This window comes from Spirosoma profusum (genome assembly GCF_014699005.1).
Lineage (GTDB): Bacteria > Bacteroidota > Bacteroidia > Cytophagales > Spirosomataceae > Spirosoma > Spirosoma profusum.
Map to the genome: position 1 here is coordinate 519,043 of NZ_JACWZY010000002.1, position 57,671 is coordinate 576,713.

Sequence of the window (57,671 nt, forward strand, 5' to 3'; positions counted from 1 at the left end):
CCCCGCCACCATTCCTCGTCGCCGAACGCTACGTTACCCGTTACGAAAAACTGACCGTCGGGCGCAATCTTAGGACCGAAGCTATACTCATGATAGTGGCCCGACAACGGCCAGGCGAATATGGTTTCGAATACGTCGGCTTTCCCATCGTCGTTGGAATCAACCAGTTTCGTGAGTTCACCACGCTGAGCGCAGTAAAAAGCACCTTCTTTGTATGTAAGCCCCAGAATTTCGTGCAGGCCTGTAGCAAACTTGCGGAAATATGGTTTGCGGCTGGTTGGGTTTTCGACAACCCAGATATCACCCCGGCGTGTAGCTACACCCAGATCGCCGTTGGGCAGTACAGTCAGGCCGCCGACTTCGAGCAGAGTACCCTCCGGTGCGGTTACTTTCAGAATCTTAAAAAAATCCTCCTCTTTCGGCGACTCCTGTGCCTGAACCGCTACATAGCTGGCAACCGTGAAGAGGGCAGTTAGTATGTATTTCATGAGCTGAATTAGTCAATGTATGCTGTGTGATATACGATCGGGGCCGCCCGTGCGGTATGGTTACGCTTCATATATCCTACTACATACATCATACATTTAAAATAGGATTGAGTAAACCACTTTGCCTTTCACAGGGACAATCAGTTCCTGCCGCCCGTTTGCTTCCCGAATGCTGGGTTTTGCTCCTGCTACGTCGTCGATACGTACATACGCCTGCCCATCGACCATATACGTACCATTTTCCAGCGCGCTGATGGTGCTGCCGCTCACCAGACGAGCGTAGAGGTCGCTGGGGGGATTGGCAATGGTTACTTCCCGTTGAATGCCTTTTCCTTCACCTAACGTCCGGATTTTATCATCGACAGAAGCGCCAAAACTTTGGTAGCGGAACGTAGGACGGTCGTTGTCGTCCAGTACGTATCCTTTGGGATGGTATCCGGAACCGGTTGTATCAGCAGGCCAGTTGGTTTGTGCCGATCCGAGTTTGGCGAGGAAAAACACGGGCGCGCCCAGCCGCTGAACCATTCCCATTGGTCGGGAAGAACCGTCGCCCCGTTCGTGCCACATGGGCGTTGTGTCCAGAAACATACCTCGCCATACTTGCACCAATGCGCCTTTGTCGAGATCGTACGTATAATGTACCTGTTCCGGGCTGCCTACCGACACGGCGTGGGTGACACGTAGCGTTCGGCCCTGCGTGTTTTTCTCGCCGGGCATGTCCATGAAACTACGTAGCATCGTATTCGTATTGGCTTCGACCAGAATAGGATCGGCTTCTTCGCCAGAGCCACCTGCGCCATCTCCGATAACGTATTCGCGGATGCCCGGTCCGGCAATGGTCAGCCCTATTGCGGGTTGCGCCCAGTCGACAAATTTCGAGTACAAAAGCTCAAAAGGAAGGTCGCCTTTAGCTAACGTCGCTTGCCCACGAGCATTCCATTCGCCGGGCGAAATGACAGTCTGATTATTAATTTTCATCAGACCACCGCCCCCGGGTACGCCCAGATTGAATTTGTATTCACCAGCCTCAGAAACACGTAACGTACCCGTGTAACGAATCAGAAACTCGTTCGGAATCCGGCTCACGTTAGCCGAAAGTACTGTAGTGGCCCCTTCTGATTCAGGAGCGGTTTTGTCGTAAGCAGGTTCTTTTTCAAACTTCCCTTTGTAGACAGCGTATTTCAGATTGACCAGTTCGGGACGGGGTTTGTCGTAGGCAACGTAGCGGATGTTACGGAAAGCTACCGCTCCGTGGTCGCCCTGAAAACGGATGGGGCCTAGTGATTTTTCGTCGGCGAAAGCGGAACCGCGTGTGGGGCCAGTCAACTCAACATTTTCCTGAACCACTACGCCGTTTAGTTCAATCCGAATCACGCGGGCGTTTTCGGTTTTCTGCGGTACCCCGCCGGGACCGTTGCTGTTGAAACGCGGTGCCTGAAACGAGATTTTGATGTGTTGCCACAAACCCGGCGCGCGACTGGCGTTCTGACGGGCAGCATGGCCCTCGTAGCCTTTTTGTCCATCAGGTCGTTTGTCGTCCCAACGTTCGTACACGGCTCCATTGTCGTGTACGTTCGGGGTGCGAATTTCCCAGCTATCACGCAGTTGTACTTCGTAGCGACCTTGCAGATACACCCCAGAATTCGACTTTACAGCCATCATATAATCGAGTTCCAGGTCGACATCGCCGTGCTGTAGACTTGTAAACAAGTCGTATTTGTACGGATTCTGAGCATCGGGTGGCATTTTAGCCATCGGGATATTCGCCAGAACACCGGTGCCTTTATCGGTCACGAGCGTGTTGTCCTTGGACAAATCTGCCCGAACACCGCCTAGAATCTGCCAATTGGCTGTGGGCGATACAAAAGCACTTAAATCGTTGAGGGTGACTGAAGTTCCCGGCATCGGGGCGGGTTGAGCCAGTGCCAGACCGATACCCAAAAGGCAGCCCAGACTCAGCAGCCCTCCGAAACGAGCTGAAAGAATAGAGGTTATCATGCGTTTACCATAAGATTTGAAGGGCGAAAGTTACATTTTTTCCCCGTAAAAGACTGCGAATAAACAGTTAGACTTATCTTTGATCGTTTTACGGACGAACTCATTATTTCGAAACATTTTCCATGAAAAACGTACGATTACCAATTGCCCTTTGCCTCGCTATTGTTTGTCAGGGTTATACCAATCTGGCCCTTGCTCAAACGGAACCAAGCAAACAGACTCCCCAGTCCACCGAAATCTGGGAACCTGTTCCGCCTGTCGTAACGCCCGGTACGATTACCGCCAATACATCCGGCACAACTCCTCCTTCGGATGCCATTGTGCTTTTCGACGGAAAAAATGCCGATCAGTGGGTAGCCAACAAAGGTTATAATCCAACGCCTAGCACTGATCCACTTCAGTGGCCCGTACGTGATGGTGTCCTGTATTCATCAAAAACGTCGTCGGCGAAAACCAAGCAGGAGTTTGGTGACATGCAATTGCACATTGAGTTTCAGACACCGGCCAAAGTGGAAGGCAACGGTCAGGGACGTGGCAACAGTGGTATTTTCCTGCAGGGACGTTACGAATTGCAGGTGCTGGATAACTACGAAAATCCAACCTACGTAAATGGTATGGTCGGCTCAATTTACAAGCAGGCTATTCCGCTGGCGAACCCCAGCCGTAAACCCGGTGAATGGCAGTCGTATGATATCATCTATAATGCTCCCAAATTCAATAAAGCTGGCCTGATGCTGGAACCTGCTTTTGTAACTGTGCTGCTCAATGGCGTGCTGGTGCAGAACCACGTAGCGATTCGCGGTACAACCGAATACATCGGCTATCCGAAAGTTGTAGCGCACGGCAAAGGCCCCCTCATTCTGCAAGACCACGGAAACCCGGTTGGTTTCCGCAATATTTGGGTAAGAGAATTGTAAAAAGATGTATGAAGTATGATGTAGGATATATTCTTGATTCTGATTTTATAGCTTATATCATACCTCATACATTCCTGTAAACTTGCCATTTAATAAGAGCCCTCGGCGTTTGTCGGGGGCTTTTTGTATCATTGCCTGATTATTTGATGGATAGCCTATGCGCGTTATTTACTTCCTATTTTGTCTGATGACCAGCTTGCTGACGGCGTGCTCTACGACGACAGTATTTATCGTGCGCCATGCCGAGAAAGTCAGCGAAGCCGACACGACTGATTTGACCCCGGCGGGTCATGAACGGGCGCAGGCGTTAGTCGACGTATTAGCCTCCAAAGGAGTCGATTCGATTTTTACGACACCGTATCGACGTACCCGCCAGACTGCCGCACCGCTCGCCCGTCAACTCGGGCTGACGATGGTCGATTATCCAGCCCGACCCAATGAGGCAATTGTGAAACGTATCAACCTGATACGTAGCAAAATGGTGCTGGTCGTTGGGCACAGCAATACCATTCTGGATATTGCCAAAGGATTAGGCACACAGCCGTCCATGACAACAATTGCATCAGGCGATTTCGATAATCTGCTACGTGTCCAGATCAAGCGGGGATTGTTTGGTACATCAAGAACAATTTCGCAGACAACTTACGGCCAGCCAACGCCACCGTAAATGGGCTCCGACAGGCTCCGGCTGTCGGTTGTAGTTACCAGGTTAGTCGCTGTCGGAGTCGCGACAGCCGGAGCCTGTCAGGGCCTGCTATTCAACTATTCTTAAAATCATGCAAATGCAGTATTGATGAAGGTGTTACGTGCTTCTACCTTTGTTCAGCAACTGCCAACCAATCGACTCATGAAATCAGTGCGTAGTATCGGGTTAATCAGTTTGTTTTTTGTGCTTCTGCTACGTGTCCAGGCGCAGGAACCACGGTCGGCCGGCGATAAAATGCCGACGCTACGTAAGAAGGTTGCTGTTACACCTGCTACCTATACGGGTCGCCAGCTAATCATAGGGAGCGGAGGAGGGTTCACCGGCGCTGCAACTGCCTATTACTTATTCGAAGACGGAAAATTGTTTGGGTGGCGCAATCGCGATACTACGTTCACATTCATTGCCCAGCAAACGCCCGCCAACACCAAAAAAGTCTTCGCTACGTTCGACGAAAAGTGTAAAATAAAAACCACCAAATTCGATTACCCTGGCAATACGTACAAGCTCGTGCGCTGGAAAAAAGGGAAAGAAATCTATAAGGTAGCCTGGGGCGAATCTGGCAAAATAGTCCCACCTAATTACCCGAAATTTTACGATTCGTTCATGGCCATGATTCCGGCTTCACTACGTCTGAAATAGCGCTCTTTCGCTCATTCATTCTTTCACTCTTTGTCATGAAACCACAGCTATTCTTACTAACGGGCCTTTTTGTTGCCTCCGCTACGTTGGCTCAGCAGCCTGAATCTGGATTTGCCCAGAAACGAAAAACTGGTGCTGCTTCATCCGATCTGCCGCAACGTCTCGGTGCTACGGTGGTATCGCCACCTACCAATAAAATTGGACGGCAGACAATGTTGGGAACGAGTCAAAATGCTTCTTCGCTGGAGCCAATGCGTCTGCGCGTGGTACGTGACGCAACGACCAATCTGCCCATCTTTATCGAACGTAGAGTGAGCCCGAAAACGGCTATCAATAAAGGGGCGCGGTTGTCGGCTGCGGCCGCTACGTCGGTAACGTATCAGTTTATGGGGCAGCTACGTAGTTTGCTGAAAATCGAAAATCCTGAATCACAATTCACGGTTCGGCAATCTGAAACGGATGACCTCGGGCAAATGCACCTTCGCCTGATGCAGACTCACCGGGGCATCCCCGTCCTCGGCGCTGAACTGGTTGCTCACCTCACCGACGGCAACGTAACAACGTTGAATGGACGGTATCAACTGGTACCGGAAACATTGTCAACGACCCCAAAACTAAATCTGACAGATGCCTCAGAACGGGCGCTCAACGATGTGCGCAAAACCGCTACCGTCCGTTCGTTTGGGGATAATATCCTGAAACTGAAATCGTCGGAAGGCGATTTGTGCGTGTTCATGGCTGATAACGGCGAGGCTAAACTGGCTTATCAACTGACAGTACGTCCGAACATGCTCGAACGCTGGGAATATACCATCGACGCGCAAACTGGCGAAGTTCTCGATAAGTATAATCACACTTGTTCGTTTGCAGGGCCAATCAAAGCAACTGGTAAAGACCTCAACGGTGCCACACGTACGTTCCAGACGTATCAGCACACGAACAATACGTATTACATGGTTGATGCCTCACGGGCAATGTTCAAGTCGTCGACGTCTAAAATGCCGGACAATCCGGTTGGGGCGCTCTGGACGGTTGATGCGAAAAATACGTTCGGTGATAAACAGGAAATCTACCAGATTACGTCTGCCAACAACACCAACTGGACTCCTACAGCAATTTCGGCACATTACAACGCTGGAATTGCCTATGAATATTACCTCAATACGTTCAAACGTAACGCGCTCAATGGCAATGGCGAAACCATCGTATCGATTGTGAACATGCCCGACGACGATGGGAAAGCAATGGATAACGCTTACTGGAACGGCAAGGTAATGGCGTATGGCAACGGCAAATTGCTGAAACCACTGGCGGGCGCTCTGGACGTAGCGGGCCACGAAATGACCCACGGCGTGATTCAGAACACGGCCAATTTGCAGTACAAAAATCAGTCGGGCGCGATCAATGAATCGATGGCCGACGTTTTCGGAGCTATGATCGACCGCGACGATTGGAAGCTTGGCGAAGACGTAGCAACGTCCCAGGTATTGCCATCGGGTGCGCTACGTGACCTCTCGAACCCAAATCAGGGCGGGAAAGCCAAAGATCCCAATGGCTATCAGCCGGCTACAATGTCGCAATACGATAATACGACGGAAGACAACGGTGGCGTACACATCAACAGCGGCATTCCCAATTTTGCTTTCTTCAAATTCGCTACGGCTGTCGGAAAAGACAAAGCCGAGAAAGTGTATTATCAGGCGTTGACTAAATATCTGGTACGTACCTCTCAATTCCTCGATTTGCGACTGGCCGTTATCAAAGCCGCCGGCGACCTCTACGGGGCCACCGGAGCCGAGGTCAATGCTGCCAAAGCGGCTTTTGATGCTGTCGGCATACTGGATGGCACCCAGACAAACCCCGGCAAACAGCCCGACGTACCAGTTGCCAACGGTCAAGATCTGCTCCTATTAACCCGAACAACTGACAGCCGACTTTATGCAACGACAGTAGGTTCCCAGCAGTTAACAGTGAAATCGGCGTTGGCATTGAAACACCGCCCGAGCGTAACCGACGATGGGAAATTTGCGTACTACGTAACGACGGACAAACGCATTCGTGCGGTAAGTCTGACTGGTACGGCTTCTGAAACAGTTATTTCCGATGAGACAATCTGGAGCAACGTAGCGATATCAAAAGACGGTACTAAACTGGCCGCCCTGACTGATGCACAGGATGCTTCCGTCTATGTGTATAGCTACGCTAAAAAGAAATGGACGCAGTTTAAACTGTATAACCCAACTTACACGGAAGGCGTTGGAACAGGCGACGTAAAATATGCCGATTCGTTCGAGTGGGATTTTACGGGCGAGAACATTGTCTATGATGCATACAACTCCCTGAAAAACAACACAGGTGATGCCGTCGATTACTGGGACGTAGGCTTTATCAATGTCTGGAATAACAAAACGGGCGACTTCGCAAAAGGCAATATCGAAAAGCTGTTCTCGGGTCTGGAGGAGGGTGAAAGTATTGGAAACCCGTCGTTCTCTAAAAACTCCCCCGATATAATTGCTTTTGACTACGTCAACGAAAATGACAACAGCTATTACGTAGTGGCTACCGACATCAGCACAGGTGGTTTGGAGGGCGTTTATGAAAACAATACGTTAGGTTTTCCGAGTTACTCCCGGCTGGATAATCAGCTGGTGTTCAGTACAAAATCGGGTTCGAAAGAGAATGTATCGGGTATAAAACTGGGAACCGATAAAATATCGCCTTCGGGATCGGTATCGCTGCTGTATGAAAACACAAAATGGCCGGTATGGTATACCCAGGCTAACCGCGCCATTCCGACAAAAACCGCACAAACCATTACGTTCGATGCCATTTCCGACCGCTATTTCAACCAGGGCGATCTGCCATTAAAAGCAACCTGTTCGTCAAATCTGGCGGTTAGTTTTCAGGTGAAAAGTGGCCCCGCTACGTTGAGCGGTAGTACGTTGAGATTTACGGGTGTGGGTGTGGTGACGATTCGCGCATTCCAGAACGGAAACGACCAGTTTTCTGCGGCAACCGACGTAGAACGAAGCTTTAACGTACTGGCCGTTCTCGGAACGGAACCCGCGTGGTCTGATGCGCTGTCGGTATACCCAAATCCGGTTGGTAATACGCTCAACGTCGAGTTGCCATCTACCGAACGTATCGAACAGGTATTGATTCAGGGACTGACGGGTGCTACATTGTTGAAGCCGTCGATTCAACCTCGTCAGCATTCCACTACGTTAGATGTTGGCCAACTGCCGAAAGGGTTGTACATCCTGCAAATCCAAACCCCCAACGGAGCCACCAGCCGCAAAGTGGTGAAGGAGTGATGTATGAAGTATGATATAGGGTGTATGATTGTCAGCACTTTCATACACCCTACATCATACTTCATACATCTTTTTACCTCGTTGCTATCCGAATCGTTTGGTCGCTTGAGCTGGCTTCTACGATGGCGGCCTTGTCATACTTTTGAAATTCCTGGAAAGCCACTTCTTTATCGTCGACGATGAAGTGAGCGAACGAACGCTGAATAGTTTCGTCATCGGTCGGAACGCTGAAAAAGGTCGATTCTTTGCCGTTTTCGCCCGGTGGCGGGGGAGGAGGAGGTGGCGGGCCTAACTGCTTAAAGGCTGCGTCCTTCGTTTCCTCATCCAACTGGAACCAAATCGGGATATTATATCGTGTATTAACCGCTTTGCCATTTTGTCGACCTGGAATCCAGTTGGGCATCTGCGATAGCACACGAATCGCTTCTTCATCGGCTCCAAAACCGATTCCCTTTAACAACTGCACATCTGTAATTTCCCCCGTTTTTGTAACAACAAAGTTGAGATATACCTTACCTTCAACATTTGCTTTCTCGGCTGCGGCCGGATATTTCAGGTTGGCACCTAAGTATTCGCCTAATTTGGCCATACCACCCGGAAACGCAGGTTGCTGTTCAACAACTGTAAAAATTTCGCCTTCCACTTTCACGCTTTTACGGGTGGCGTTTTCAGGCGTGATAACCGCACTTTGAGGCTGGTCGCGGTCCGATTGCGTACACATGAGCAAACCGGCTGCCAGTGGCAAAACCAATGCGTAGCCGAATAACGCCCGGCGATGTGAAGCAGGCTTTTGTAACATAATGATACGTTGTTTAAGGGTTGATTTTGAGGCAAAAGACGTAGTGAGCGCGGCTGGCGTTACGTTGAGCGCGTAGGCTACCAACTGACGCGGATAATCGGGTTGGGGTGTTTGCAAAACGGCTCGGTCGGCCAGAAATTCGTGTACTTCCTGCAACGATTTTTTATAAAAAACCAGGATGGGGTTGAACCAGAAAATAGTCTGTATTATTTCCAGAAACAGCACATCGGTGGTGTGGCACTGGCGAATATGGGCTTCTTCGTGACGTAGCAGCGCGTCGGGTTCCGAGTTTGAATCGGCCTGATTTAGTACCAGATACGTCCCAAATGAGAACGAAGGCGTTACGTTGTTTGTCAGGCGAACCAGCGTGTAATTTGGTTTGCGTTCAGCGTTCCCTCTGTTGATCAGATGCATTACCGCCCGTAGATGGATTATCATCCTGACAAGCATGATCAATACGCCGAGTCCGTAAAAAAGCCATAGCCATTGGGTTACGGTCAACGCATACGTAGCACCGGAATGGCCTCCCGAATTGACCACAAAAGCTGGAAGCGTGATAACACCCGTAGGTAACGTATCGGATAACGTAGCGGGCAGCTTGACAAAAGGCAGCACCAACGATAGACCGATTGATCCCAAAAGATAAGCCCGGTTGAGACCGAAAAACGTATTTCGACGTAGCAACAGGACGTAGCATCCGTAGAAAAGCAGCAGATACAGGCTGACGGTCAGAAGGTAGGCGAACGTGCTCATTTCTTCTTGGTAGTTATTAGAATGACGCCATTTTTCCCTTTTTCGCCGTATACAGCGGCTGATGCATCTTTCAATACGGTGATGCTTTCAATATCATTCGGGCGAATATTTATATCATTTTTCCCAGGTATATCTCCTTCTTTGGTGAACTTAGCGCCTTTTGGTTTTTCAACGCCATCAATAATGTAGAGCGGATCACCTTCCGTAAATGCGTTTCCTCGTACTTGAATGGTCGTCGATTTATTAGGAACAGAGTCTGCAAGGAGATTAGAAGCTTGATTATTTGCATGGCCAACAACCGCAACGCCCTCACTTCTAGGGATATCGGATTGTGGAGTTACGAGCCCAGTACGTTTATCTTCTGCTTTTCCCAGTGAGAAGTTAATGGGGAGATTATACAGTACGCTCACGGCTTTGCCCTGCTGCTGACCAGGTTTCCAGGCTGGCATTTGACTTACTACCCGTACCGCTTCTTCGTCGCAGCCACTGCCGATGCCTTTCAAAACACTTACGTCGCGAATGCTGCCCGTAGAAGCGACAACAAATCGGACAAATACCCGCCCCTGAATCCGCTTCTCTCTTGCTTCTTTTGGATAACGTAAATTACGGGCCAGATACTGCCAAAGCGCCTGCATACCACCTGGAAATGTTGGTTGTTGCTCAACAACCGTGAACACAGGATCCTGCCCAGACTGAACAGCTTCCGTGGGGCCAGCAGTCGGTTCGTAGGCAACCACACGATCCTCGCTTAACGTACTGCTTTTGACAGGCAGACTGATATCAATCATGGAACGGCCTTTTACGTCAACTACTTTCGTTTCGAGGCCGACAAAACTGAATTTCATGGACGCTTCTTTTGGAATAGCCGTTAGTTTATATCGCCCATTTACGTCAGTTGCCGTATAGTATTTATTTTTTACAAAAACAGAAACCCCCGGAATTGCTTTTCCATCGGCCGAATCAGTCACCTTGCCCGATACCATGATTGGTTCGTTGGCTACCTGATTAACAATGGCAGCCAGTTCTTCGCGAGCGGTGGTCATAGAGAGTAAACTCAACGCCAGCGGAATCACCAGCACGTATTTGCCCAGTGCCCAGCGCGTAGTAGCTTGCTGGTGCAGCATCAGAATGCGCTGTTTGAGCAGAGACGGATTAAAAAAACCATTCACCAACGTATCAGGCTGAGCGCCAAAAGCATACCCAACCAGAAATTGGGCGTAGTCGGCTGGATGCGCGATTGCTTTATCGGCCAGAAATTCGTGTACCTGACGTAGCATTTTGTCGATGAGCCACAACGCCGGACACGCCCAAAACAGAGCCCGCAATAGGGCCACACTTAGTACGTCGGTGCTATGATGCTGACGGATATGAACCAGCTCATGATCGATAATAGCGCCGGTGTATCGGTCTTCTGGATTTAGTACCAGATAGCGGAAAAATGAAAAGGTAGGCACCTGCGTGCTTTCAGGCTGGACCAGAACGTAGTCATCGGTACGTTGTTGAGGTGATCGACGAATGAAACGTAGCAGTCGCGTAGTACGTAGCAGCAGACGTAGCACCAGCAACGTAGCAATAATTCCATAAGCTATAAGCCCAATTTGCACCCAATCTGGCCCGGTTTCGACCGGGGCTGCGACGACATAATCCGGCAGGGCAATTACGCCGACAGGCATCGGAAGCGCATCGACGGTGCGGGTCGGTAACTTCACCAGCGGCAATACCAGTGTCAACAAGGCCGATACCAACAGATACGCCCGATTGAGTGACAAAAAAGTATGCCGCCGGAGAAAGAGCCAGTAGCAACTGACGAACAACAGGCCATACAGGTTGGCTTTCAGGAAATAGTCGAGCGTATTCATTGGTTTTTCTGTTGGTTTAAGAGTTTGATGATTTCGTCGGCTTCGTTCAGACTAATGTTTTTATCCTGCACAAAAAAGGACACCAGCTTCTTGAGTGAATTGTCGAAGTAGTTGGCCATCAACTGTTCCGTCTGAAAACGGCGATATTCCTCTTCCGTAATGAGCGGATAGTATTCGTGCGTTTTGCCGTAGGCCGTGTAGCCGACTAATCCCTTCTTCTCCAGAATACGGATGATGGTCGAAACGGTATTGTAAGCGGGTTTAGTTGGAGGTTCCGATCCGTCGCTGCGGCCCGATTCAGGAAGTTCGGCCAGTACGTCTTTCACGAAGCCTTTTTTTAGCTGCCAGAGTACCCGCATGATTTCTTCTTCAGCTTTGGTCAGTTCACGTATCGCCATTGTCTTTTTAGGTGATTACTGATTGATAAACGAAAGTTATGACTAATAGTTTAGTTTTACAACTAATAGATTAGTTATTTCTTCTGGCCGAACAAAAAAGCCGATTCTGAGCTCAGAATCGGCTTTTTTGTTCGGCGATATTTTTGTCATGCTGACGAAGGAAGCATCTTAATATACCCTAACGTTCGTGTCATGATGCTTTAAGATGCTTCCTTCGTCAGCATGACAAAAATGCGCTTTGTAACATATTCTTGATACGTTAGACAGGCTCATCATTTCACTAGCTTTCCTTCCAACATTTTAATAAAATATCCACCTACTACTGACCGCGCCTGAAAACCAACCTGCTTGGCGTCGGTGGTTTCGTGCCAGTCGGAAAGGGGGACGCGGCTGGGGGTTTCGTTGGCGTATTTCCAGACGGGTTTTACCAGTGCCTGAAAATCTTTCGGTGATTGGGCGAGTGTGGCCGTCCACATAATCCAGTCTGATTTGGTGTAGGTTTTACGACTGTCGAGAGGCAGGCCGTATGGTTCCTGTTTGGTCAGGTAGTACGCGATTTCTTTCTGCGTAATATCCTTCGGGAAAATGTTCATGTTGAGCAGTTTATCCCAAACCAGATTGTATTTCTGACTCCATGTATCGGCGCTGTTTTCAAACGTTAAATCGTAGTGCGTTTTTGCCGAAGCCGTTTTGTCGAGGGCGAGTTGCTGCCATTTAGCTGCCATCTCACGAGCGGTTTTCAGATTGCTTTCGGCGGTTGCTTTGTCGCCCAGCATAGCCGCCATTTGGCCATAAGCCGCAATTCCCAGAATGGCTTTTACCGATAAGTTGGCATTACGAGCGATGTGCCCGGCGAAATCATCGGTACACAACTGATTGGCGGGATCGAAACCATCTTTTTTGAGGTAATTGACCCAGGTAGTCAGCGTTTTCCAGTGTTGTTTGGCGTAGTTGGCGTTGCCTTCGGCCTTCGCGATGGCACCCGCCAGAAGTAGCATATTACCAGATTCTTCTACAGGCATGTCTTCGCCGTACGTCTGACCGTTCGCCAGCGGATACGTACCGACGTCATGAGCTGCAAAAGGCTTAGTCCAGCGGCCACTTTCGGAGTACTGGAAAATCGGTTCCATCATGCCTTTCAGCAACGTAGTGTTGTACAGCAGGTAAAGCGGTGCCGAAGGATACGTTATATCGACCGTTCCGATAGAACCATTTGAGAAGTTCTCTTTGGAGAAAAAGAGGATTTCGCCTTTGGGTCCCGCTACAATTTTGTGAGCGGCAATGGACTGCCGATAGGCCAGAACGCACAAATCAGCGTATTCTTTACCACCCGCTTTTTGCGCATCGGCGCGGAGTTTGGCGTCGAACGTAGTACATTTCTGACGCAATCGGCTGTAGTCGGTTTCGGCAGTTTGTAGCAGTTCGCCCATGCTGATTTTGCCGGTTTTGTTCCACCAGGGGCGTAAGTTCTGTTTGAAATACTGAACCGAATATAAATCGTCGTAACCCAGCAAAATATGCCGAGAAGCTGGCCCCGTTACGTTGCTGAAATCCAGAACAGCGGCCAACGCTACGTCTACCGCAGCGCGTGCCGGCAGCTTAGCTCCCGAAGCTGGCAACTGACCTTTGCTTATGAAAGATTGTTTGAGCGCATTCGATAATCCCGAACCAGTCTGATTACCAGTTTGTTGTGGAGCGGCCAGATACGCATACCCCCAGTCGATACGTACGTTATCGCCCTTCCGACCTAATAATTGCTGTGCCTCCGTACCGACTACCTGATACGTCAGACTGCCCGTTTGCGCTACTTTGGTAACGACTTCCTGCCCAATGGTGTTGGTCGCAACCGTACCCGATTCACTGAAAAAGACCTGCACCGCATGTGGCTTGCCATCCTGCGACCGCACATCGAACGTAACGTAGCTGATGGGGCGAGCCGCTACGTTCAATTCATCGAGCAGCAAAGGCGACAGAAAATTTACAGAAAAATTCACTGCACCCGCCGTGAACGTGTATTTCGTCTGCGTGGCCGATACCGTTACGTCGGTTTGCTCAGCGGGCGTAACCGACGACAACGTTACGGGATTGACCAGCCCAACATCGATAAACGAACCACCACGCGGACTCACGCAATGCACGGCCAAAACGTTCTTGCCGGTTTGTAAAGCTTTCTGACCCGCAGCCGATAAAGGCAGGTAGATGTGCTCGTGGATGTACCCTTTTTTGTCCAGAATTTCGGTGCCGTTCAGGTAAATCACTACGTCGTCGTCGTGGTTGAGAGCGAGCAGTAATTTGGAGGGATCAGCTTTGCCGTCGTAGGTAAATTCCCGTCGGAAGTAGATGCCGTCTTTCATCGTTTCGCTGTTGACCCACTTGGTTTTGGCGTCGGGAGTATCGCCAAATGGTCCCGGTCCCGATTGCCATTTGCTATCGTCGAAATCTGATTTTTCCCAGCCGTTTGCGGGTTTGTCCATCGTGTAGCGGGCCATGTAGGACTTCACTTCGCCGGTCGGCAGAATGGGTTCGTACGTAGTGGGCACCGCTCCCAGAAACTGATACGCCTTCCCATCGACCCGAATGATTCCTTCGAGCGACTGTGCTTTGCCTGTCCAGTGGCGCGTGGGCGAATCGGTCAATTTATCCGTATTGCTCCAAAGACTGAAATATGGATCGTGGGTGATGAGTGGGTAGGCGGGTGGGCGTAACTTCTGTGCGTAGCTGACGCCCAGCACAAGAGAGAGAAATAAAATGCCTGAAAAACGGAATGAAGCGTGTAGCCGCATTGGGAAAGTTATTTTTGAATTTGAACATTATCCACTGATAAAGTAGGCTGTCAGTGGCACTTTACTTATCGGTATTCATACAGTATCCGGTTTTTCCCTGGCAGAAGACGTATTGGGACGTATCGCGTGGGGAATTGTCGGCTGAGATTTCATGGACGTTTATCGGATTAATAAAGAGCCCTGCCATACAGAACCACTATCGGTTGCCGGAAGCTATCGTCAGGGCGGCCGCTGGAATCCAAAGGGAGTCGAGATTCTGTATACCAGCCGTACGCCGGAACTGGCTCTGCTCGGAACACTGATTCATTTGCCGCCTGTCAGTCTGTGTGAATTGCCTCAACTCTGGCTTACTACGTTACGTTTGCCCGATTTACCTGATACTGTTTTCTGGCTTAAGTCAACATTGCTGCCAACGTACTGGAAAACAGGAACGCTGGCCGAAACGCAAACCATTCTGACCGAATGGCTCAACGATCCTTTCTCGCTGGCGATTGCTGTTCCGTCGGTAATTATGGAGGTGTCGTATAATCTGCTCCTGCACCGCAGCACCCAGCCTATGAACAAATTGAGGTCGTTAGCCAGATAATGCTACCGCTCGATGGCCGCTTGAGGGTGTAAGTCTCGTTTTGTCATGCTGACGAAGGAAGCATCTTAAAGCATCATGACACGAACGTTAGGATATATTAAGATGCTTCCTTCGTCAGCATGACAAAAACGCTCTCTACAGAAAAATTAATTTCCGGACCGAATACTCAAACCGATTTTGAGATTTTTTCGCTGAAAGCCATTTTGCGAAAATTTCCTTAGAGCCAGTCGATTTTGACACGATTTCGCTTTTCTTTACGTAAAAGTGCGTAGCGAGGCTTTTCTATACGTAGTACAATTAATCAAATTCCGAGATTGTAGTAAAACTTAACGAGTGGCCTCTTTTTAGGAAACGCTTTCTTACTGAACGCTCGTAGAATTAAGTATAGGAGCCGCGCTCCGAAATAATATAACAGATCAGATCGATTCGAACGGTTTTGAAAAATATGTACTCTATACGTTTGGTATGCCTCTTTCTCCTACTAACTCCAGGGGTTTGGGGGCAAACGATTAAAGCCGATAGTTCATTTACGCAAATTGCCCGAAATACGGCCATTCGTTCGTATGACAAGGCGATGTACCGGCAAATACATATCTACGAAGGTCATGAGTACATTGTTCATGACCATCGAATCAAAATTCACCCGTACTACGTGACTGATAACCTTCAGACGGGGACAATTTTCTACAATGGCGTCGATTACGATAAGGTGGCGATGTTGTATGATATTGTCCGTGATGAGCTGGTTGTTCAGCCACCCGAAGGTGCGTATCGGTTAACATTGCGGAACGAGAAAATTGCCCGTTTTACGTTAGGTACGCACGCTTTCACCCGAATTGTGAGCGATAGCACGACCGGTATTCGAACGGGATTTTACGAGTTATTGCACGATGGCAAAACAAAAGCCCTTGCCAAACGACAGAAAACCATACTGGAAGATATTTCGAGTGGAGTGTACAAAGGCGAGTATCTGTTAAATGATAAGTTCTATATTTTTAAAGATAATACGTACCGGGAAGTAAAATCGAAACAGTCGTTGCTACGTCTCTTCCCCGATCAATCGAAAGAGTTACGGAAATATATTCGTAGTAATAGTCTTAAATTCAAAAATGAACTGCGCGAGGAAGCCATCACGAAGGTAACCCGACGTTATGATGAACTAACCCGTTGACCATGAGCCAACTGTACCGAATTACTTTATTGCTTTTGCTGCTGACCGGTTCGATGGTTGATCTACGCGCGCAGATCACCGAAAAACCCATTAGTGGAGAGTTCTCGAACCTGCGTTTTGAAGCGTTCGTACAGCAGGTTGAAGCCCAGACGACGTACCGTTTTTTTTACAATCCCAGAGAGGTCGACAGTCTGATTGTGGATATGAAAGTGGATAAACAGCCGCTTTCGACGGTGCTACGTCAACTGTTTCAGGGCTCGAAATTTGGGTTTGCCATCGACAACCAGCAGCGCGTTTACATCACGGTTAATCGACTCATCCGTACTGAGTTGCCGATTGGTTTCTTCCGACGTGGTAACGCCGAAACTGGTTCCGACTCGACGTTATCGGCGTACATGACCGAAACGCAGAAAAAGCGCGTCGAACCCGAAGCGAAAACCTACGAAATCGGAAAACCTACCAATCCTATCCGATCCGGTCGTGCTACGTTGTCAGGGCTGGTACGTAACGTAGCGTCGGGTGAGCCGATTGTGGGGGCGGCTGTTTACATCGAAAACCCCAGAATTGGTACCGTTACCGACCAGTTTGGTCATTATTCCTTTACGTTGCCCCGTGGCCGTCACGATCTGAAACTACGTAGCATTGGCCTGAAAGATACCCGGCGCCGAATCATCCTGTATGCTGACGGTAAGTTCGATGTGGAGATGGAAGACGACGTAATTGCCCTGAAAGAAGTGGTGATCGAAGCCGAAAAAGATGCGAATATTTCGGGCGTTCAGATGGGGCAGGAGCGGGTCGATATCAAGAGCATTAAACAGGTGCCAACGGCGCTGGGCGAAGCCGATTTGCTACGTGTTATCCAGACGTTGCCCGGTGTGAAAACGGTCGGTGAAAGTTCAACGGGTCTCAACGTGCGTGGGGGGGCCACCGACCAGAATCTGATTCTGTACAACGACGCGCCTATTTACAATTCGTCGCACTTGTTTGGCTTTTTCTCGGCGTTCAACCCCGACATGATCAAAAGTGCCGAGCTCTATAAAAGTGCAATTCCGTCGCGGTTTGGCGGTCGGCTGTCGTCGGTGCTGGACGTACAGACGCGAGACGGCAACAAGAAAAAATTTGTTGGTTCGGGCGGTATTGGTCTGCTTACGGGACGTATCACCGTGGAAGGGCCGATTCTGAAAGATAAAACGTCGTTTATTGCCGGTTTTCGTTCGACGTATTCCGACTGGCTGCTACGTCAGTTGTCGGCCAAGTCGTTTCAGAACAGCCGCGCTTCGTTTTATGACATCAACCTGCACGTTACGCACGATGCCAACGAAAAGAATACGTTCTACCTGACGGGTTACTGGAGTCAGGACCGATTCCGGCTCAACAGCGATACTACGTACGGCTATCGTAATCAGACTGCTACGTTGAAATGGAAACACATCATTACCAATAAACTGTATAGCGTTTTCACCGGCAGCTACAGCGGTTATGAATACGGCGTTTCGAGTGAAAAACAGCCCTTAAGCGCGTATCAACTCGATTTTTCCATCAACCAGTCGCAGTTTAAAGCCGATTTCAATTTTTACCCTACCAATCAGCACGCGCTTGATTTTGGACTTAGCAGCATTTATTACAAACTCTCGCCCGGTAATTTTCAGCCTAAAGGCGAAAAATCGCTCATCATTCCGGACGTAGTACCATCCGAAAAAGGCGTAGAGAGCGCGGTTTACATCGGCGACCGTTTCGACGTATCGCCCAAACTAACCATCAGCGCCGGACTCCGGTATTCGTTCTATTCGTATCTGGGACCAAATACGGTTTATCAATACGCTACTGGAGTTCCCAAGTCGGTGAATACAATTGTTGATACGCTGACTTACGGTAACAATAAAGCCATTGCTACGTATCATGGACCAGAGTATCGGGTAGCACTACGTTACGCCCTATCGCCCACGGCATCCGTGAAAGCGAGTTTCAATCGCACCCGGCAGTACATTCAGATGCTGTCGAATACAACCGTTATTTCGCCAACCGATATCTGGAAATTAAGCGACCAGTCCATCAGGCCACAGGTTGGCGATCAGTTCGCGCTGGGTTTCTATAAAAATAACCAGACCAACACCATAGAAACCTCAGTAGAAGCGTATTACAAAACCATGAGCAACCTGCTCGATTACCGAAGTGGGGCTTCGCTGATTCTGAATCACCACATCGAAACCGACGTAGTGAACGCCGAGGGCATGGCGTATGGGATTGAATTTCTGGTGAAAAAATTAACCGGCAAACTGAATGGCTGGATCAGCTATACCTACGCCCGGACGCTGCTACGTTCGACCAATATAAACAATACGGAAATCATTAATTCAGGCAGTTATTACCCAAGTAGTTACGACAAACCACACGACGTAACGATGGTGGGCAACTATAAAATAAACCGGCGGTTCAGCCTGTCGCTCAACTTTACCTACAGCACCGGGCGGCCCATTACGTTACCTGTTAGCAAATACATACTCGATAATTCACCCCGGCTATTGTATTCCGAGCGAAACCAGTACCGAATTCCTGACTATTATCGGGCCGATTTTGCGATGAATATCGAAGGCAATCACAAGATTAAGAAGCTGGCGCACAGTTCCTGGACAATTTCGGTCTACAATTTATTGGGGCGACATAATGCATACTCAGTGTATTTCAAGTCGGAGCTGGGCCGAATCAACGGGTATCAGTTGTCTATTTTTGGAGAACCGATTCCCTCTGTTACGTATAATTTCAGATTCTAATGAACAGGCAAAAACTCATCGGCTGGCTATGCATAGCTCTGGTGGGCGGTTGCGTTGATCCCTACCGACCACCTGAAATAACGTCGCCAGCGAGCTATTTGGTGGTGAACGGTTTTTTTAACAGCGCTCCCGGCACGACGACCACGATTCGGTTGTCGCGGACGCAAAACCTGACCGATTTTAAAACGCCTGCCGTCGAAACCAAAGCCATCGTAACGATTGAGTCGCAAAACAAGGCGGTTTATACACTGAAAGAAGGTACACCGGGGAGTTATACGCTGGCAGGTGTCACGCCGGTAGAGGGTGATACGTATCGGCTGCATATTCAGACCCGAGGTACCGATTATTATTCGGATTACGTGCCTATGGTCAAAACGCCCCCCATCGACAGTGTTAGCTGGGACGTGGTGGATGATGGTCTGCAAATTAGTGCGAATACCCATGATCCTCAGAACAATACCCGATATTACCGCTGGGAGTACGAGGCTACGTGGGAATATTACTCACAATACTATTCATCACTTGAACTGAATGGTAATCGAATTGTGAGTCGTCAGTTTCCGGTAAATCGGTGCTGGAACAGTGAGTCATCGACCAATATTATTACGACGTCGACAACTCGGCTGAGTCAGGATATCGTCAGTAAACATCCGCTGACGTTCATTCCGGGAACATCCATTAAACTGGAATCCCGGTACAGTATTCTGGTGAAACAGTCGTCACTGACAAAAGCGGGATTCGAATATTATGATCAACTAGCGAAAATAACGCAAAATATCGGCTCTATTTTCGATCCGCAACCTTCCCAGATTACGGGTAATATTAAATCATCGGCGAGTGCTACGGATCTGGTATTAGGGTTTTTCCGGGTCGGCAATGTCGAAACGAAACGTATTTTTATTACCAAATCACAGTTGCCGAGGTGGTACACCTTTACGGGCCTGGAAGGTTGTGTAACCGATACGTTGGGGCTTAAAGACATTCTTGATGCAAAACCCGCCATTCTTACTGAGTACCTTACTGAATACATCACATCATCGGAATACTGTGTGGATTGCCGCCTTCGGGGTGGCGTTTTAACAAAACCTGCATTCTGGTAATAGACTATGACCGTACGAAGATATTTAATATGTTTCTTGCTGATAATGAGCAAACTACCGGGGTGCTGCCAGACAATGGAGTCGGTCAAAGCGATTACACAATCGTTTGGTACGTATCACCAGCAGACTATTCAGGGAAACGGTTCGTTCACACCGTTCAGTCAGATCAACGGGTATCAGTTGTCAATTTTTGGAGAGCCGATTTCCTCTGTTACGTATAATTTCAGATTCTAATGAACAAACAAAAACTCATCGGCTGGTTGTGCATAGCCCTGGTGGGCGGTTGCGTTGATCCTTATCGACCACCCGAGATAGCGTCTCCGGCGAGCTACTTAGTCGTGAATGGTTTTTTTAACAGCGCCCCCGGCACGACGACCACGATTCGGTTGTCGCGGACGCAAAACCTGACCGATTTTAAAACGCCAACGGCTGAAACTAAAGCCATCGTAACGATTGAGGCTCAAAGCAAAGCGGTTTACACACTAAACGAAGGAACGCCGGGAAGCTACACGCTGGCAGGTGTTACGCCGGTTTCGGGTGATACGTATCGGCTGCACATCAAAACCCGAGGTACCGATTACTACTCGGATTACGTACCGGTTGTGAAGACGCCCCCTATCGACAGCATTAGCTGGGATGTGGTAGATGATGGTCTGCAAATAAGCGCGAATACCCATGATCCTCAGAACAATACCCGATATTATCGCTGGGAATTCGACGCTACGTGGGAGTATTATTCGCGCTTTTACTCCTCGCTGGAGTTGAAAAATAATCAGATCGTGGGCCGTCAGATACCAATAAACCGATGCTGGAACAGTGAGTCATCGACCAATATTATTACGACGTCTACGGTGCGGCTCAAGCAGGATATAGTCAGTAAATACCCGCTTACCTTCATTCCCGGCACATCGCTTAAACTGGAATCCAGATACAGCATTCTGGTTAGGCAGTCGTCACTGACTCAGTCGGGTTTTGAGTATTACGACCAACTGGCGAAAATAACGCAAAATATCGGCTCTATTTTCGATCCGCAACCTTCCCAGATTACGGGTAATATTAAATCATCGGCGAGTGCTACGGATCTGGTAATGGGCTTTTTTCGAGTCGGCAACGTCGAAACGAAACGTATTTTTATTACCAAATCGCAGTTGCCGGTCTGGTATACGATCACGGGGCAGGAAGGTTGCGAAATCGATACGTTGGGACTCGGTGACATTCTGGATTCCAGGCCCGCCATTATCGAACCTTACAACAAACTATACCTGACCACACCTGAATATTGTGCGGATTGCCGCCTTCGGGGTGGTGTTTTAACGAAACCTGATTTCTGGTAATAGACCATGTTGGCACGAAGATATTTATTGGGTTTACTGCTGATAATGAGTAGCTTATCCGGCTTTAGTCAAACGACAGAGTCCGCAAAAGCTATTGCGCAATCGTTTGATACGTACCGTCAGCAGACGATACAGGAAAAGCTGTTCGTTCATACCGACCAGTCGACCTACGTTACTGGCGAAACCATCTGGTTTAAAGTTTATTACGTCGATGCTACGTTACACAAACCGCTGGATGTGAGCAAAGTAGCTTATGTAGAATTGCTGGATAAAGAGCAGAAATCGGTTCTTCAGGCGAAAGTGGAGTTGAGTGCCAATGGCGGAAATGGTACGTTCTTTCTGCCTGCGTCAATGAACTCTGGTACGTATCGGATGCGGGCGTATACCTGCTGGATGAAAAATTTCAGCGCCGATTTTTTCTTCGAGAAAAACCTGACCATCGTCAATCCCTTCAAAACGCTTGGCCTACCTGCTGAGAAATCGGCTCCTGCGTATGACATTCAGTTTTTTCCGGAAGGTGGCAATCTGGTGCAGGGAATTGCCAGCAACGTAGCGTTCAAAGTCGCCGACGAAGCGGGGAAAGGCGTGACGGTTCGGGGTGGCATCATCAATGCGCAGAATGATACGTTGGTCCGGTTTCAGTCGCATAAGTTTGGCATCGGTACCTTTACATTTACGCCCTCAGAATCAGCGAATTATCGGGCTGTTATTCAGGATGCACAGGGCCGCTCGGTTACGCGCCCGCTCCCGGTCGTTCAACCGCAGGGATACGTAATGCGGCTGGAAGAAGACGGCCCGGAGAAGCTGAAAGTCACCATCAGGACTAATCTGAGTGGCATTAATCAGATATACCTGTTTGCCCACACGCGACAGGAAATAAAAGTTACTGAAGGCCGGCCATTCCAACAGGAAACTACGTTCTCCATTGACAAAAAAGCGCTGGGTGATGGGATTTCGCACATTACTTTATTTGATGGCAATCAGAAGCCCGTCTGCGAACGACTGTATTTCAAACGACCAGCGCAGGAGCTACGTATCCAGCTCAAATCCGACCAGCCGCAATATGCTTCCCGCAACAAAGTGACCTTGGAAGCCGCTGTTCAGGCATCTGCTGCTACTACTAACAAAGCGTCGCTGTCGGTATCGGTGTATCGGATCGATTCGCTGGCTACGTCGACTACTGACAACATTCTGAACTACTTGTGGATGACTTCGGACCTGGCCGGACGTATCGAATCACCTGAATATTACCTGCAACCTGCCAGCGCCGACGTAACACTTGCCACCGACAACCTGATGCTGACGCACGGCTGGCGACGGTTCCGCTGGGACGACGTACTGACCAACAAACCGGCGCTACGTCCTTTTCTTCCTGAACCCAATGGACTGGTTATTCAGGGGAAAGTGACTAATCCTGAAACTGACAAGCCTGTATCGAACGTAATGACGTATTTGTCGACACCCGGTCGTCCGACCCGGTTGTACGTTTTCCGGAGTGATACCGAAGGGCGGGTGCGCTATGAAATGCAGGATTTCTACGGCCCTAAAGGCATTATTGCTCAGACAAATCCAGAGGACAGCCTCAACAAACTAACCATTGACAGCCCGTTCACTACGTCGATTTCCACGAATCGTCTGCCTGAAATAAATTTCAACGAATCACACACTACGCAGTTGCAGAATCGGAGTGTGGCTATGCAGGTTCAGTCGACGTATTGGGGAGATGAAATTATTCGATACCGATACCCGGAAATTGATAGTTCTGCTTTCTACGGAAAGCCCCCTGAAAGTTATCTGCTCGATGCTTACACTCGGTTTCCGCGCATGGAAGAAGTACTGCGGGAATACGTAACAGGTGTTTTACCCCGGAAGAAAGATGGCCATTTTCGTCTGGCGGTGCCAAACCTGCCATACCGTGCGCTTTTTGACGAACAATCGCTGGTGCTGATGGATGGTATACCTGTTTTCAACATGGACAGAATTATTGATTTCAATCCGCTGAAAATCAAGCAGATCGACGTAGTGACGAATCGATACATTATGGGAACGGCGGGCTTCAGCGGCATCATTAACTTCATGACCTACAAAGGTGATCTGGCTGGTTTTCTGCTGGATAACCGACTGGTGAAACTCGACTACGACGGCCTGCAACTACAACGTGAATTTTACGCACCCCGCTACGAAACGCCCAGACAACAAACCAGCCGCCTACCCGATGGCCGGACGTTGCTGTACTGGAACCCAAATCTGATAATCGATTCGCAGGGCAAGTCTCAGGTCGATTTCTTTACATCCGACCAGACGGGTACGTATCTTGTAGAAATCAACGGCCTTTCTTCGGATGGGCAGGCGGGCTATCAACGGACACTGTTTGAGGTGAAGAATGTGGCGAAGTGATATTCGTGTAGGAGAGTGCAGTACGCCATACTGGTTTTAAATGTGTTTCTTTAAAGGCTGTCTAATAAAATTATAGACGGCCTTTTTTGTCATGCTGAGGAACGAAGCATCTTGAAGCATCCTAACATTCAAATAAGGAAACCTTAAGATGCTTCGTTCCTCAGTATGACAAAACCAATGATTCTGGTTTTGATTGACCTTACTTACCATGAAACACATTCTCCTTGCCGCATTCACCCTCTTTTTTAGCCTGATATTTCAACCCGCTTTAAGGGCACAGCAACGAATAACTGCTACTGGTAATACCGCCAAACCCTGGACGTATTGGTGGTGGATGGGTAGTGCCGTAACCGAAGCCGACATTACGCATCAACTGGAACAATTCGCGAAGGCGGGGCTGGGTGGTGTTCATATCATTCCGATTTACGGCGTCAAAGGTTTTGAGAATCAGTTTATTACGTTCCTGAGCAAGCGCTGGCAGGACGTACTGGCGCATACCGTGCGCGAGGGTAAACGGTTGGGCGTAGGTGTTGACCTGACGACGGGCACCGGCTGGCCGTTTGGTGGTCCGAACGTATCGAATGAAATCGCGGCAAAAGCCTGGAAAAATGAGAACGGAACGCTCGTAACGGTTTTGACCAAGCAACAAGTGAAACGTCCCGCGCCGGGTGGGCAGGGGCTGGTTGTCGATTATTTTAATAAACCGGCCGTTGAGCAGTATTTACGCCGTTTCGACTCCACGCTGCTACGTATGCCTGAACGTCCGCGAGCCGTCTACAACGATTCCTACGAAGTGTATGGTGCCAACTGGACGGCTAATTTTCTGACCGAATTTAAATCCCGGCGCGGTTACGACCTGAACAGCCAGATCGCCCTTCTGACCGATACAACGCAACGTAGCGAGAGTATTCTGGTACACCAGGATTACCACCAAACCTTGGCGGAACTACTGAACGATGGTTTTGCAAAAACGTGGGGTGGCTGGGCCAAAAAAGCAGGTTACCTATCTCGTAATCAGGCCCACGGCTCGCCGGGAAACCTAATTGATCTCTACGCTCAGGCCGATATTCCCGAAACAGAATCCTTTGGCTCCAGCCGTTTTCCGATTCCCGGCCTTCGCGTTGATGCAAATTACGAAGTCGACCGGTTTGGAACGCCTAACCCGCTGGCTATGAAATTTGCCTCGTCGGCTGCTCACCTGTTGGGTAAACCGTTGGTGAGTTCCGAGAGCACTACGTGGCTGGCGAACCATTTTCAGGTATCGTTGTCGCAGATAAAACCGCAGATCGATGAGTTATTTGCGGCTGGCATCAACCATATTTTTTACCACGGTACTCCCTATTCACCACCGTCAGAGACCTGGCCCCGCGTGGATTCGCCCGGTTGGTTATTCTACGCATCGACTAATTACGGCCCTTCATCGCACTTCTGGCCGCATCTGCCACTGCTAAACCAATACATCGAACGCTGCCAGACGCGTTTACAGGCCAGCAAACCCGATAACGACGTACTGGTTTATTTCCCAATTCATGATTTGTGGGCCACTCCGGCCAAATCGGCGGGCGGTATTCATCAGTTGGAAGTTCACCACGTAGAACGCTGGTTATTGCCGCAGCCATTTGGTCGGTTGTGCGAGCAATTGAGCCAGCGCGGTTATTCATACGACTACGTATCAGACGAACTGCTCAATAAGCTGACAATCAGTAAACAGACCATACAAAGTCCGGGTGGAGCAACGTATCAGGTGATTCTGGTACCCCGCACTACATATATTCCCGAAACCACGCTACGTCGGCTGGAGCAACTGGCTCGTCAGGGGGCTCGTATCGTGTTCGATCAACAGCTACCGGAACAGGCGTCGGGGTTTTATAATCACGAATCTCGTTCCAGGAGCGTAGTGCAAATAGGGCAGGCGCTTCGACAACTGAAAAACGTAACGGTTAGTACCGACGTATTCACTACGTTGCCCCAGTTAGGTGTTCGGGTTGAAAGCTGGGCCGCGGAGGGGCTGTCGCTCCTGCGCAAACGTAATGGTGATTCAACTATATATTTTATCACCAATCTCGACAATCGTTTTCGTCAGAACTGGATTCAACTTTCGGCCAAAGGACGTATCAGTTGCTACGACCCACTTACAGGCAAACAAGAATGGCTTCCGGTTCGAAAAGGACGTAACGGCCAGCCTGAAACATTTCTATCAGTAGAGCCGGGACAAGCGTTTTTTGTGACTGTCGGCCCAGAAATAGCCTCGTCGGTCCAGAATTCTAGCCAGCAGCCAGCCATACGTAGCGTCGGTACGTCGGTGCCGCTCAAGAATCCGTGGCAGGTTGATTTTCTACAAGGTCGTCCGTCGTTAGCCCTAACGACAACAGTCGCTAATCTTAGTTCGTGGACAACCTTTTCTGATTCAGCGGGTTATTTCTCTGGAAAGGCCCGCTACCGTACTACGTTCGATTTGCCAGACGGCCCAAAACCAGCTGCTTATCAACTCAATTTAGGCGACGTTCGTGAAGTGGCTGATGTCCGCGTGAATGGTCAACCGGTTGGAACGGCCTGGTGTTTGCCTTTTCGTGTGACGATACCGGCCAATTTATTGAAACCAACTGGGAATCAGCTGGAAATCGACGTAACGAATCTGTCGGCCAATTATATGCGGTTGTATGATCGCCAGAATCCGGGTTGGAAGAAGTTTTACGATATCAATATTGTTGACATCAGGTACCGGCCTTTCAATGCAGCTTCCTGGGATGCAGTGCCCTCTGGCTTGCTGGGACCAGTAATGCTGACTCCGGTTAGTTCGTTATAAGGTTGTAGCGTTATAGAGTGAGCAGCCGAATCTGTTTAAACTTTATAAAAGAGCTAGAAATGAACGTTTTTGTCATGCCGCTTCGGCGGTCCGACTCAGCATGACAAAAACTACTATAACTTTCTTTACCTTACTCAACCTGACTGTATGATAAACCGACGAGATTTTCTGACTGGATTATCAGTATTGCCATTTACTGGCACGTGGGCACGTGGCCTGACCGATTCATTTCTGACCGATAACCGCTCGGCATTTAGCAAACATTTGAAACCCGTTGGACGTATTCTGGAATCGCCGGATTGGTACGTCTGGTGCAGCAGCCCGATTTATGGGACCGATGGAAAGGTGCATCTGTTTTACTCACGCTGGTCGGCCGACAAAAAAATGGAAGGCTGGATAAATGGTTCGGAAATTGCCCACGCTGTCGCCGAATCGCCCGAATCGCCTTTCGAATATGTGGAAACAGTGCTGGCTCCGCGTGCAGATGCCTGGGATGCCACTACGTGCCACAATCCACATATTGTTTTCACTGATGGGCGTTATTGCCTGTTTTATATGGGTAATTCCAACGGAAAAACGGATACGCAACGTATCGGTATGGCTACGGCAAAATCGTTGAAAGGCCCCTGGAAACGAATGGATAAACCGCTGCTTCAACCGGGTATAGCTGGCGCTTGGGACGACCATTGCACGACCAATCCTTCGTTTGTGAAACACCCCAACGGTCAGTACTGGCTCTATTATAAATCGTGGAATACCCAGGATGAAGAAAAGTCGACCGGTGCGGATGTTCGGGGGAATCGGAAATATGGATTAGCCGTTGCCAATACGTTGACAGGTCCGTATCGACGGGTGAGTACGAAGCCAATTCTCGATTTTTCCGGTCGAGGAAATAATGCCCAGTTTGAGGATGCGTACGTCTGGCTTCAGCACGGCGAATTCAATATGCTGGCCCGCGATATGGGCGTTTTTGGTCATGATGATGGCCTTTTTCTGAACTCTACCGACGGCATTCACTGGGACGCTCCCCAAATCGCTTACGGCCCGATTCAGGATTATACCAAAGAACCCGAAGCTCCGAAGCATCTGAGTCGATACGGTCGGCTGGAACGCCCGCAATTACTCATGCGTCACGGACGACCCAGGTACTTGTTTGCGGCTGCGCAGGGAGGGAAACACATGACCTCTTCGCCCTTTATTTTTAGAATTACGGGCGGTGATAAAGAAGATAAAAAGGGGAGGGGAGAGAAAGAAGTTTAGCCTGATAAGCGTATAACGAAGCGCGGTACGTATGCCATTATTTGGAGTAATGGCATACGTACCGCGCTTCGTTATACGCTTGTCAATTACTCTTTCCGCGTTGAGAACTGGTAAACCGTTGAGGATTTGTAGGTTTGTCCGGGACGTAGCACTGTCGAGGGGAAATTTGGCTGGTTCGGCGAATCGGGATAGTGTTCCGTTTCGAGGCAAAGTGCGTAGCGTTTTTTGTAGGGAAAACCTTCGCGACCCGTTACCGTGCCATCTAAGAAATTGCCGGTGTAAAACTGAACAGCCGGTTCAGTAGTACGTACCTCCATCACGCGGCCGCTGGTTGGTTCAAACACCGTTGCCGCCAGTTTTAGTGAATCGCCCGTACCGTCCAGCACCCAGGCGTGGTCGTAGCCTAGGCCGTATTTAATCTGCGTATCCGTCGAATCGTTGATACGTTTGCCAATTGGAGTCGGTTGGGTAAAATCGAAAGGCGTTCCGGCTACTGGCATCAATTTACCCGTCGGAATCAACGTATTATCGACCGGAACCAGATTGCCGGAATTGAGCGTGAGTACGTGATCAAGCACATCCCGTTTGGCACCGCCCGTCAGGTTGAAGTACGTATGGTTTGTCAGGTTCACTACTGTCGGTTTGTCGGTAGTGGCCAGGTAGTCGATACGTAGCGCATTGTCTTTTTGCAGTGTGTACGTCACTTCCACCGACAGATTTCCGGGGTAACCTTCTTCGCCATCTTTCGAGGTATACGTCAATTTAAGCGCCGGTTCATCACCTTCGACGGGCGTCGCATTCCAAAGCACTTTATCGAAACCGACCAAACCGCCGTGCAGGTGGTTGACCATATTGTTGACGGCAAGCGTATAGGTTTTACCATCCAGCGTGAATTTACCTTTTGCAATCCGGTTTCCGTAACGACCAACCAGCGCTCCGAAATAAGGCGTTCCTTTCACGTAGCCCGCCAGCGAATCCATGCCCAGCGTTACGTCCTCAAACTTGCCATTTCGGTCAGGAGCCGTAAGGCCAACGATGATGCCGCCGTAGTTGGTGATCTGGGCAGTCATGCCAGCCGCATTGTGGAGTTTATATAAATCGGCTGTCTGGCCATTAGGTAACTGGCCGTAAACCGTTTTTTCGATACCCGGCTTTTGCTCAGCCGTTTCTTTGTTAGAGGAACAGGAAGTCATAACTACACAGCCCGTCAGGAGAGCCAGCGAGAGAAATTGAGTCAGAAATTTCATGAATAAATGCAATGAGGTACAGGATTATGGACTAAAGCCACCAGCGGCTTTTTAATACTATAAAGCAGATTTCGCTACGTATTATCCCACTAACAGCCCTGGCCATAGTATGCATTTTTACCATGCTTGCGCTCGTAGTGCTTCAGACGTAGCGTGTCTTTGATACGTGGCGTATCAGGATTAATCTGAAGCGTCAGGTAGGCCATGCGGGCGAGTTCTTCGAGTACAGCCGAGTTATAGACTGCTTTCTCAGCCGTTTTGCCCCATGTGAACGGGCCGTGATTTTGCAGTAAAACCATCTCTACTTCGCTGTATGACAAGCCTTTTTCGGTAAAGGCGTTCATAATCTGATGCCCGGTTTCGTGCTCGTAATCGCCTTCGATCATCTCGTCGGTCAGGGCGGGGGCGCAGGGAATATCCTGATGGGTGTGATCGGCGTGGGTGGTTCCAAAAATAGGAATGTCGAGGCCAGCCTGCGCCCAGGCAACGGCGTGTGTGCTGTGCGTATGCGAAATACCACCAATTTTCTCCCAGGTTTTATAGAGAAGCGCATGGGTTTTTGTGTCGGACGAAGGGCGCAATTGGCCTTCTACAATAAGTCCGTCGTAATCGCAGATAACAATATCCTGAGGTTTTAATTCGTCGTAGGGGACACCGCTTGGCTTAATGGCAAATACAGCGCGGCTACGGTCGACAGCACTAACATTACCAAACGTAAACAACACCAGTCCCAACTTCGGGAGTTGCATGTTGGCTTCGTAGCATTCTTCTTTTAACGTCGTATACATGAGTTGACTGAATCCGTTCAGATACGGGTCAAAAGTATCACTTTTATTTTGTCTGGCCTGCCTGTGCGTCTTGGCTCAGACAGTCAAAACGGTAAAAAAGAACCGTTTCCCGCTTTGCTACGTGTCGGGAATCGCGAATGATTTCCCGGATTTCTCAACTGCAACTCGTTCGTTACCCCATGAACCGTTCCGATTTTCTGAAAACGTCTGCCCTTGCCAGTGCTACGCTTATTACCGATCCTATTCAGGTTCGGGCTTTCATTACGCGTCAACCCGCTCAGAAATACCGCACAGCGTTAGTTGGTGCGGGTTGGTGGGGAAATAACATACTACGTTGTGCATTGCAGGCGGGTGAGTCGAAACTCGTGGCGCTCTGCGATGTAGATACGCGTCAACTTCAGAAAACGAGCGATGAGGCAGCAAAACTGACATCAGACAAGCCGAAATTATACCGCGATTATCGGGAAATGATTAATACCGAAAAACCCGAAATCGTGATCGTCGCTACGCCCGACCACTGGCATCCGCTGATCGCCATTGCCGCTATGAAAGCTGGTGCGCACGTGTACGTCGAAAAGCCGATTAGCCATACCATCAACGAGGGAAAAGCGATGGTAAAAACCGCCCGCGATACAGGCCGGACTTGTCAGGTTGGGATGCACCGGCGCGTATCGCCCCACAACGTATCGGGGATGGAGTTTCTGAAGTCGGGGAAAGCGGGAAAAATCGGGATGGCGCGGGCGTTCGTTTATTACGCGGGTGGCGCCGGTCAGCCCACACCCGATACCGAAGCTCCTAAAGAAATGGACTGGGATATGTGGTGCGGACCAGCCCCGCTACGTGCCTTCAACCCAACCATGCACCCCAGAGGCTGGCGCAATTATCTGAATTATGCAAACGGCGTACTCGGCGACTGGGGTATTCACTGGATGGACCAGATTTTGTTCTGGACAGACGAAAAGCATCCGCGCAAGGTGTATTCGACCGGTGGACGTCCTATTAAAAATGACACCACCGATGCGCCTGATCATCAGGTTGCTACGTACGAATTTGAAGGGTTTACAGCTTTATGGGAACAACGTACCTTCGCCGGAAATATGGCCGAAAAAACACACCCACAACAGGCGGTAGGCGTTTATTTTTACGGAACGGAAGGTACGTTCCACATGGGTTGGCTCGACGGCTGGACATTCTATCCGTCAGATCCTAAAAAACAGGTTATTCATCAGGACGCTCAATTAGACAAGCCTGATGATCAAAATATTGCGTTGCTCTGGCGTAATTTCCTGGATAGCATCAAAGCGAAAAAAAATCCTGTTGCTGACATCGAAATCGGGCATCGCTCCACCAACATGGCCTTGCTCGGTATGCTTTCAATGAAACTCGGACGTAGCGTTGAATGGGACGGGAAACAGATTCCGAACGATCCTGAGGCTAATAAACTACTGAGCCGCGCCTACCGGGGTGAATGGCAATATCCAACCTAAGTCGTTGATAAACGTTAATTACCAATCGGCGTCAAATCGACGGAATTTAGTCGATTCGACGCCGATTGACGTAAAGTGGACTGTAGAATAGGGAAGAGCCATTGAATCCAACGGGGTTGCGCAACAGGAATCTTTACTTTTCTCATCATCAAGGCCAAAATAACTATGCGTGACAAACGATTTGTGGCTATACATCGAGGAGGATCACTTACGAAAGACAATCACCGTCAATTGATGCATTGGGCTAGAAAATGTTCCGAACATGTTTTGCCACTTCTGGAGCTACCTATAGATGACCGCCTTTTATACGCCCTACAGATAGCTAAAGAATGGGAAGAAGGTCAGGTAAATGTGGGAAAAGCAATGAAAGCTTCATTAGGTGCTCATGCGGTGGCCAGAGAATTATCAAACCCAGCTTCCATAGCGATTGCTCGTGCCATTGGCCAAACAGTGGCCACCGCTCACATGGCCGATCACTCACTGGGTGGCGCCTTATACGGTTTAAAAGCAGTGCAACAGGCTGGTAACTCAATTGAAAAAGAGCGGCAATGGCAAACCAGTCAATTACAGAAATTGCCTTCCGAGATCGTTGAGTTAGTGCAGGCAACTTTGATACAAAAAGCAGCAGCACTCAAGGGCTTCGGTGACTTCTTTACCTGATTCGATTGTGATTTTCCAGCGTTGAGTCCTGCACGGAGAAGCAATCTGTTTAGTTCACCCTCTAACAAAAAATACAAATTAGCAGCTCCCAACTTCAGCGTGTTGAGCCTGATTTGGCAACCATTCAGGACTCAATAAACGGGCCCCTATTAGTAAGTTTAAAGACTGGTAATCTTCTGGTATTGACGGTTCGTGAGTTACCGCAATTCTAATCAACGTATCTGGTTAGCGCTGGATACGTAGCGCCTAAACCCCAATTTTATATGCCTTCGTCCCGACGCGATTTTCTTCAGAAATCAACCCAACTGGCGGCTGGCTTGAGCCTTGCTACGTTGCCTACTACAGCCCAGCAGCGTCTGGCAGCCGATGCCATACGTATTGGCCTGATTGGAGTGAACAACATGGGCTGGGCGGATTTGACATCAATGCTCAAAAACCCCGATGCTGTCTGCGTGGCCTTGTGTGATGTCGACAGCAACGTATTGAACAAGCGGGCCGCTGAACTGGAGAAAAAGACGGGCAAAAAGGTTACTCTGTACAACGATTTTCGGAAGCTCATCGATGATAAATCAGTCGATGCCGTGATTGTTGGTACGCCCGACCACTGGCACTGTCTTCCAGCGGTGTATGCGTGTCAGGCGGGAAAAGATGTTTACGTTGAAAAACCCTTGGCCAATTCAATCGAAGAATGCGACCTGATAGTAGCGGCTGCCAAACGCTATAACCGAATTATACAGGTAGGGCAGTGGCAACGTAGTGGCGAGCATTGGAAAGCGGCCCTGGCTTACGTTCAGTCTGGAAAAATCGGCCCTGTACGTACTGTAAAAACCTGGGCGTTTATGGGGTATGGCAAAGAATTTCCGCCCAAGCCCGACGTAGCAGCACCAGCAGGTGTCGATTACGATATGTGGTTAGGACCAGCACCTAACCGCCCATTCAATCCGAATCGCTTTCACGGAAGTTTCCGATATTATTGGGATTATGCCGGCGGACTCATGACCGACTGGGGAGCGCACATGATCGACGTAGCGCTCTGGGGAATGAACGTAGCGGCTCCCCGCTCAGTGGTGGCAACGGGCGGCAAATTCGGATTTCCCGACCACGACGGCGATACACCCGACACCATGCAGGTTGTTTATGATTATGGCAAATTCTCGGTGCTGTGGGAGCAATCGTTAGGTACGGTACGTGGCCCTTACGACCGCGACCACGGCGTGGCCTTCATCGGTAACCTCGGAACGGTTGTCATTGACCGGGGAAAATGGGAAGTTCTGCCCGAAGTGGAGCAGGGACGTTACCTGAGCCCTGCTATGCCTATCCAGAAAGCAACGGCCAACGATTTAGACGCTCACACCCGTAACTTCCTCGACTGCATCCGTTCGCGCAAGCAACCCAACTGCCCGGCAGAGGTTGGTCGGAACGTAGCATTACATTCGCATCTGGGTAACATCGCGTATCGGACTGGTCATAAATTGGTCTGGGAGGCCGAAAAAGGAATGATTGTGGATGATACGTCGGCGCAGCAACTTGCCAAAGCACATTATCGCTCGCCCTGGACATTGCCAAAAGTATCATAGAGAACGTATTGACTCGCCCACAAATGCAGTCTCCTATTGAGATAATACCCGAAAATATGCGTCAGATCGAACGTAGCGCCGGTATGTATGCACTTAAAGTTGGTCTGTTTGGGATAGGATTGGAAGCGTACTGGGCGCAGTTCGATGGATTACAGGCCCGCCTGGAAGGTTATCTGAGTGAGTTGGCTCAGAAAATGAAGCGGCCCGGTGTTGAGATTGTCAATATAGGCATGGTCGATACGCCCGAGAAGGCCATGCACGCCGGGCACCAGTTTCGGCAGGCCGATGTCGATTTGATTTTTCTCTACGTTACCACCTACGCCCTTTCATCGACGGTGTTGCCTGTCGTGCGCCGGGCTAAAGTACCAGTAATTGTCTTAAACCTTGCGCCTGAACCAGCTATCGACTACGCCTGGTTCAACAAGCTGGGCGACCGAACACGCATGACGGGCGAATGGCTGGCGTATTGCTCAGCCTGCCCGGTTCCGGAAATTGCCAGTGTGTTCAAACGGTCGAATATCCCTTTTTACCAGGTTACGGGTTTGCTACGTAACGATCCGGCGGCCTGGACCGAAATCGATGATTGGATAGAAGCCGCTCGCGTGGTCAACATCATGGCCCACAATCGATTAGGCGTAATGGGAAATTACTACGGCGGTATGCTCGACATCTATTCGAACCTCACGCTACACAGTGCTACGTTCGGTGGACATATCGAGATGATTGAAGTCGACCAGCTTTCGGCCCTTCGTAAAGACGTAGCAGATGACGAAATTCAGCAACGTATCACTGAATTTCAGGCAGTTTTCGACGTACAACCCGACTGTACCCACGCCGAACTTGAACGAGCCGCTCGTACGTCGGTCGCCCTTGACCGTCTGGTGCACGAACTTCAGCTTGGTTCGCTGGCCTATTATTACAAAGGTTCAGGTAATCCCTGTAATGAAGACACCATGAGTTCGGTCATTCTGGGAAATTCGTTATTGACGGCTCGTGGTGTGCCCGTTGCGGGCGAGTATGAAGTCAAGAACGTACAGGCCATGAAAATCATGGATTCGTTTGGCGTAGGTGGCTCATTTACTGAATACTACGCTATGGATTTCCAGGACGACGTAGTGCTGATGGGGCACGATGGACCGGGGCATATTGCCATTGCAGAGGGTAAGACAAAAGTTCGTCCGCTCTACGTTTATCATGGCAAAGTAGGTAATGGGTTATCGGTTGAGATGTCGGTGAAACACGGCCCTGTTACGTTGTTGTCGGTCGTTGAAACCGTCGACGGAAAAATTCAACTGCTGATGGCAGAAGCGGAATCAGTGCCAGGACCAATTCTGGAAATCGGGAATACGAACAGTCGATACCGTTTCTCGATTGGGGCGCGTCAATTTGTGGAAAGCTGGAACAGCCACGGGCCGGCTCACCACTGCGCCATTGGCGTGGGTCATAGTGCGGCTAAAATCAGGAAGTTAGGTGCTTTGCTGAACGTGGACGTGATTCAGGTTTGCTAGTGCTGCTACGTTCAAAAACACAAACGCCGGTTCAATTAAAACCGGCGTTTAGGTAATCCCATAAGTGTTGGCTGCATAACAAAGATACAATCAAATTTTCGATTAACGTAGCAAAAACGGTTGCAAAACCACTATTTTGACGTTTTGTCATGTTGACCGGGCCGCCGGAGCGGGAACGAAGCATCTTTAAGTTTCTTCACTCTCAGGTTTGGATACGTTAGGATGCTTCGTTCCCGCTCCGGCGGCCCGGTCAACATGACAAATAAAAATTATTAACTCTTTTTCTAAAATGCGCCTTTTTTGCACTCTATTTTGCCTTGTACTGTTGGGCTCCGGCCATGCGTTGGCAGTAAAAGTCGATACAGTCGATACGTATAGTTCGTCCATGAAAAAGACGATTAAAGCCGTTGTCATGACGCCCGACTCATACACAACGGGCAGCGAATTTCCGGTAGTCTACTTACTGCACGGGTACAGCGGCAACTACAGCGACTGGCCTAAAAAAGCTCCCGGTGTTGGGCGACTGGCTGATACACAACAGATTATTATTGTCTGCGCAGACGGCAACTTTGGCAGTTGGTACTTCGACAGCCCCGTCGACCCTACTTTCAAGTACGAAACCTACGTAGCAAACGAATTAGTGGCCTGGGTCGATAGTCATTACAAAACCGTCAAGAGCCGCCAAGGGCGTGCCATTACGGGTTTAAGCATGGGCGGTCATGGGGCTTTATATCTGGCATTTCGGCATCAGGACGTATTTGGAGCAGCTGGTAGCATGAGCGGTGGTGTCGACATTCGCCCGTTTCCAAATAACTGGGATATGGCCAAACGACTCGGTACGTATGCCCAATCTCCGGAGAATTGGGAGAAAAATACGGTCATTAACCTGCTTCACTTACTCACGCCCGGCGCCCTGGCCTTGTTCGTTGATTGCGGTACGGAAGATTTCTTCTTTAAGGTCAATAACAACCTGCACGAGAAATTGCTGGAACGTAACATCGCCCACGATTATACAACCCGACCGGGCGGCCATAACTGGGTCTACTGGAACACGGCTATTACGTATCAAATTCTGTTTATGCGGCAGTATTTCGACCGGGCTGCCGCTGCTAAATAATGTGAGTTGTGAATAAGCTATAGCTTAACTAATTGATTGAAGTAAGCCCTATGCATCAGCAATACGTTTTCTTACTCAAATAGAACGTAACAGCCTTCATGCAGTACAAAAAGAACCGTTTGGGTCAATCACGAGGAATAGCGAGTTTTGCCAGTATAAATTCAATTACTAACGTCTAGTGCGAACGATACACGATAGCCCAGAGCGCGCTAAACCGAACGATAAATGGTTTAGAATCATCGGCGTTCCTCTGTTCGTCTTACCGTTTGTGTATTACTACGTAAACAAGTATGGGTTTAGTTGGGCTTTAGTACTGCTTACGTTTTTCTGGGGAGTGACATCAACAGTCGCAACCTGGGAACTGCTACGTTGGTGGGTATTTCGGGCCAGAGCGCGCTACATGCAAATTGACCGAACGGGTTGGCGGGTTCTGCTCACGTTTATCGGCTACGCCCTACTGATCGCCATTCTGCAACCTATCGAAACCTGGAGCCTTAGCCAGATTGACCCAACTGGGTTGATTGCGACACCAACACGGCAAACGTACCTGACGCACATTGCGATGGCTATTTCGTTTGCCTTCATCGTAGGTGGTATTTACGAAGTTATCTATTATCTGAAATTGTATCGACTGGCAATAACCGATGCCGAAGCCCTCAAAAAGGCGAAGATGCAAACCGAACTGGACGCGCTACGTCAGCAGGTTAACCCTCACTTTTTGTTCAATAGTCTTAACTCGCTCACTGCCCTGATTAGCGAAGATCCTCAGAAGGCTGAACTGTTCAGTGAAGAACTTAGCACGGTTTATCGGTATCTGCTACGTAGCAACGAAACGCCCCTGGTTCCGCTGGCGAGTGAGCTGGATTTTATCAACTCGTATTACCACCTGCTGAAAACCCGCCACGGCGACGCGTTAACGCTCATTACCGCTATACAACCTGGCCTGGAAACACGCCAGCTTCCGCCACTGACGCTACAACTGCTGATCGAAAATGCGGTGAAGCACAATATTATTTTGCCCGAGCAACCGCTCATTATTTCACTCACAACGGATGCTCAACAACAACTGATTGTCAGTAATAATCTGCAACGGAAACTGACCCGCGCATTGAGTAATGGAGTAGGACTGAGCAACATTCTGAGCAAGTATCAGATGCTGGGCCAACCCACACCTACCATAGAAGACGACGGCCACGAGTTTCGTGTTACGTTGCCATTGGTTTAGATTTTCCTCTGAATAATGTCATTGCTACGTAGTGCTTAACTTAATGTGAACTATGAGATTCTGAGTCAATAATACGTTGGTTGGTCGAGACTGAGTTGAAATTAGCTGACGCATGGCCCTTCGACAAGCTCAGGGTGACCGCCACTTTGGAGCTATTTAATTAGATGACTCAAGTTCCCTGTCACCCTGAGCTTGTCGAAGGGCCATGCGTCAGCTTTTTAGCCAAAGAAATATCATAGTTCGCGTTAACTTAGTCAATGTTCTCAAGTAACGTATCGTAAGCGGAAAGACTGGATTTCAATCTGGCGCGGATGGCTGCGCGGAGTCGTTCGGGAGCGAGAACAATCATGCCTTCGCCAAAGCCCAGAATTTCGCGTTCCAGTTCAAAATTATGTTGTACCTGAAGTTGTATGACTACACCTTCTGACGTCCGTTTAATCACCTGCTGTGAATGATGAAGGGGTTTGGTCACTACGTAGGGAGCGTGGTGGTGAGTAACCAGTAATTTCACCGGTATTGTCCGCATGTTGGGGCTTACCGAAACGCCAATGACATCGCGGTAGTACGTATCAGGATCAACCTGACTTGCTACGTAGTTGAGGTCGGGGGCGGGCGTGATACGTAACATTCTGTCCAGAGCCAGGGTCAGAATTTGTTCTTTCCCTTCGCAGACGCCGACTGCAAACCAGCGATTTTTAAATTCCTTGAGCCACCAGACATGGAACGTAAGAGTTTGAGGATTTCGCGCCGAAAACGACTGATAATCAATGGCAAGTGGCTGCTTCTGAACAATGGCCCGATACAGATCATCCAGCAGATGAAGCCCTTTCAAATTCTCATTTTTCTCGAAATCGATAACCGAACCCGACTTTTGTGCAGTCGAGTACACGTGATCTTCCAGCTTTTGGACAACCTCGTTCAACGTAGCAAAATGCGAGAAACCTTTGAATTGTTTTAGTACTTCAACAGCCTCGTTCATGCGTGATAAATCACCGTCCGAAAGCGGAATATTGGTGATGCTGTACGTTGGATCTTCGTAGGTATAATACTTCTTATCGACCACGATAATGGGCGCGAAATAGCCTAGTTTATCGCTTCGCATCAATTGCAAATCGGCCTGAACGGTACGTCGACTGATGCCTTTTACCACGCCTTCGTATTCATAAAGCGCATCCGAAACTTTCTCGATTAAATCGTCAAGCGTCCATTTGCGGTACCGATTCCGTAAGCAGGCATCCAGCGTTTTGTAACGTATCAGGGCGTTTCGATTGGCAGGCATAAGGTGTATTTTTAAGAAAAGTCGAAAAAATTTCTCAACTGCGCAAAAACACTGCGTAGTATGTTATAACCTTTGTACCACACAAATACAAAATCCACATGGAAACCCTTATTTCAACAGAAGACCTTTTACAACTCGCGCCCATTCCTGAGCATTTACATGATATGTTTCTGCGAGTAGCGAACGGCATGATTCAACGGGCTAATTATCCGAAAGAGAAAGTCATGGAATTGCTGGCCCAAATGTTTCAGAACCCTAAAAAAGCGGCTTTCTCCCGAAACAAAGTCACGAATCTGGCGCAGGCTATTTATACGCTGAATAAGCAGGGAATTGCCGTTCCACTTAGTGAGACGGGCAAAACATTTCTGCCAGCCGAACCAGCTCCCTACGTACTAAACACGGACGAAAAACAGTCAGAACAAATGTTCGAGTTGCGGTCAGAAACGCTGCCCTATGCCATTTTCGGACGAGATTATATTGAAGAAGGCGCTCTGCAACAGATGGCAACGGCAGCAAGTCTGCCAATTTCGGTGGCGGGTGCGCTCATGCCCGATGCCCATCAGGGGTATGGCTTGCCGATTGGCGGTGTGCTGGCTACGGAGTCGAATACGGTGATTCCGTTTGCAGTTGGCGTCGATATTGCCTGCCGAATGTGCCTTTCAGTGTTCGATTTACCGCCCGCATTTATGAAACGAGAACCGCATCTGCTGAAAAAATCGCTGGTAGAGCAAACTAAATTTGGCATCGGGGGCGAAACCCGCGACAAGTTCGATGAAAGTGTCATGGATTTGCCCGAATGGCAGGCTACCAAAGTTATTCGTGACCTCAAAGACAAAGCGTATCGGCAGTTGGGAAGCTCCGGAACCGGCAACCATTTTGTGGAGTGGGGAATTGTAGATGTGTATGAACAAGACCCTCAACTGAACCTGCCACCGGGTGAGTATCTAGCCTTATTATCGCACTCGGGCTCGCGGGGATTTGGTGGCAACGTAGCGAATTATTATTCCAAACTGGCCATGCAGAAAACCCGTCTGCCAAAGCAGGCAGCTCACCTGGCCTGGCTCGATCTGAACTCTGAAGAGGGACAGGGATATTGGATTGCCATGAACCTGGCGGGTGAGTACGCGTCGGCCAATCACCACGAAATTCATAGCAAACTGGCTAAATCCATTGGGCAAAAACCGCTGGTCATGGTTGAAAACCACCACAATTTTGCCTGGAAAGAAAAACTGGCCGATGGACGCGATGTGATTGTTCACCGAAAAGGTGCTACGCCCGCTGGCCCCGACGTACTGGGTATCATTCCGGGGTCGATGACGCAGCCGGGATTTGTAGTAAGCGGTCGCGGTAACAGCGACTCAATTAACTCGGCATCACACGGAGCTGGTCGTCGGATGTCACGTACGCAGGCGTTCAACAACATTACGCGTTCTCAGTTGAACAAGGCGTTGCAGGAGGCTGACATCCAGTTAATTGGTGGCGATTTGGACGAAGCGCCGATGGTTTATAAAGACATCGAAACCGTAATTGGCGCTCAAAGCGATCTGGTATCGGTACTGGCGAAGTTCACGCCCAAAATCGTCCGAATGGCCGACGCCAACCGGAAAGAAGGGCGAGAGGATTAAGTCAATAGTCGTCAGTAAATAGTTATTAGTGTGAGCAATGATTTAATCACTAATGACTATTTACTGACGACTATTGACCCTAAAAATAAAAAAGTCGCTTCCGTGAAAGCGACTTAGTAATCATCTATAGGCAACAGGGCAAGCAAAGCCCCGGAAGGGAAATAAAATACGCTACTCAAAAAGGTTTTTAATATCAATACGTCGGTGCATCTGCTCTTCATCTTTGAAGGGCAACGTAACACGTACTTTACCGTGTTCGTGGATGGCTTCAATCTGGTCGACGTCCACAAACGATGGAATATCCAGCACCCTCAGAAACATTGGCACAGCTAACCGTTGGCTATGACCATCTTCCTGCTGCTCGGATGTGCTGACCAGCAGCGTGTATAAAATAAGCTTGTTGCCTTCGACCAGTACATTGAAGGAACTCGCCTTTACGCCGGGGGCCACCAGGGTAATCACCAGGCGTTCCCCATCACGTTCTACGTTCATGGTAGTTTGACTCGAACCACCGTAGAGCGTGTTTAGCAGGTCAATCTGACCGCCTGTTCCCTGAAACACATTTTCTATCGCTTTCATAGTGGAGTGCTATTTACTGTTCAATAACTAATCTTTAGACAAACCTCGTGCCTAAAGGATTAATCGGAATTTTTACGCCAGCCTGTCAGGAAAAAAGTAGTCTAAAAATGGTCGATAATGCCGTTTTGGCACGGTTAGCGATGATTTCGGCTTTTTTGACGTATACGCGTTCCAATACCTGACTGTTGCATTTTTGGGGCTGACTGTGGTTGTCTTTCCACACTGCTCTCCATACGAATACACACGTAAAGCTGGTTTTCCTGCCTTATCTTTGTCGTACCATGCATATTCGAATTGGAACCCGGAGCAGTCGGCTGGCTGTCTGGCAGGCGGAATACATTCAGGAGTTATTACGACGGGGTAACGTATCGTCGGAGTTGATTTTTATCGAAACCAAAGGCGACGTAGTACTTGATCGCTCGTTGTCGAAGATTGGTAGCAAAGGGGTTTTTACACAGGAACTGGAAGATCAGCTCCACGAGGGACGTATCGATATTGCCGTTCACAGTGCTAAAGATTTGCCTTCAACACTGCCGCCCGGCCTCGAAATCATTGCCTTCACGGAGCGCGAAACGCCCAACGACGTATTGGTTAGCCGAAATAAAAATTTATCCTTAAGGAGCGGAGAGCCTTTTCGAATTGGTACGTCGTCAACGCGCCGGGTGGCAATGCTACGTCACTATTGTCCACATATAACTACAGTGGATATGCGCGGAAACCTCCAAACCCGCATCCGCAAACTTGATGAAGGCCAGTGCGATGCTCTGCTCCTGGCTTACGCGGGTGTGCATCGTATGGAGTACGATGATTTAATTGTGGAGCATTTACCCATCGATCAATTTATTCCTGCTGTTGGGCAGGGAAGCGTAGCAATTGAAGTTGCTACGTCGTTGGCCAAACCGCTACGTCAAACTATTACGAAGCTTATCAATCACGTACCAACGGCAGCCTGTCTGCAGGCCGAACGGGCGTTTCTGGCCCGGCTTGAAGGAGGATGTAGCATTCCTTCCTTCGCCCTGGCCCACTGGACTGACGAACGTACCATCAGCCTGACGGGTGGTTTGGTGAGTCTGGACGGAAGCGAACTCATTCGCGAGACAGTGAGTGGTACGTCGGAAGAAGCGACGCATCTGGGACGTACGTTAGCCGGAAGTATTCTGGAACTGGGAGGCAACGCTATTTTACAAACCATTCGGGAACAACTATGACGCCAAAAATTGCCCAATCTGACGCTGATATTCAGCGGTGTATACCTGCCATGTTGGCGCTACGTTCGCACCTGACGCCGGAGCGGGCTTTTGAACGTATTAAATTACAGCAGGCCAGTGATGGATTTGTGTTGGCATTTATCGATACTGAGGCTGGCGATGCGCCTGCTGTGGTGGGGTATCGCTACATGAATCTCCTGTACAGTGGCAAAACGCTATATATCGACGATTTATCGACATTGCCCGAAGGTCGTGGGAAAGGGTATGCCAGTGCTTTGCTCGATTTTGTCGTCGACGAAGCGCGAAAAGCTGGTTGTCAGTGCGTATCATTAGATTCGGGCCAGAATCCGGCCCGATACGATGCTCACCGGCTTTATCTGAACAAACGATTCAATATTGTGAGTCATCATTTTAAACTGGACTTGTAAATTGATGTATGATGTAGAATGTATTTCCTACTTGCCATACATCATATATTATGCATCATACAGCATATATTTTAGCCCCTCTTCATCATGAATCTGTTTCGAATTAGTTGGAGTAATTTGAAAGATAAGCCGTTGAGCAGTTTCCTGAGCGGCTTGCTGATGACCTTTGGCATCACCATTATTTCGCTGCTGCTGTTGTTAAATAAACAGTTAGACGACCAGTTCCGGCGAAATATTAAAGGTATCGACATGGTGCTGGGGGCAAAAGGAAGTCCGCTGCAACTGATTCTGTCGAGCATCTACCAGATTGATTCCCCAACGGGTAATATTCCCCTTGACGAAGCCGAACGTCTGACACGTAACCCGATGATTAAAACTGCCATCCCACTGGCGATGGGCGATAATTACCGGTCGTTTCGGATTGTGGGTACCAGCAAACAGTATCTCGACCATTTTGGCGCTACTGTGGGGCAAGGGAAACTCTTTCAAAATAGTCTGGAAGTTGTGGTTGGGCCGCGTGTGGCTGCTGTTACGGGCCTGAAACTGGGTGATACGTTCGCCAGTTCGCACGGGCTCGATGGCGCTGGAGAAGAACACGGTGATACAAAATACAAAGTAGTTGGTCTTCTGAACCCCACCAATACAGTTACCGACCAACTTATTCTGACGCCCGTATCGAGCGTCTGGGCCGTTCATGGACACGAAGAGCACCATGAAGAAGGCGAAGCGCATGAAGGGGAAGACCATGAAGAGGAGGGTCCACGCGAAATCACCAGCATGCTCATCAAGTTTCGGAATCCGCTGGGTATGATGCTGGCTCGCGGTATCAATAACAACTCTAAACTTCAGGCGGCTCTCCCAAATATTGAGGTGAATCGGCTGTTTTCCCTGTTGGGTGTGGGCGTCGAAACGCTACGTGGATTGGCCATCGTGATTATGCTTATTTCGGGTATCAGCGTTTTTGTGTCGCTTTATAATTCGCTGAAAGAACGCAAATATGAAATGGCTCTGATGCTGTCGATGGGCGCAACTCGCCTGCAATTGTTCGGCATGCTCCTGCTGGAAGGGTTAGTACTGGCCATCATCGGTTTCGTGCTGGGCATTCTCCTGAGCCGCGTCGGTTTGTGGCTGTTTTCAACCAGCGTTTCCGATGAATATCACTACAATCTGGCCGCTTTTGGCATTCTCCCCGAAGAGTGGGGTTTGCTGGGTATCGCGCTTCTGGTTGGTCTCATGGCCGCAGCTCTGCCCGCGCTTGGTGTTTATCGCATGAACATTTCCAGAACGCTGGCGGAAGAGTGATTGGGGCCAGGATTTTCGCAAGTAATAACTTAACGTGGACTATGTTCTTTGGCTAAAAAGCTGACGCACGGCCCTTCGACAAGCTCAGGGTGACAGGGAACTTGAGTCATCTAATTAAACAGCTCCAAAGTGGCCGTCACCCTGAGCTTGTCGAAGGGCCGTGCGTCAGCAAAATTCATTCGCTATCAGTTCATTTAGCCGACGGCTTTGACTTCGACAACTTCGGTAATAACGAATAGTTATCATCTATCAGGGCCTCCTTTTTCTTTCGGCTCCACCCTTTCAATTGCTTCTCTACGTTAATGGCGGCCATCGGCGACTGAAAGCTTTCTGACCAACGTATCTGAATGGGGCGACGACTATAGGTGTAAGAATTTGGGTCAAATCCCTCTTCGTGCTCAGCTAATCGACGTTCAAGGTTGTTAGTCATACCAACATAATAGGAACCATCGGCACATTGAAGAATATAGACGTAATGCATACAGGTATTGAATTGCTTAACTAAGTGACTGTTTCTTAGATAAGTAATAGACGATCTCTGACTACGTGTTGATTTAGTCTACAACCATACGAACACTTGTCCATGTTACCTCACCCCAATACGTTATAAATCACCACCGGTTCGGCTTTATTTTTCAAACTGACTTCGCCGATACGTTCGCAGGTGAAGGATTCGGCGATTTGCTGCTGGGCCGATTCCGCAATGACGATTTGGCCGGGTTGTGCTACCGATTGTAGCCGCTGGGCCGTGTTGACGGCGTCGCCGATGACGGTATAATCCAGCCGACGTAACGTAGTGGAACCGATATTGCCCGACACCATTTCGCCACTGTTGATACCAATCGATACTTCCGGACGATACGTCAGATTATTCAACAGATTATCTTCCAGTTTCGAAATTTGGGTACGTACCGCCAGCGCGGCTTCGATGGCCCGGTCGAGGTGGTATTCGCCCCGGAAAACGGCCATCACGGCGTCGCCCATAAACTTATCGACCAGACCCTGTTGCGCAATAATCTCCTTCACCATTACGTCGAAATAGCGGTTAACGAGCCGCACTACCGTATCAGGCGATTCGCGTTCGGAAATGGCCGTGAAGCCGCAGATGTCGATAAACAACACGGTGGCTACCACAACTTCGCTGGCTGAAAGGGATTTCTCGTATTCGGGACGGTTCATGAACGTCAGCACGGATTCGTCGACGTACATCCGCAGAATGTTGTTTTCCTTGATGGCTTGCAACGTTTGCCGGAGTTGTGCTACATACTCCATCGTTTTCTGCATCGTTAACTCCAGGTCTTCGAAGTTTACAGGCTTTGTCACGAAATCGAAGGCGCCCCGGTTCATGGCCGTGCGAATGTTGTCCATATCGCCATAGGCCGATACAATCACTGCCTTCAGCATCGGATTGTTTTCGTGCAGTTTCACCAGTAGGGTCAGCCCATCCATACCCGGCATGTTGATATCGGTCAGAACCATATCAACATCAGGCTGTTGCACCAGCATGTCGAGGGCTTCGTGACCGTCGTGGGCAAACACAAAATCATACACCTTCTCCCGAATCTGTCGCCGGAATTTCTGTTTGATGAGTAATTCCAGGTCAGTTTCGTCGTCAACCACCAATATTTTTGCCGTCATGCCACCTCACGCAGTTTTTGTTTGAGAACCGCAAAATCGAGCGGTTTGGTCAAAAAGTCATTGGCCCCCATCTCCACGGCCTGATCGTGTGAATTGGTATCGCCATAGGCCGTAATCATCATCACAACGGGCGGTGGGGGTTCCTGAAAATCTTCACGGATATGACGTAGCAGTTCAAACCCGCTCATGCCCGGCATGTTGATGTCGGATAAAATTAAAATAACTTCCGACGTGTGATTGTTCAGAAAACCCAGAGCTTCTTCGCCGGAGTTGGCAAAGCTTAGTTCGAATTCACCATTGCGGATCTCGCGACGAAATCGTTGCTCAAAGAGGTCTTTTACGTCTATTTCGTCGTCTACAACTAATATTTTCATCATTATACAGGGATATGCCAAAGATAGAAAATTTGCGTAGTTTTCAGTGTCATGTGGAAGCCTGTCCTTTGTCTGTTATGCCTGATTCCTGTTTTTGCCCAGACGCAGCCGGTTGTCCGACTGGCCGATGGGCAGGCTACTCCGCTGCCGGGAAAGGCCGTTCAGGTGCTGATTGATAAGTCGGGTAAGCTTTCGTTCGAGCAGATACGTAGCACTGAATACAGTCGTCGATTTCTGCCAAACAATGGGGCTTCGCTTGCCTTTGGTTCGTCGAATGCCGTTATCTGGCTCCGGTTCCGGGCGGTGGCCGATCAACCCGGCGACTGGTTGCTCGAATCGACCAATTACATGATTAACGACTTACGGTTCTACAGCATTTCGGAACGTAGCGGTAAGCTTCACATCAGCCAGCAAGGGAGCCATTTTCTGGACAGTCCGAAAGATATTCAGCATAATCTGACGTACTTCCGGCCGTTTCCGTTTTCCACTACGTCGGATACCGTTACGTGTTACCTGCGGGTCTGGAATGCTATGCCCCTGGTGCTCCCCATGCGCTTCATTACGGTTCGCCAAATGGCCGAAGAAAGCCACCGAAATGATTTGTTTCACGGACTACTGTTCGGTATACTGATGGCAATGGCGCTCTATAACGGCTTTCTGCTGATTGCCATCCGCGACGTGGCGTATCTGTACTACGTTGCCTACGTATTGTTCATCCTGCTCGCTACTGACATCGGAGGCTATACGAATGAGTTGGTGATGGCGAAATTTTTTCCGCAGTACTCATTTTATGCCAGCGTCGTGTATAGTCTGGCACTGGTATTTATTCTGCTTTTTGCCCGCCGTTTTCTGGATACACCTCGCCATTCAATGCGTATCAATCAGGGAATTACGTGCCTGCTGGTGGCTTGCTCGTTGCCTCAGTTGTTCATCATTCTGGGTTTTCGGGTGCAGGCGTCGATTGTGATGGAAGGACTGATTATCGCCACAGCCATTTACTTGTGGTGCATTGGCATATACCTGCTAATGCGTGGTGTTCGCGAAGCTCGTTTTTACGTACTGGCCTGGAGTATTTTTTTCCTGAGCGCCGTTATGTTTGTAGCGCAACTCAATGGCTTACTACCTCAGAACTTATTGACTGTTAATGGTGTACGCGTAGGTACAGCCTTGGAAACGGTGCTGCTTTCGTTCGCGCTGGCCGACCGTATCAACGTATACCGACGGGAGAATTTTCAGGCACAGACGCAACTCTTCGAAAGTATCCGTGAACGGGAACAAACCAAAACCAAACTGGCCGAAACCGAAAATAAACTACTTCGGGCGCAGATAAATCCGCATTTTCTGTTCAATTCCCTGAATTCGATTCAACGGTTTATTCTGTCGAAAGAACCACTGATTGCTTCCGATTATTTAGGCAAGTTTGCCAATCTGATGCGATTCAATCTCGATCAGTCGCGGTCGGCTACTACGTTGCTTCAACGCGAAATCGAGATGCTGACCGTTTATCTGCAACTGGAAAGTCTGCGATTCAACGGGCGATTTACGTACTGTATCGACGTAGCGCCCGACCTCAATACGTATGCGGTATCTATTCCGGGTATGATGCTCCAGCCTTTTGTAGAAAATGCCATCTGGCACGGGGTGATGCATAAACCGGATAATGGTCACATATGTATCAATTTTACCCAGCTGACAGTCAGCCGACTACGTTGTACGGTCGAAGACAACGGCGTAGGTCGTAAGCGGTCGGCAGAACTCGAAAGCGTGAATCGGATTCGCCACCGTTCGGCTGGATTATCGCTCACAACCGAACGATTGGCGTTGCTCAATGAAGATCACTACGTCGGCAACCCGCTGGTTATCGACGATTTATACCAGAATGATGGTACGTCGGCGGGTACTCGCGTAACGATTGATTTACCGACGTATTAGTACTACGTATCGTTTTGCTGCTGAACACGTCTAAACAGTAGGGCTTCAGGCATAATTGCCAAAATGAGCCATTTTTGTCATGCTGAGGCACGAAGCATATAAATGTTTCATAACCCTCAAGTTCGGATGCATTAAGATGCTTTGTGTTTCAGCAAGACAAAAATGCCTGTTTTGGCAATAGTGTCGAAAGTTTAAAAATAGCTACGCAAACATGAGTCTTCGGGTGGTACTTATCGACGATGAACCCAATAGTGTCGAAACGCTGCGGCTCATGCTGGGCTATTTGCCCAATATCGACGTAGTGGCAGTTTGCACATCGGCCACCGACGGTATCGATGCTATTTTGCAGCACCAGCCCGATACCATTTTTCTGGATGTAGAAATGCCTTTTTTGAACGGTTTCGACCTGCTGGCAGCCTTGCCCAATGTTACGTTCAGCGTTATTTTCACGACGGCTTATAATCATTACGCGATTCAGGCGATTCAGTTCAGTGCGCTCGATTACCTGCTGAAACCCATTGGGCTGGAAGAACTGAAACGGGCGGTGGAAAAAGCCCGTGTTCGCCAGACGCAGCAGCAACAGGCGCAGCAGTACCAGATTTTCTTCGACAACCTGAAAAATCAGCATCCGGCACGTAGCAAAATCGCCCTGCCGACTTTTGAGGGATTGCTGTTTGTGGACGTAGCAACTATTATCCGTTGCGAATCGGACCGCAATTACACGCAATTCTTTCTGACCGACCATACGTCGGTACTTGTCTCAAAAAACCTGGGTGAGTTTGAAGAATTGCTGGCCAATTACAACTTCTTTCGGGTCCATAACTCGCATTTGATCAACCTCGCGCACGTTCGCCGATACCTTCGCTTCGAAGGCGGTCAAATTGAGTTAACCGACGGCACTATTATCGACGTATCACGTCGGCGGAAAGACGAACTGCTGGCACGACTGGTGGGCTAAATCTCCCGAAATAGATTGACCGTTTACTCAGGCGATAATTAATCCCTGCAATCGGTACGCGAAAACATACCGGTTGTACATTCAAGTTCGCTTTACTACGTAAATTTCCCGATTGTAGTATCCTCATTAACAGCGCTTACCGAAAAGTAAACTACTTTAAACGGTTATGAAAAACACGGTCTACTTTGGGATAGTATACATATGCCTGTTCGCCGGGATAGCTCACGCCCAAACCATTCGCTACGTAAAACCGACCGCTACGGGCACCGGCCTGGGCAATTCGTGGGTCGACGCATCCGGTGATTTACAGGCGATGATCAATGCCTCATCCGGGGGCGATCAGGTGTGGGTGCAAACCGGTACGTATTACCCCTCGCGCGACGTAACAGGCAATGCGTCGCCGAGCGATGCGCGTACGAAAACGTTTCTGATTAAATCGGGTGTAAAAGTATACGGCGGTTTTCTGGGAACAGAAACAACTCTGGTCGACTGGCAGTCCCTGCAAAACTATGAAAACTGCATTCTATCGGGCGATTTGGGCGTGGCCGCTTCTACGCTTGATAATGCGTACCATGTCGTTACGTTTCTGGGAGCCAACAGCAACACGGAACTGAACGGATTTGTAATCCGGGATGGTGTTGCCAACGGAAGTGCGTTCAATGATAAGTATGGGGGAGGTATCACCTGCCGGGCTACTCCATCTGTCGTTAGCGTGCCCAGAATGACCCTTTGCAAACTTCAGAATAACGTAGCGTCGATTTCAGGGGGCGGTTTATACGTGGAAGACTTCAGTGTGCCGGTAATTACAAGTTGTCAGTTTGTCAGTAATACGTCGGTACTGGGAGCCGGTACGTCGAACGGAACGACCGATGCCTTTAATTCGATCTCCTATACCGATTGCTCCTTTATTGCCAACGTAGCAACGTCGTCGGGCGGTGGCGCTTTTAATGGAGGAGCTATCATGTTTTATACCAATTGTTCTTTCATCAATAATCAGGCTGGTGCATCGGGTGGGGGAGGTGTTCATAATGGCTCCAATGGTAAGATTACATTTAGAAATAACCTGTTTGCCAAGAATAGTACGACCGGCACTGGTGGGGCCATCAATACCTACACAAACGATAACAGCACTACACTCCGACTTACCAACTGCACGATTTCTGAGAATACGGCTTTTTCGGGCGGTGGTGTTGCACACCTGGCTGGCGTGTCGGCCACTGGTACGTCGCAACTTACAGCCGTTAGCACAATTATCTGGAATAATACCGCTACGTCGGGAGCTGCGAATTTCCTTAATCAGACGAACGTAGCGCCGGTTTTTCAATACGCTGATGTTCAGGATTGTGGAAGCATATCGGGTTGTGCAGGCGGGACTGGCAACGTAAGTGTAGACCCCGCGTTTGTAACACCTTTCTCCGGCCGACTCTCGGCCACCAGCCCCCTCATCAACGCTGGCGATCCGACCGCTACGTCTTTTTCGCTGTATCCGATTGATCCCCGCGGTCTACCACGTGTCATTGGCGGGCGCGTCGACATCGGAGCGTTTGAGGACCAGATGACTATCGGGTTTTTTTCGAGAACGAATGGTTTCTGGAATGACCCCAATACGTGGGAGTGCATTTGCGTTCCGAGTCGCAGCGATAACGTAGTGCTACGTCATACCGTTAGTACGACCAACAGCGCCGATGTGGCCCTCGCCCGGAACGTCCTCATCAACCCGAATGGGCGATACGTATCAGGAACGGGCGCTACGTTACGTATGGGCACGCGTATTCACTACGTAAAACCAACCGCTACCGGAACCGGCGACGCTACGTCCTGGGCGAATGCTTCGGGCAACCTACAGGCGACCTTGCTGGCTGCCCAATCGGGCGAGGAGGTTTGGGTTCAGCAGGGCCTCTATAAACCAACCTCCGGAACTGACCGAACGGCGAGTTTTTCCATTACGTCGGGATCGAAGGTTTTCGGCGGCTTTCTGGGCATAGAAACTACGCTTCAGGAACGTAACGTGAATCTGACGTTTCCGCTTACCACTACGTTGTCGGGCAATATCAGTACAACCGCATCGGCGGATAACAGTTATCACATTGTCTGGATGCAGAATGTGGCTAACGGTACGTTGCTCGATGGCTTTGTAATTACCGGGGGCGGTACGGCAACAAACACGGAAATACCAATACCGCCCGGTGGCTATACAGGAGGAGGTATACTTAACATAAGTACGGGATCGCTGACAAGTTCACCTACTGTTCAGAACTGCTACGTAGTCAATAATCGGGGGGCGTCTGCGGGCGGTGGAATGTATAATTCGGGGACTGGGACAGTAACGCTTCGAAATTGCCTGTTCGAGGGAAATTATGGGGAAAATGGCGGAGCTATATACAATAGTTATTCTGGTGCTGAAGGTAGTGAAACGAGTACTATTCAATTGAATATAATCAATTGTGATTTGGTCTATAACTCATGTCTTCAGACTGGCAAAGCCATCACCGGGGGCCTCCTGAACATCACAAATAGCATCGTGTGGATGAATCTGGGCGGTTCACGGCCCCTTGTTTTTCAAGCATATGCTACCGGTTCGCAGATTAGCTATTCGATTATACAGGATGGGGCTGGCAGTTCAATGTACGTTGGGGGTACCGTAAGCAACGCCGATCCTAAGTTCAGAGGCTTTCCCGATTTTCGTCTACGTTCCGATAGTCCGGCCATTAATACGGGAAATCCGTCCGATACGTATCAGAAGACTGGTTTTATGGATCTGGAAGGTAATTACCGGATTTTTCTAGGCCTGGTTGATAGGGGCTGTTTTGAGTTTTACAGTACGTCGTACCAATATCCGTAGAAGTGATTTTGTCATACTGAGGTATGAAGCATCTTAAAGCATTCTGACTCTCAGGTGAGGAAAATTTAAGATGCTTCGTACCTCAGCATGACAGAAATGAAGCTCACGTCGGCAACGTAATGGTGAACGTAGTACCCTGACCCTCTGTACTTTCAACGGTGATAGTACCGTTATGGCCTTTGGTGATGATGTCGTAACTGAGCGATAAGCCCAGACCCGTTCCCTCACCGGTGGGTTTGGTAGTGAAAAAGGGCTGGAAAATCTTCTTCTGTACAGATTTAGGCATGCCCGTACCGTTGTCACTAACTCTAATAATGGCCTGTTTATTTTCGCAGCGCGTGGTGATGCTTACAGTCGGCTGATAGCCTGGTTCTTTCTGGATTTTCTGACGCTGCTGGACGGCGTAGAAGGCGTTGGTGAACAGATTGAGCAGCACCCGCCCCACATCCTGAGCAACGATACTGACGTTATCCACCGATTTGTCGAAATCGGTGGATAACGTAGCGTTAAAGGATTTGTCTTTGGCGCGCAGTCCGTGGTAAGCCAGTCGCAGGTATTCATCGGCCAGCGCATTTAAGTCCGTAGGTTCACGTTCTCCGGTTGATTTTCGCGAATGTTCCAGCATCCCTTTTACGATGTTGCTGGCTCGTTTTCCGTGCAGAGAAATCTTCTGAAGATTTTGGTTTAAATCCTGGAGCAACTCGCTTTCCAGTTCTACGTCCCGGTTACTGTCTTTCGCCCGCTCTTCGTTTAGTTCATCTACTAATTCGATGCTCACTTCCGAAAAGTTATTGACGAAGTTGAGTGGATTTTGAATTTCGTGCGCGATACCTGCCGTCAGTTCGCCCAACGAAGCCATTTTCTCTTGTTGAATCAGTTGATTCTGAGTTGCTTTCAGATTTTCGAGTGACGTTTTTAGTTGACTGGTACGTTCCTCGACCTGCTTTTCCAATAATTCGTTCTGGTTGGCAATCAGACGATTCTTTTCTATTTCTCGCTCTTTTTCCAGTTGCTCTTTCTCGATTGCCTGCTGAACGACCTGCTTCCGGGCCAAACTATATCGGTTGAGCAGGGCTGCAGAAAAAACGATAATTAACCAGGCAAAACAGACGCCTTCACCATAATCTAACGAACTACCGACGTAGGGACGGAAATTGATTTTGAAGAAATAGCCAAGAATATTGGTAGTCAGTGTGTAAAGCCAGAATATCAGGAGTGGCGTAGTGGCTAACAACGCAAAACGAGCGTCTGTACTACCCTCATTCATCATTTTGACAATCAGGGTAATCAGAAATATATAGGTGATTCGAATTTGAATTTCAAGCAGTATGGTTGTCGTATAAATCGGTATCAACGGAAAGGAAACCCGGAAGAACAAGGCAACATTTGCCAGTACAGTCAATAGCAGGGCAATCGAAATCATCCGATTCAGATATCGAAATTTGTCGGATGGCTGAATGAATTTTCGAATCGACTGGATGAAAAAAGTAAAGAAAATGATGAAGAAAAAGCTACGCGCAAAGGCAAACAGATCAGGCTGTTCAGCGAAGAAAATCGACTGAATCTGCCCAACATTCCGATCTAGAATGAAGAAGAACAGACAGACGCTGAAATACAGGTAAACACGGTCATTTACTGAGAAGAAAATGAGTAAGTTATAACAGACGGCCAGCACAAGAATTCCTAACGTGATACCCGAGAAGTAATCGTTCTGCCAGCCTTCTTTAACCTGCATGGCCGTATAAACCTCGTTAGCCCGGTGGGTTTTGGTCTGTAGTTTTGGCGACAGATACAGAATTGGCCCATCCCAGAAAGCACTGGCCGAACGTTGATAAAGTGTGGTCTGCTGACCCGGCAACAGTTGAAAAAAAAGCCGACTTCGTTCAGCCTGATTTTGCTTCGTCAACTGACTTTTCGGAATTAGTACGCCCGTGCGCTCGTGTATCCATTGTTGTTTCGCGTTCTGCCAGTACAAGTCCAGATAACTCCCGGAAAAATCACAGAGATAAAGGTTCAGGGTGTCAGGAAGCGTATTTCTGACCCGCATCCGTAACCAGTATACGTGCGACCGTCGATGCGAATCGAAAAAAGAGCCGTGGTAAAAAGAGGTGTTTCGTCGAACCTGATCGAATGATAATTCTCCACTGCGATCTTCCAGTATTTGAAAATACGTCGTGTCAAGGGTCAGCATCGACGTATCTGTTTTTATATCATATACCGGTGGCCAACCCTGCTGCGCATATGCGCCGGAGAGTAAAGCAACTAAGCAATAAAAAACGAGTAACCAGTTCCGCATGACTGCTACTACGTCTACCTCTGTTTTATGTATATGCCTTAACGATGAGCGCACATTCTATGATTTAGGATGAGCAATTAGGCCGGCAACGTAATGGTGAACGTAGTGCCCTGCCCTTCCTGACTTTCGACGGCAATGGTGCCGTTATGGCCTTTGGTGATGATGTCGTAACTGAGCGATAACCCCAACCCCGTTCCCTCACCGGTGGGTTTGGTGGTGAAAAAGGGTTGGAAAATTTTCTGCTGCACGGATTCGGGCATACCCGTGCCATTGTCGCTCACCCGAATAACCGCCTGATGATTCTCACAGCTTGTCCTGACGGTCACGGTGGGTTGATAGCCAGGTTCTTTCTGGATTTTCTGACGTTGCTGGACGGCGTAAAAGGCGTTGGTGAACAGGTTGAGTAAGACGCGCCCCACGTCCTGAGCAACGATGCTGACGGTGCCCAGGGATTTATCGAAATCGGTGGATAAGGTAGCATTGAAGGTTTTGTCTTTCGCCCGCAAACCGTGATAGGCGAGTCGTAAATATTCATCGGCCAATGCATTCAGATCGGTTGGTTCACGTTGGCCGTTGCCCGCCCGTGAGTGCTGGAGCATCCCTTTCACAATAGACGACGCCCGGCCACCGTGATGCGTAATTTTCTGAAGATTCTGTTTGAGATCGGATAGAATATCGGCTTCCAGTTCGGTGTCTCGTTCGGGTTTGGCTTGTTCTTCGGCCAGTTCGTCGATGAGTTCGATGCTCACTTCCGAGAAGTTATTGACGAAGTTGAGCGGATTCTGAATTTCGTGCGCGATACCTGCCGTCAGTTCGCCCAGCGAGGCCATTTTCTCGCTGTGAATCAGTTGAGTTTGTGTGGCTCTTAAATCGACCAACGCCCTTTCCAGCTCTTCTTTTTGCTGCGTAATTTCGGCGGTACGTAGCGAAACCTGATATTCCAGTTCATCCTTCTTTTCTTCAATGATACGTCGCTGTTCGGCTTCCTTCTCGCGTTCCAGTTGATCTCTTTCCAGCGCTTTCTTCTGATTTCGGGCAATCAGGATAAACGTAACCAGCCAGATGAGTGCAAAAATCGTCGCTGATTCAACATAAACCTGAATGACCTCATAAGCTGACGGTAGCAGAAATTTGATGACATCGCGGACAAAAATAAGAACAGCATAAGGCGCAATAGCGATCAGGATAGTTCGAGCAGTACGTAGTTCGCGGAGTTGCCGGGTGGTATAGGCAACCGCACCAAAAACAATCAGCCAGAACCACACGCGCCAGGGATCAGGGAAAATTTCGCCGAGGGCCATCAGAACGAACGCCGATAACCAGACCTGTTTGAAATAGATGTCCCATTTGGGCAGCCGTGTTGGCGTGTCCAGAATCTTCCGAACCTGGTTGACTAAGAAAACGGCAATCCCGATTGATACGTACGAATCTCCGTCTGACCAGTTCATGCGCCCTGCTTGCTTAGCTGAGTTGCCCCATGCGTGATAACTTCATTCTGCCGACGGATACGGCCCGACAAACTCCGTACAATGCTACGTAGTACTTCGCTACGTTCTTCCATCAGATCGTAAAAATCTTCCTGGTCGATACGTAGCAGTCGCACGTCGGTGATGGCTTCGACAGTGGCCGACCGGGCTTCGGTATCGAGCAGTGCAAGTTCTCCAAAAAAATCACCCCGACTGAAGCGAGCCAGTTCTGTTTCGCCGTCCAGAATGACAACTTCACCGGAGTAAATCACGTACATTCCTGTACCGAGATCGCCTTTATGAAAAATTTCGTCGCCCGCCGAATGGGCTTCTTCCCGCATGATGGGCGTAATGCTGGCCAGTACGTTATCGGGGGTTTGGGCGAACAAACTAGTGCGTGCCAGCAGCAGGACGCGGTCGTACGCCGAAATCTGGTCGACTGATGAAGTTGAATGACTCATGAGCAAAGGGGGTAAGGTAGGAAAGCGCGACGCCAGCGACTCCTGGGCAGCCTGGGCTTCGTCGGCAGGTAAGCTACGTAATACAACGCTGATTGTCCAGGCGGTAAAGACCGTTTCGCCAGTACGCAAAATAAAATCCTGTATCGCTTCATCGGCTACAAATGGACTCAGTTCTGCATCGAGAATACGGACTTTTTCGGAGCGAGGCAACTCATCGACAAGCACTTGCAGCGTTTGATACGTTGTTCTGGGGATCAGGTTGTCGAGCATTTCGAGCGCATTGGCCCGTCGTTCACGAGCCGGGTGACTGATGCCTACACGAGAACCCATAATGGTATCGGATGGATAAAGTTGTGTGAGGATATCGAACAATCGTTGAATCAGCACCGATAATTCATAATCAAGGGTTTGGGCCAGTTCCGGGTTGGTTAAACTGCCGTGAAGCAGCCGTTGCGCCAACATGATTTCGCCGTGCATGAGCGCCCGGAAAATTACATCATCGTTGGGTTCGTCGGGAAAACGACGTAACGCTCGTAAGGTAGCTCCCCGCAATCGGAGATCATTGCTTTGTGCCAGTTGATTTAATAGCTGGCGGCTTTCGGGCGTGAAAATGGCTCCGCAAATCGATGCGATACGTTCCAGCAATACGTGGTTATCAGGGGATGACTGGACCAGTTTCCGAAGCATCGGAATCAGCGAAGGGCCACGCTCTTTTAAGGCATCGAGCACCCGTCGACCAAGTGCTTTATCGGTAAGATGATTTAGCAGATACGTAGTGAGATCGTTATTAACCAATCGCCCGGCGGCTCGGATGGCTGCTTTTGCTACGTCTGGATTCGTGCTCGTCAAACTTCGGTTGACCTGTGGGGCCAGATCGCTCAAACGTAGCGAAGCAACCAGGTTCAGCGCCATTTCCTGACGGGCAGGATCTTTGTCATTCGCCAGTTCCTTTAAAGCCTGTTGGGCAGTTGGATTATGCGGATTTAATTCCAGAATCCCTTTGATAACTCCCTGACGAATATGTAGGTCACTATGATGGAGAAATGGAGCCAGTTCGGACGGTTCGGCAGTAATTTGACGGCCAAGCAAATAAGCCGCCTGCTGACGTAGCACGGGTTCGGTATCGGTCAGGGCAATGTGATTCAGTTGGCGGTTGGGTATGAGGTGTTCAAGCCGCGCGGCTGCCAGCAAGGTACGCTCCCGAACGCTGGCGCTGGTGTGATTGAGGAGTGTGGGAGTTTGATGCGTCAGTTCAGTTGGATTATGCACGCTGAGCCAGTCAATGGCTGTCACTACGTCGTCTGGATTCGAACTTTTCAACTGGTTCACCAGACTTTTCTGCGCTGCGGTGGGCATGGCAAGCTGATCGCGTTCCAGGAACCGGCGTCCGATGGCATCGTTCAGTTCGGCCAGGTATTTACGATACGTTTGTCGAAGCAGCCATACCGCGCTAACCATCAGGCCAACCCATACCAGCGGCACCCAGGAATCGAGCGTAGCATGCAGCGCAAAAATCAGAAATCCGGCAACTCCCAGACCTAAAGGTTCGTACAACCCTTTTGCCAGCGTGTGTCCTTTCAGCCGCTGTGGTGGTA

Annotated in this window: 42 protein-coding genes (2 of these 42 only partly in view); 26 read left to right on the forward strand and 16 right to left on the reverse strand. The window is 49.2% G+C overall.

Annotated features, from left to right (window positions below):
• Together IC229_RS04490 and IC229_RS04495 are read right to left on the reverse strand one after the other, a co-directional pair.
• On the reverse strand, positions 1–488 hold the beginning of the coding sequence (locus tag IC229_RS04490) for a c-type cytochrome (RefSeq protein WP_190885716.1). It extends 1,510 nt beyond the left edge of the window; only the first 488 of its 1,998 coding nucleotides appear in the window; its start codon is at positions 486–488; its stop codon lies off the left edge, out of view.
• A gap of 96 nt (positions 489–584) precedes the next feature.
• Positions 585–2,486, reverse strand: a complete 1,902-nt coding sequence (locus IC229_RS04495) for a family 16 glycoside hydrolase (protein ID WP_190885717.1) — start codon at positions 2,484–2,486, stop codon at positions 585–587.
• 122 nt (positions 2,487–2,608) lie between these two features.
• Here IC229_RS04495 and IC229_RS04500 point away from each other — a divergent pair, with 122 nt between their 5' ends.
• From IC229_RS04500 to IC229_RS04515, 4 genes are all read left to right on the forward strand, one after another.
• Positions 2,609–3,403 (forward strand): 3-keto-disaccharide hydrolase, encoded by a 795-nt coding sequence (locus tag IC229_RS04500; protein ID WP_190885718.1) that lies wholly within the window; start codon positions 2,609–2,611, stop codon positions 3,401–3,403.
• A gap of 157 nt (positions 3,404–3,560) precedes the next feature.
• Positions 3,561–4,070, forward strand: coding sequence for a SixA phosphatase family protein (locus IC229_RS04505; protein WP_190885719.1), 510 nt, complete (start codon positions 3,561–3,563; stop codon positions 4,068–4,070).
• Between the two features lie 180 nt (positions 4,071–4,250).
• Positions 4,251–4,748 (forward strand): FAD-binding oxidoreductase, encoded by a 498-nt coding sequence (locus tag IC229_RS04510; protein WP_223833846.1) that lies wholly within the window; start codon positions 4,251–4,253, stop codon positions 4,746–4,748.
• A gap of 35 nt (positions 4,749–4,783) precedes the next feature.
• The gene (locus IC229_RS04515; RefSeq protein ID WP_190885720.1) at positions 4,784–8,062 is read left to right on the forward strand and encodes a M4 family metallopeptidase; all 3,279 of its coding nucleotides are present in this window, start codon (positions 4,784–4,786) and stop codon (positions 8,060–8,062) included.
• Positions 8,063–8,135: 73 nt separating this feature from the next.
• Here IC229_RS04515 and IC229_RS04520 read toward each other — a convergent pair whose 3' ends face one another.
• The 4 genes from IC229_RS04520 to IC229_RS04535 form a co-directional block, all read right to left on the reverse strand.
• Positions 8,136–9,614 carry a M56 family metallopeptidase gene (locus IC229_RS04520; RefSeq protein WP_190885721.1) on the reverse strand — a complete coding sequence of 493 codons (1,479 nt, stop codon included), beginning with the start codon at positions 9,612–9,614 and terminating at the stop codon, positions 8,136–8,138.
• Positions 9,611–11,473 carry a M56 family metallopeptidase gene (locus IC229_RS04525; protein WP_190885722.1) on the reverse strand — a complete coding sequence of 621 codons (1,863 nt, stop codon included), beginning with the start codon at positions 11,471–11,473 and terminating at the stop codon, positions 9,611–9,613. Before IC229_RS04525 ends, IC229_RS04520 begins: the two co-directional genes overlap by 4 nt.
• Positions 11,470–11,871, reverse strand: a complete 402-nt coding sequence (locus tag IC229_RS04530; protein WP_190885723.1) for a BlaI/MecI/CopY family transcriptional regulator — start codon at positions 11,869–11,871, stop codon at positions 11,470–11,472. The genes IC229_RS04525 and IC229_RS04530 overlap by 4 nt, the downstream gene beginning before the upstream one ends.
• Positions 11,872–12,143: 272 nt before the next feature.
• Complete coding sequence (locus IC229_RS04535; RefSeq protein ID WP_190885724.1) at positions 12,144–14,654, reverse strand: glutaminase family protein; 2,511 nt, start codon at positions 14,652–14,654, stop codon at positions 12,144–12,146.
• A gap of 151 nt (positions 14,655–14,805) precedes the next feature.
• Here IC229_RS04535 and IC229_RS04540 point away from each other — a divergent pair, with 151 nt between their 5' ends.
• From IC229_RS04540 to IC229_RS04580, 9 genes are all read left to right on the forward strand, one after another.
• Positions 14,806–15,240: an RES family NAD+ phosphorylase gene (locus IC229_RS04540; RefSeq protein WP_223833847.1), complete on the forward strand. Its 435-nt coding sequence runs from the start codon at positions 14,806–14,808 to the stop codon at positions 15,238–15,240.
• A gap of 445 nt (positions 15,241–15,685) precedes the next feature.
• On the forward strand, positions 15,686–16,411 hold the full coding sequence (locus tag IC229_RS04545) for a hypothetical protein (RefSeq protein WP_190885725.1): 726 nt from the start codon (positions 15,686–15,688) through the stop codon (positions 16,409–16,411).
• A 2-nt stretch (positions 16,412–16,413) separates the two neighbouring features.
• Positions 16,414–19,182 (forward strand): TonB-dependent receptor, encoded by a 2,769-nt coding sequence (locus IC229_RS04550; RefSeq protein WP_190885726.1) that lies wholly within the window; start codon positions 16,414–16,416, stop codon positions 19,180–19,182.
• Positions 19,182–20,282 (forward strand): DUF4249 domain-containing protein, encoded by a 1,101-nt coding sequence (locus IC229_RS04555; protein ID WP_190885727.1) that lies wholly within the window; start codon positions 19,182–19,184, stop codon positions 20,280–20,282. Before IC229_RS04550 ends, IC229_RS04555 begins: the two co-directional genes overlap by 1 nt.
• A 45-nt stretch (positions 20,283–20,327) precedes the next feature.
• The gene (locus tag IC229_RS04560; protein ID WP_190885728.1) at positions 20,328–20,516 is read left to right on the forward strand and encodes a hypothetical protein; all 189 of its coding nucleotides are present in this window, start codon (positions 20,328–20,330) and stop codon (positions 20,514–20,516) included.
• Positions 20,516–21,616 carry a DUF4249 domain-containing protein gene (locus tag IC229_RS04565; protein WP_190885729.1) on the forward strand — a complete coding sequence of 367 codons (1,101 nt, stop codon included), beginning with the start codon at positions 20,516–20,518 and terminating at the stop codon, positions 21,614–21,616. Before IC229_RS04560 ends, IC229_RS04565 begins: the two co-directional genes overlap by 1 nt.
• 45 nt (positions 21,617–21,661) lie before the next feature.
• Entirely contained in the window at positions 21,662–24,013 is a 2,352-nt protein-coding gene (locus IC229_RS04570; RefSeq protein WP_223833848.1) for a hypothetical protein, read from the forward strand.
• Between the two features lie 208 nt (positions 24,014–24,221).
• On the forward strand, positions 24,222–26,819 hold the full coding sequence (locus IC229_RS04575; RefSeq protein WP_190885731.1) for a glycosyl hydrolase: 2,598 nt from the start codon (positions 24,222–24,224) through the stop codon (positions 26,817–26,819).
• 147 nt (positions 26,820–26,966) lie between these two features.
• Positions 26,967–28,079, forward strand: a complete 1,113-nt coding sequence (locus IC229_RS04580) for a glycoside hydrolase family protein (RefSeq protein ID WP_190885732.1) — start codon at positions 26,967–26,969, stop codon at positions 28,077–28,079.
• An 86-nt stretch (positions 28,080–28,165) separates the two neighbouring features.
• Here IC229_RS04580 and IC229_RS04585 read toward each other — a convergent pair whose 3' ends face one another.
• Positions 28,166–29,326 carry an aldose epimerase family protein gene (locus tag IC229_RS04585; protein WP_190885733.1) on the reverse strand — a complete coding sequence of 387 codons (1,161 nt, stop codon included), beginning with the start codon at positions 29,324–29,326 and terminating at the stop codon, positions 28,166–28,168.
• 89 nt (positions 29,327–29,415) lie between these two features.
• Positions 29,416–30,114: an L-ribulose-5-phosphate 4-epimerase gene (locus tag IC229_RS04590; RefSeq protein ID WP_190885734.1), complete on the reverse strand. Its 699-nt coding sequence runs from the start codon at positions 30,112–30,114 to the stop codon at positions 29,416–29,418.
• Positions 30,115–30,293: 179 nt separating this feature from the next.
• Between IC229_RS04590 and IC229_RS04595 the strand changes: the two genes are divergently transcribed.
• The 6 genes from IC229_RS04595 (at position 30,294) to IC229_RS35255 (ending at position 37,688) form a co-directional block, all read left to right on the forward strand.
• Positions 30,294–31,601 carry a Gfo/Idh/MocA family protein gene (locus IC229_RS04595; RefSeq protein ID WP_190885735.1) on the forward strand — a complete coding sequence of 436 codons (1,308 nt, stop codon included), beginning with the start codon at positions 30,294–30,296 and terminating at the stop codon, positions 31,599–31,601.
• Between the two features lie 165 nt (positions 31,602–31,766).
• Positions 31,767–32,261 (forward strand): putative immunity protein, encoded by a 495-nt coding sequence (locus tag IC229_RS04600; RefSeq protein WP_190885736.1) that lies wholly within the window; start codon positions 31,767–31,769, stop codon positions 32,259–32,261.
• Between the two features lie 263 nt (positions 32,262–32,524).
• Complete coding sequence (locus IC229_RS04605) at positions 32,525–33,838, forward strand: Gfo/Idh/MocA family protein (RefSeq protein ID WP_190885737.1); 1,314 nt, start codon at positions 32,525–32,527, stop codon at positions 33,836–33,838.
• 23 nt (positions 33,839–33,861) lie between these two features.
• Positions 33,862–35,346, forward strand: a complete 1,485-nt coding sequence (locus IC229_RS04610) for an arabinose isomerase (RefSeq protein WP_223833849.1) — start codon at positions 33,862–33,864, stop codon at positions 35,344–35,346.
• Between the two features lie 289 nt (positions 35,347–35,635).
• A complete protein-coding gene (locus tag IC229_RS04615; RefSeq protein WP_190885738.1) occupies positions 35,636–36,463 on the forward strand; it encodes an alpha/beta hydrolase in 828 nt (275 codons plus the stop codon).
• Positions 36,464–36,641: 178 nt separating this feature from the next.
• Positions 36,642–37,688, forward strand: coding sequence for a sensor histidine kinase (locus IC229_RS35255; protein ID WP_317171524.1), 1,047 nt, complete (start codon positions 36,642–36,644; stop codon positions 37,686–37,688).
• Between the two features lie 250 nt (positions 37,689–37,938).
• Here the strand turns inward: IC229_RS35255 and IC229_RS04625 are convergent, their stop codons facing one another.
• On the reverse strand, positions 37,939–38,967 hold the full coding sequence (locus IC229_RS04625; protein WP_190885739.1) for a helix-turn-helix transcriptional regulator: 1,029 nt from the start codon (positions 38,965–38,967) through the stop codon (positions 37,939–37,941).
• 98 nt (positions 38,968–39,065) lie between these two features.
• Between IC229_RS04625 and IC229_RS04630 the strand changes: the two genes are divergently transcribed.
• Positions 39,066–40,592 (forward strand): RtcB family protein, encoded by a 1,527-nt coding sequence (locus IC229_RS04630; protein WP_190885740.1) that lies wholly within the window; start codon positions 39,066–39,068, stop codon positions 40,590–40,592.
• A gap of 171 nt (positions 40,593–40,763) precedes the next feature.
• Here the strand turns inward: IC229_RS04630 and IC229_RS04635 are convergent, their stop codons facing one another.
• Positions 40,764–41,171, reverse strand: a complete 408-nt coding sequence (locus tag IC229_RS04635) for an Hsp20/alpha crystallin family protein (protein ID WP_190885741.1) — start codon at positions 41,169–41,171, stop codon at positions 40,764–40,766.
• Between the two features lie 281 nt (positions 41,172–41,452).
• On the opposite strand from IC229_RS04635, the gene hemC reads away from it, so the two are divergent.
• The 3 genes from hemC (at position 41,453) to IC229_RS04650 (ending at position 44,109) form a co-directional block, all read left to right on the forward strand.
• Positions 41,453–42,379 (forward strand): hydroxymethylbilane synthase, encoded by a 927-nt coding sequence (gene hemC / locus IC229_RS04640; protein WP_190885742.1) that lies wholly within the window; start codon positions 41,453–41,455, stop codon positions 42,377–42,379.
• Positions 42,376–42,807, forward strand: coding sequence for a GNAT family N-acetyltransferase (locus IC229_RS04645; RefSeq protein WP_190885743.1), 432 nt, complete (start codon positions 42,376–42,378; stop codon positions 42,805–42,807). Before hemC ends, IC229_RS04645 begins: the two co-directional genes overlap by 4 nt.
• Positions 42,808–42,894: 87 nt before the next feature.
• Positions 42,895–44,109 (forward strand): ABC transporter permease, encoded by a 1,215-nt coding sequence (locus IC229_RS04650; protein ID WP_190885744.1) that lies wholly within the window; start codon positions 42,895–42,897, stop codon positions 44,107–44,109.
• Between the two features lie 190 nt (positions 44,110–44,299).
• On the opposite strand, the gene IC229_RS04655 is transcribed toward IC229_RS04650, so the two are convergent.
• The 3 genes from IC229_RS04655 to IC229_RS04665 all read right to left on the reverse strand — a co-directional run bounded on the left by IC229_RS04655 (position 44,300) and on the right by IC229_RS04665 (position 46,124).
• A complete protein-coding gene (locus tag IC229_RS04655) occupies positions 44,300–44,590 on the reverse strand; it encodes a GIY-YIG nuclease family protein (RefSeq protein WP_190885745.1) in 291 nt (96 codons plus the stop codon).
• Between the two features lie 110 nt (positions 44,591–44,700).
• Complete coding sequence (locus IC229_RS04660) at positions 44,701–45,747, reverse strand: adenylate/guanylate cyclase domain-containing protein (protein WP_190885746.1); 1,047 nt, start codon at positions 45,745–45,747, stop codon at positions 44,701–44,703.
• Positions 45,744–46,124 carry a response regulator gene (locus tag IC229_RS04665; RefSeq protein WP_190885747.1) on the reverse strand — a complete coding sequence of 127 codons (381 nt, stop codon included), beginning with the start codon at positions 46,122–46,124 and terminating at the stop codon, positions 45,744–45,746. Before IC229_RS04665 ends, IC229_RS04660 begins: the two co-directional genes overlap by 4 nt.
• Before the next feature lie 48 nt (positions 46,125–46,172).
• Between IC229_RS04665 and IC229_RS04670 the strand changes: the two genes are divergently transcribed.
• The 3 genes from IC229_RS04670 to IC229_RS04680 all read left to right on the forward strand — a co-directional run bounded on the left by IC229_RS04670 (position 46,173) and on the right by IC229_RS04680 (position 51,853).
• Positions 46,173–48,053 (forward strand): 7TM diverse intracellular signaling domain-containing protein, encoded by a 1,881-nt coding sequence (locus IC229_RS04670; RefSeq protein WP_190885748.1) that lies wholly within the window; start codon positions 46,173–46,175, stop codon positions 48,051–48,053.
• Positions 48,054–48,264: 211 nt separating this feature from the next.
• Positions 48,265–49,011: a LytR/AlgR family response regulator transcription factor gene (locus IC229_RS04675; protein WP_190885749.1), complete on the forward strand. Its 747-nt coding sequence runs from the start codon at positions 48,265–48,267 to the stop codon at positions 49,009–49,011.
• A gap of 166 nt (positions 49,012–49,177) precedes the next feature.
• On the forward strand, positions 49,178–51,853 hold the full coding sequence (locus IC229_RS04680; RefSeq protein WP_190885750.1) for a right-handed parallel beta-helix repeat-containing protein: 2,676 nt from the start codon (positions 49,178–49,180) through the stop codon (positions 51,851–51,853).
• A gap of 103 nt (positions 51,854–51,956) precedes the next feature.
• Here the strand turns inward: IC229_RS04680 and IC229_RS04685 are convergent, their stop codons facing one another.
• The 3 genes in view from IC229_RS04685 to IC229_RS04695 are tightly spaced (at most 23 nt apart) and all read right to left on the reverse strand, a layout consistent with a single transcriptional unit that may run on beyond the window.
• On the reverse strand, positions 51,957–54,203 hold the full coding sequence (locus IC229_RS04685; protein WP_394355920.1) for a sensor histidine kinase: 2,247 nt from the start codon (positions 54,201–54,203) through the stop codon (positions 51,957–51,959).
• Positions 54,204–54,226: 23 nt separating this feature from the next.
• Positions 54,227–55,597, reverse strand: coding sequence for a sensor histidine kinase (locus tag IC229_RS04690; protein ID WP_190885751.1), 1,371 nt, complete (start codon positions 55,595–55,597; stop codon positions 54,227–54,229).
• A protein-coding gene (locus IC229_RS04695; RefSeq protein WP_190885752.1) for a cyclic nucleotide-binding domain-containing protein crosses the window boundary here: on the reverse strand, positions 55,594–57,671 show its 3' portion. Its footprint extends 1,108 nt past the window's final position; the window shows 2,078 of its 3,186 coding nt (coding positions 1,109–3,186); its start codon lies off the right edge, out of view — the gene reads right to left on this strand; its stop codon occupies positions 55,594–55,596. Before IC229_RS04695 ends, IC229_RS04690 begins: the two co-directional genes overlap by 4 nt.

Bases quoted from the DNA above. Each gene is read 5' to 3' on its own strand.
- IC229_RS04610 (WP_223833849.1), top strand. From the start codon at position 33,862: ATGCAGTCTCCTATTGAGATAATACCCGAAAATATGCGTCAGATCGAA.
- IC229_RS04615 (WP_190885738.1), top strand. From the start codon at position 35,636: ATGCGCCTTTTTTGCACTCTATTTTGCCTTGTACTGTTGGGCTCCGGC.
- IC229_RS04650 (WP_190885744.1), top strand. From the start codon at position 42,895: ATGAATCTGTTTCGAATTAGTTGGAGTAATTTGAAAGATAAGCCGTTG.
- IC229_RS04585 (WP_190885733.1), bottom strand. From the start codon at position 29,326: ATGAAATTTCTGACTCAATTTCTCTCGCTGGCTCTCCTGACGGGCTGT.
- IC229_RS04690 (WP_190885751.1), bottom strand. From the start codon at position 55,597: ATGAACTGGTCAGACGGAGATTCGTACGTATCAATCGGGATTGCCGTT.
- IC229_RS04595 (WP_190885735.1), top strand. From the start codon at position 30,294: ATGAACCGTTCCGATTTTCTGAAAACGTCTGCCCTTGCCAGTGCTACG.
- IC229_RS04565 (WP_190885729.1), top strand. From the start codon at position 20,516: ATGAACAAACAAAAACTCATCGGCTGGTTGTGCATAGCCCTGGTGGGC.
- IC229_RS04665 (WP_190885747.1), bottom strand. From the start codon at position 46,124: ATGATGAAAATATTAGTTGTAGACGACGAAATAGACGTAAAAGACCTC.
- IC229_RS04680 (WP_190885750.1), top strand. From the start codon at position 49,178: ATGAAAAACACGGTCTACTTTGGGATAGTATACATATGCCTGTTCGCC.
- IC229_RS04495 (WP_190885717.1), bottom strand. From the start codon at position 2,486: ATGATAACCTCTATTCTTTCAGCTCGTTTCGGAGGGCTGCTGAGTCTG.
- hemC (WP_190885742.1), top strand. From the start codon at position 41,453: ATGCATATTCGAATTGGAACCCGGAGCAGTCGGCTGGCTGTCTGGCAG.
- IC229_RS04645 (WP_190885743.1), top strand. From the start codon at position 42,376: ATGACGCCAAAAATTGCCCAATCTGACGCTGATATTCAGCGGTGTATA.
- IC229_RS04655 (WP_190885745.1), bottom strand. From the start codon at position 44,590: ATGCATTACGTCTATATTCTTCAATGTGCCGATGGTTCCTATTATGTT.
- IC229_RS04545 (WP_190885725.1), top strand. From the start codon at position 15,686: ATGTACTCTATACGTTTGGTATGCCTCTTTCTCCTACTAACTCCAGGG.
- IC229_RS04635 (WP_190885741.1), bottom strand. From the start codon at position 41,171: ATGAAAGCGATAGAAAATGTGTTTCAGGGAACAGGCGGTCAGATTGAC.
- IC229_RS04520 (WP_190885721.1), bottom strand. From the start codon at position 9,614: ATGAGCACGTTCGCCTACCTTCTGACCGTCAGCCTGTATCTGCTGCTT.
- IC229_RS04630 (WP_190885740.1), top strand. From the start codon at position 39,066: ATGGAAACCCTTATTTCAACAGAAGACCTTTTACAACTCGCGCCCATT.
- IC229_RS04555 (WP_190885727.1), top strand. From the start codon at position 19,182: ATGAACAGGCAAAAACTCATCGGCTGGCTATGCATAGCTCTGGTGGGC.
- IC229_RS04600 (WP_190885736.1), top strand. From the start codon at position 31,767: ATGCGTGACAAACGATTTGTGGCTATACATCGAGGAGGATCACTTACG.
- IC229_RS04590 (WP_190885734.1), bottom strand. From the start codon at position 30,114: ATGTATACGACGTTAAAAGAAGAATGCTACGAAGCCAACATGCAACTC.
- IC229_RS04530 (WP_190885723.1), bottom strand. From the start codon at position 11,871: ATGGCGATACGTGAACTGACCAAAGCTGAAGAAGAAATCATGCGGGTA.
- IC229_RS04660 (WP_190885746.1), bottom strand. From the start codon at position 45,747: ATGACGGCAAAAATATTGGTGGTTGACGACGAAACTGACCTGGAATTA.
- IC229_RS04510 (WP_223833846.1), top strand. From the start codon at position 4,251: ATGAAATCAGTGCGTAGTATCGGGTTAATCAGTTTGTTTTTTGTGCTT.
- IC229_RS04540 (WP_223833847.1), top strand. From the start codon at position 14,806: ATGGACGTTTATCGGATTAATAAAGAGCCCTGCCATACAGAACCACTA.
- IC229_RS04625 (WP_190885739.1), bottom strand. From the start codon at position 38,967: ATGCCTGCCAATCGAAACGCCCTGATACGTTACAAAACGCTGGATGCC.
- IC229_RS04575 (WP_190885731.1), top strand. From the start codon at position 24,222: ATGAAACACATTCTCCTTGCCGCATTCACCCTCTTTTTTAGCCTGATA.
- IC229_RS04505 (WP_190885719.1), top strand. From the start codon at position 3,561: ATGCGCGTTATTTACTTCCTATTTTGTCTGATGACCAGCTTGCTGACG.
- IC229_RS04550 (WP_190885726.1), top strand. From the start codon at position 16,414: ATGAGCCAACTGTACCGAATTACTTTATTGCTTTTGCTGCTGACCGGT.
- IC229_RS04570 (WP_223833848.1), top strand. From the start codon at position 21,662: ATGAGTAGCTTATCCGGCTTTAGTCAAACGACAGAGTCCGCAAAAGCT.
- IC229_RS04515 (WP_190885720.1), top strand. From the start codon at position 4,784: ATGAAACCACAGCTATTCTTACTAACGGGCCTTTTTGTTGCCTCCGCT.
- IC229_RS04675 (WP_190885749.1), top strand. From the start codon at position 48,265: ATGAGTCTTCGGGTGGTACTTATCGACGATGAACCCAATAGTGTCGAA.
- IC229_RS04670 (WP_190885748.1), top strand. From the start codon at position 46,173: ATGTGGAAGCCTGTCCTTTGTCTGTTATGCCTGATTCCTGTTTTTGCC.
- IC229_RS04560 (WP_190885728.1), top strand. From the start codon at position 20,328: ATGAGCAAACTACCGGGGTGCTGCCAGACAATGGAGTCGGTCAAAGCG.
- IC229_RS04525 (WP_190885722.1), bottom strand. From the start codon at position 11,473: ATGAATACGCTCGACTATTTCCTGAAAGCCAACCTGTATGGCCTGTTG.
- IC229_RS04580 (WP_190885732.1), top strand. From the start codon at position 26,967: ATGATAAACCGACGAGATTTTCTGACTGGATTATCAGTATTGCCATTT.
- IC229_RS04605 (WP_190885737.1), top strand. From the start codon at position 32,525: ATGCCTTCGTCCCGACGCGATTTTCTTCAGAAATCAACCCAACTGGCG.
- IC229_RS04500 (WP_190885718.1), top strand. From the start codon at position 2,609: ATGAAAAACGTACGATTACCAATTGCCCTTTGCCTCGCTATTGTTTGT.
- IC229_RS04535 (WP_190885724.1), bottom strand. From the start codon at position 14,654: ATGCGGCTACACGCTTCATTCCGTTTTTCAGGCATTTTATTTCTCTCT.